Source organism: Yinghuangia aomiensis (assembly GCF_039542225.1).
Taxonomy (GTDB): domain Bacteria; phylum Actinomycetota; class Actinomycetes; order Streptomycetales; family Streptomycetaceae; genus Yinghuangia; species Yinghuangia aomiensis.
Genome location: NZ_BAABHS010000048.1, coordinates 1 through 57671, shown reverse-complemented (window position 1 = coordinate 57671; position 57671 = coordinate 1). Strand labels below are relative to the sequence as shown.

The 57671-nt window shown below is 70.7% G+C and carries 49 protein-coding genes and 5 pseudogenes (1 of these 54 running past the window's edge); 27 read left to right on the top strand and 27 right to left on the bottom strand.

Translation table 11 applies throughout. The annotated features are described in order from the left end of the window. Positions 1 to 1412: the 3' portion of an ATP-binding protein gene (locus tag ABEA93_RS38010; protein ID WP_345680538.1), read on the top strand. Its footprint begins 28 nt before the window's first position; the window shows 1412 of its 1440 coding nt (coding positions 29-1440); its start codon lies beyond the left edge, outside the window; its stop codon occupies positions 1410 to 1412. Between the two features lie 1638 nt (positions 1413 to 3050). On the opposite strand, the gene ABEA93_RS38005 is transcribed toward ABEA93_RS38010, so the two are convergent. Continuing rightward, positions 3051 to 4517, bottom strand: a complete 1467-nt coding sequence (locus tag ABEA93_RS38005) for an AAA family ATPase (protein ID WP_345680537.1) — start codon at positions 4515 to 4517, stop codon at positions 3051 to 3053. Positions 4518 to 4600: 83 nt separating this feature from the next. On the opposite strand from ABEA93_RS38005, the gene ABEA93_RS38000 reads away from it, so the two are divergent. Next, on the top strand, positions 4601 to 4801 hold the full coding sequence (locus ABEA93_RS38000) for a hypothetical protein (protein ID WP_345680536.1): 201 nt from the start codon (positions 4601 to 4603) through the stop codon (positions 4799 to 4801). An 811-nt stretch (positions 4802 to 5612) separates the two neighbouring features. On the opposite strand, the gene ABEA93_RS37995 is transcribed toward ABEA93_RS38000, so the two are convergent. After that, on the bottom strand, positions 5613 to 5864 hold the full coding sequence (locus ABEA93_RS37995; RefSeq protein ID WP_345680540.1) for a hypothetical protein: 252 nt from the start codon (positions 5862 to 5864) through the stop codon (positions 5613 to 5615). Then, positions 5797 to 6062: pseudogene (locus tag ABEA93_RS37990) on the bottom strand (transposase); the annotation flags it as partial. The gene ABEA93_RS37995 and the pseudogene ABEA93_RS37990, both read right to left, overlap by 68 nt. Positions 6063 to 6085: 23 nt before the next feature. Between ABEA93_RS37990 and ABEA93_RS37985 the strand changes: the two are divergent. Continuing rightward, a pseudogene (locus tag ABEA93_RS37985) lies at positions 6086 to 6432 on the top strand (integrase core domain-containing protein); the annotation flags it as partial. Here ABEA93_RS37985 and ABEA93_RS37980 read toward each other — a convergent pair. After that, positions 6430 to 7008, bottom strand: coding sequence for a TetR/AcrR family transcriptional regulator (locus ABEA93_RS37980; protein ID WP_345680535.1), 579 nt, complete (start codon positions 7006 to 7008; stop codon positions 6430 to 6432). The pseudogene ABEA93_RS37985 and the gene ABEA93_RS37980 sit on opposite strands and share 3 nt — an antisense overlap. 139 nt (positions 7009 to 7147) lie before the next feature. Here ABEA93_RS37980 and ABEA93_RS37975 point away from each other — a divergent pair, with 139 nt between their 5' ends. Together ABEA93_RS37975 and ABEA93_RS37970 are read left to right on the top strand one after the other, a co-directional pair. Next, positions 7148 to 8002, top strand: a complete 855-nt coding sequence (locus ABEA93_RS37975) for an SDR family NAD(P)-dependent oxidoreductase (RefSeq protein WP_345680534.1) — start codon at positions 7148 to 7150, stop codon at positions 8000 to 8002. A 225-nt stretch (positions 8003 to 8227) separates the two neighbouring features. Continuing rightward, on the top strand, positions 8228 to 8395 hold the full coding sequence (locus tag ABEA93_RS37970; RefSeq protein ID WP_345680533.1) for a hypothetical protein: 168 nt from the start codon (positions 8228 to 8230) through the stop codon (positions 8393 to 8395). 95 nt (positions 8396 to 8490) lie between these two features. Here the strand turns inward: ABEA93_RS37970 and ABEA93_RS37965 are convergent, their stop codons facing one another. Continuing rightward, positions 8491 to 9159 carry a hypothetical protein gene (locus ABEA93_RS37965; protein ID WP_345680532.1) on the bottom strand — a complete coding sequence of 223 codons (669 nt, stop codon included), beginning with the start codon at positions 9157 to 9159 and terminating at the stop codon, positions 8491 to 8493. A gap of 356 nt (positions 9160 to 9515) precedes the next feature. On the opposite strand from ABEA93_RS37965, the gene ABEA93_RS37960 reads away from it, so the two are divergent. Beyond that, a complete protein-coding gene (locus ABEA93_RS37960) occupies positions 9516 to 9845 on the top strand; it encodes a hypothetical protein (RefSeq protein ID WP_345680531.1) in 330 nt (109 codons plus the stop codon). Further along, positions 9842 to 10558: a nucleotidyl transferase AbiEii/AbiGii toxin family protein gene (locus tag ABEA93_RS37955; protein ID WP_345680530.1), complete on the top strand. Its 717-nt coding sequence runs from the start codon at positions 9842 to 9844 to the stop codon at positions 10556 to 10558. The genes ABEA93_RS37960 and ABEA93_RS37955 overlap by 4 nt, the downstream gene beginning before the upstream one ends. A 152-nt stretch (positions 10559 to 10710) precedes the next feature. On the opposite strand, the gene ABEA93_RS42245 is transcribed toward ABEA93_RS37955, so the two are convergent. Continuing rightward, positions 10711 to 11058 carry an SMI1/KNR4 family protein gene (locus ABEA93_RS42245; RefSeq protein WP_425585248.1) on the bottom strand — a complete coding sequence of 116 codons (348 nt, stop codon included), beginning with the start codon at positions 11056 to 11058 and terminating at the stop codon, positions 10711 to 10713. A gap of 1584 nt (positions 11059 to 12642) precedes the next feature. Between ABEA93_RS42245 and ABEA93_RS37945 the strand changes: the two genes are divergently transcribed. Next, positions 12643 to 13491, top strand: coding sequence for a GNAT family N-acetyltransferase (locus ABEA93_RS37945; protein WP_345680529.1), 849 nt, complete (start codon positions 12643 to 12645; stop codon positions 13489 to 13491). Between the two features lie 111 nt (positions 13492 to 13602). Here ABEA93_RS37945 and ABEA93_RS37940 read toward each other — a convergent pair whose 3' ends face one another. The 3 genes from ABEA93_RS37940 to ABEA93_RS37930 all read right to left on the bottom strand — a co-directional run bounded on the left by ABEA93_RS37940 (position 13603) and on the right by ABEA93_RS37930 (position 16815). Next, positions 13603 to 13791, bottom strand: a complete 189-nt coding sequence (locus ABEA93_RS37940; protein WP_345680528.1) for a hypothetical protein — start codon at positions 13789 to 13791, stop codon at positions 13603 to 13605. Positions 13792 to 14468: 677 nt separating this feature from the next. Further along, positions 14469 to 15944, bottom strand: coding sequence for an AAA family ATPase (locus ABEA93_RS37935; RefSeq protein WP_345680527.1), 1476 nt, complete (start codon positions 15942 to 15944; stop codon positions 14469 to 14471). A 517-nt stretch (positions 15945 to 16461) separates the two neighbouring features. Beyond that, positions 16462 to 16815: a hypothetical protein gene (locus ABEA93_RS37930; RefSeq protein ID WP_345680526.1), complete on the bottom strand. Its 354-nt coding sequence runs from the start codon at positions 16813 to 16815 to the stop codon at positions 16462 to 16464. 125 nt (positions 16816 to 16940) lie between these two features. Between ABEA93_RS37930 and ABEA93_RS37925 the strand changes: the two genes are divergently transcribed. Then, positions 16941 to 17609 (top strand): ArsR/SmtB family transcription factor, encoded by a 669-nt coding sequence (locus tag ABEA93_RS37925; protein ID WP_345680525.1) that lies wholly within the window; start codon positions 16941 to 16943, stop codon positions 17607 to 17609. Positions 17610 to 17616: 7 nt separating this feature from the next. Here ABEA93_RS37925 and ABEA93_RS37920 read toward each other — a convergent pair whose 3' ends face one another. The 3 genes and pseudogenes from ABEA93_RS37920 to ABEA93_RS42240 form a co-directional block, all read right to left on the bottom strand. Then, positions 17617 to 18237, bottom strand: a complete 621-nt coding sequence (locus ABEA93_RS37920; RefSeq protein WP_345680524.1) for a hypothetical protein — start codon at positions 18235 to 18237, stop codon at positions 17617 to 17619. Continuing rightward, the gene (locus ABEA93_RS37915; RefSeq protein WP_345680523.1) at positions 18238 to 22527 is read right to left on the bottom strand and encodes a type II toxin-antitoxin system prevent-host-death family antitoxin; all 4290 of its coding nucleotides are present in this window, start codon (positions 22525 to 22527) and stop codon (positions 18238 to 18240) included. Between the two features lie 600 nt (positions 22528 to 23127). Continuing rightward, a pseudogene (locus tag ABEA93_RS42240) lies at positions 23128 to 23883 on the bottom strand (type II toxin-antitoxin system Phd/YefM family antitoxin); the annotation flags it as partial. 2120 nt (positions 23884 to 26003) lie between these two features. Between ABEA93_RS42240 and ABEA93_RS37910 the strand changes: the two are divergent. The 3 genes and pseudogenes from ABEA93_RS37910 to ABEA93_RS37900 form a co-directional block, all read left to right on the top strand. After that, a pseudogene (locus tag ABEA93_RS37910) lies at positions 26004 to 26108 on the top strand (helicase associated domain-containing protein); the annotation flags it as partial. A 9-nt stretch (positions 26109 to 26117) separates the two neighbouring features. Continuing rightward, positions 26118 to 26819, top strand: a complete 702-nt coding sequence (locus ABEA93_RS37905) for a helicase associated domain-containing protein (protein ID WP_345680522.1) — start codon at positions 26118 to 26120, stop codon at positions 26817 to 26819. Then, positions 26816 to 27370, top strand: coding sequence for a hypothetical protein (locus ABEA93_RS37900; RefSeq protein ID WP_345680521.1), 555 nt, complete (start codon positions 26816 to 26818; stop codon positions 27368 to 27370). The genes ABEA93_RS37905 and ABEA93_RS37900 overlap by 4 nt, the downstream gene beginning before the upstream one ends. A gap of 80 nt (positions 27371 to 27450) precedes the next feature. On the opposite strand, the gene ABEA93_RS37895 is transcribed toward ABEA93_RS37900, so the two are convergent. Together ABEA93_RS37895 and ABEA93_RS37890 are read right to left on the bottom strand one after the other, a co-directional pair. Further along, positions 27451 to 28203: a hypothetical protein gene (locus ABEA93_RS37895; protein ID WP_345680520.1), complete on the bottom strand. Its 753-nt coding sequence runs from the start codon at positions 28201 to 28203 to the stop codon at positions 27451 to 27453. Positions 28204 to 28689: 486 nt separating this feature from the next. After that, positions 28690 to 29214, bottom strand: coding sequence for a hypothetical protein (locus tag ABEA93_RS37890; RefSeq protein ID WP_345680519.1), 525 nt, complete (start codon positions 29212 to 29214; stop codon positions 28690 to 28692). Positions 29215 to 29595: 381 nt separating this feature from the next. Between ABEA93_RS37890 and ABEA93_RS37885 the strand changes: the two genes are divergently transcribed. Together ABEA93_RS37885 and ABEA93_RS37880 are read left to right on the top strand one after the other, a co-directional pair. Then, the gene (locus tag ABEA93_RS37885) at positions 29596 to 30171 is read left to right on the top strand and encodes a hypothetical protein (protein WP_345680518.1); all 576 of its coding nucleotides are present in this window, start codon (positions 29596 to 29598) and stop codon (positions 30169 to 30171) included. After that, positions 30165 to 31100, top strand: coding sequence for a hypothetical protein (locus ABEA93_RS37880; protein WP_345680517.1), 936 nt, complete (start codon positions 30165 to 30167; stop codon positions 31098 to 31100). Before ABEA93_RS37885 ends, ABEA93_RS37880 begins: the two co-directional genes overlap by 7 nt. A gap of 157 nt (positions 31101 to 31257) precedes the next feature. Here ABEA93_RS37880 and ABEA93_RS37875 read toward each other — a convergent pair whose 3' ends face one another. Further along, entirely contained in the window at positions 31258 to 31548 is a 291-nt protein-coding gene (locus ABEA93_RS37875; protein WP_345680516.1) for a DUF6300 family protein, read from the bottom strand. A 1135-nt stretch (positions 31549 to 32683) separates the two neighbouring features. On the opposite strand from ABEA93_RS37875, the gene ABEA93_RS37870 reads away from it, so the two are divergent. The 6 genes from ABEA93_RS37870 (at position 32684) to ABEA93_RS37845 (ending at position 38607) form a co-directional block, all read left to right on the top strand. After that, entirely contained in the window at positions 32684 to 33820 is a 1137-nt protein-coding gene (locus tag ABEA93_RS37870) for a pyridoxal phosphate-dependent aminotransferase (protein ID WP_345680515.1), read from the top strand. Continuing rightward, entirely contained in the window at positions 33817 to 35121 is a 1305-nt protein-coding gene (locus ABEA93_RS37865; RefSeq protein WP_345680514.1) for a LeuA family protein, read from the top strand. The genes ABEA93_RS37870 and ABEA93_RS37865 overlap by 4 nt, the downstream gene beginning before the upstream one ends. Then, positions 35118 to 36131, top strand: coding sequence for an iron-containing redox enzyme family protein (locus ABEA93_RS37860; protein WP_345680513.1), 1014 nt, complete (start codon positions 35118 to 35120; stop codon positions 36129 to 36131). Before ABEA93_RS37865 ends, ABEA93_RS37860 begins: the two co-directional genes overlap by 4 nt. Positions 36132 to 36210: 79 nt before the next feature. Next, entirely contained in the window at positions 36211 to 36420 is a 210-nt protein-coding gene (locus ABEA93_RS37855; RefSeq protein ID WP_345680512.1) for a CDGSH iron-sulfur domain-containing protein, read from the top strand. Between the two features lie 52 nt (positions 36421 to 36472). After that, positions 36473 to 37441 carry a fumarylacetoacetate hydrolase family protein gene (locus ABEA93_RS37850; RefSeq protein ID WP_345680511.1) on the top strand — a complete coding sequence of 323 codons (969 nt, stop codon included), beginning with the start codon at positions 36473 to 36475 and terminating at the stop codon, positions 37439 to 37441. A 14-nt stretch (positions 37442 to 37455) separates the two neighbouring features. Next, positions 37456 to 38607, top strand: a complete 1152-nt coding sequence (locus ABEA93_RS37845; RefSeq protein ID WP_345680510.1) for a TauD/TfdA family dioxygenase — start codon at positions 37456 to 37458, stop codon at positions 38605 to 38607. Positions 38608 to 38661: 54 nt separating this feature from the next. Here the strand turns inward: ABEA93_RS37845 and ABEA93_RS37840 are convergent, their stop codons facing one another. Beyond that, on the bottom strand, positions 38662 to 39561 hold the full coding sequence (locus tag ABEA93_RS37840) for a phosphoribosylaminoimidazolesuccinocarboxamide synthase (protein WP_345680539.1): 900 nt from the start codon (positions 39559 to 39561) through the stop codon (positions 38662 to 38664). A gap of 745 nt (positions 39562 to 40306) precedes the next feature. After that, positions 40307 to 40624, bottom strand: a complete 318-nt coding sequence (locus tag ABEA93_RS37835; RefSeq protein ID WP_345680509.1) for a hypothetical protein — start codon at positions 40622 to 40624, stop codon at positions 40307 to 40309. Between the two features lie 130 nt (positions 40625 to 40754). Between ABEA93_RS37835 and ABEA93_RS37830 the strand changes: the two genes are divergently transcribed. From ABEA93_RS37830 to ABEA93_RS37815, 4 genes are all read left to right on the top strand, one after another. Beyond that, positions 40755 to 41324, top strand: a complete 570-nt coding sequence (locus ABEA93_RS37830) for a DUF6083 domain-containing protein (RefSeq protein WP_345680508.1) — start codon at positions 40755 to 40757, stop codon at positions 41322 to 41324. Positions 41325 to 41412: 88 nt separating this feature from the next. Beyond that, on the top strand, positions 41413 to 41670 hold the full coding sequence (locus tag ABEA93_RS37825; RefSeq protein ID WP_345680507.1) for a hypothetical protein: 258 nt from the start codon (positions 41413 to 41415) through the stop codon (positions 41668 to 41670). 325 nt (positions 41671 to 41995) lie between these two features. Next, entirely contained in the window at positions 41996 to 42559 is a 564-nt protein-coding gene (locus ABEA93_RS37820; protein ID WP_345680506.1) for a hypothetical protein, read from the top strand. Between the two features lie 454 nt (positions 42560 to 43013). Further along, complete coding sequence (locus ABEA93_RS37815; RefSeq protein ID WP_345680505.1) at positions 43014 to 43403, top strand: hypothetical protein; 390 nt, start codon at positions 43014 to 43016, stop codon at positions 43401 to 43403. A gap of 47 nt (positions 43404 to 43450) precedes the next feature. On the opposite strand, the gene ABEA93_RS37810 is transcribed toward ABEA93_RS37815, so the two are convergent. Continuing rightward, positions 43451 to 44914: a replication-relaxation family protein gene (locus tag ABEA93_RS37810; RefSeq protein WP_345680504.1), complete on the bottom strand. Its 1464-nt coding sequence runs from the start codon at positions 44912 to 44914 to the stop codon at positions 43451 to 43453. Between the two features lie 1196 nt (positions 44915 to 46110). Here ABEA93_RS37810 and ABEA93_RS37805 point away from each other — a divergent pair. Then, on the top strand, positions 46111 to 47676 hold the full coding sequence (locus tag ABEA93_RS37805; RefSeq protein WP_345680503.1) for an ABC transporter permease: 1566 nt from the start codon (positions 46111 to 46113) through the stop codon (positions 47674 to 47676). A 450-nt stretch (positions 47677 to 48126) separates the two neighbouring features. On the opposite strand, the gene ABEA93_RS37800 is transcribed toward ABEA93_RS37805, so the two are convergent. Beyond that, positions 48127 to 49188: a response regulator gene (locus ABEA93_RS37800; RefSeq protein WP_345680502.1), complete on the bottom strand. Its 1062-nt coding sequence runs from the start codon at positions 49186 to 49188 to the stop codon at positions 48127 to 48129. 12 nt (positions 49189 to 49200) lie between these two features. Continuing rightward, positions 49201 to 49443, bottom strand: a complete 243-nt coding sequence (locus ABEA93_RS37795; protein ID WP_345680501.1) for a hypothetical protein — start codon at positions 49441 to 49443, stop codon at positions 49201 to 49203. A 417-nt stretch (positions 49444 to 49860) separates the two neighbouring features. Here ABEA93_RS37795 and ABEA93_RS37790 point away from each other — a divergent pair, with 417 nt between their 5' ends. After that, the gene (locus tag ABEA93_RS37790) at positions 49861 to 50238 is read left to right on the top strand and encodes a DUF6300 family protein (protein ID WP_345680500.1); all 378 of its coding nucleotides are present in this window, start codon (positions 49861 to 49863) and stop codon (positions 50236 to 50238) included. A 458-nt stretch (positions 50239 to 50696) separates the two neighbouring features. Here ABEA93_RS37790 and ABEA93_RS37785 read toward each other — a convergent pair. After that, positions 50697 to 51838 (bottom strand): annotated as a pseudogene (locus tag ABEA93_RS37785) (IS30 family transposase). Positions 51839 to 52002: 164 nt separating this feature from the next. Between ABEA93_RS37785 and ABEA93_RS37780 the strand changes: the two are divergent. Continuing rightward, complete coding sequence (locus tag ABEA93_RS37780) at positions 52003 to 52248, top strand: hypothetical protein (protein ID WP_345680499.1); 246 nt, start codon at positions 52003 to 52005, stop codon at positions 52246 to 52248. A gap of 513 nt (positions 52249 to 52761) precedes the next feature. On the opposite strand, the gene ABEA93_RS37775 is transcribed toward ABEA93_RS37780, so the two are convergent. From ABEA93_RS37775 to ABEA93_RS37750, 6 genes are all read right to left on the bottom strand, one after another. Next, a complete protein-coding gene (locus ABEA93_RS37775; protein ID WP_345680498.1) occupies positions 52762 to 53631 on the bottom strand; it encodes a ParB/RepB/Spo0J family partition protein in 870 nt (289 codons plus the stop codon). Positions 53632 to 53708: 77 nt separating this feature from the next. Further along, complete coding sequence (locus tag ABEA93_RS37770) at positions 53709 to 54539, bottom strand: nucleotide-binding protein (protein ID WP_345680497.1); 831 nt, start codon at positions 54537 to 54539, stop codon at positions 53709 to 53711. Positions 54540 to 54812: 273 nt separating this feature from the next. After that, positions 54813 to 55631: a hypothetical protein gene (locus ABEA93_RS37765; RefSeq protein ID WP_345680496.1), complete on the bottom strand. Its 819-nt coding sequence runs from the start codon at positions 55629 to 55631 to the stop codon at positions 54813 to 54815. Next, positions 55628 to 56503: a DUF5131 family protein gene (locus ABEA93_RS37760; protein WP_345680495.1), complete on the bottom strand. Its 876-nt coding sequence runs from the start codon at positions 56501 to 56503 to the stop codon at positions 55628 to 55630. The genes ABEA93_RS37765 and ABEA93_RS37760 overlap by 4 nt, the downstream gene beginning before the upstream one ends. Then, entirely contained in the window at positions 56500 to 56919 is a 420-nt protein-coding gene (locus ABEA93_RS37755; protein WP_345680494.1) for a hypothetical protein, read from the bottom strand. The genes ABEA93_RS37760 and ABEA93_RS37755 overlap by 4 nt, the downstream gene beginning before the upstream one ends. After that, positions 56916 to 57521 carry an Lsr2 family DNA-binding protein gene (locus tag ABEA93_RS37750; RefSeq protein ID WP_345680493.1) on the bottom strand — a complete coding sequence of 202 codons (606 nt, stop codon included), beginning with the start codon at positions 57519 to 57521 and terminating at the stop codon, positions 56916 to 56918. The genes ABEA93_RS37755 and ABEA93_RS37750 overlap by 4 nt, the downstream gene beginning before the upstream one ends. Positions 57522 to 57671 lie beyond the last annotated feature (150 nt).

The window sequence follows — 57671 nt, the reverse complement described above, 5'->3', positions numbered from 1 at the left end:
TGGGCCTGTTGGGCAAGCGCCTGGCGCGGGTCGCGGAGTCGGGCGCGGGTGCGGCGGTGGCGTTGCGAGGGCGTCGGCAGGTGGGCAAGTCGCGGCTGGTCCAGGAGTTCTGCGACCGGGCGGAGGTGCCGTACCTGTACTTCACGGCGACGAAGGGGGCGTCTCCGGTCGAGGCGGTCGGGGAGTTTCTGGCGGAGCTGGCGGAGTCGTCGCTGCCTGCGGATCGGGGTCTGGTGCCGGCTGCGGCGGGTGGTTGGCCGGATGCGTTCCGGGCGCTGGCGGCGGTCTTGCCCGGGCGGCCGGCGGTCGTGGTGATCGACGAGCTGCCGTGGCTGGCCGAGCAGGACAGCCTGTTCGACGGGGCCCTGCAGACCGCGTGGGACCGGCTGCTGTCCACCCGGCCGGTGCTGTTGCTGCTGCTGGGGAGCGACCTGCACATGATGGAGCGGCTGACCGCGTACGACCGCCCGTTCTACGGGCGCGCGGACAACCTCGTCCTCGGGCCGCTCAACCCCGCCGAGACCGGCCGGGCCCTGGGCTTGACGGGTGCTGACGCGGTCGACGCGCACCTGGTGTCCGGCGGGCTCCCCGGCATCCTGCGCGCCTGGCCCGCCGGCGCGCCGGCGCTGGAGTTCCTGCGCGGTGAGTGCGCCGACCCCGCCTCCCCGGTCTTCGGCATCCCCGAGTCGTCGCTGCTCGCGGAGTTCCCGGCGCCGGACCAGGCCCGGCGTGTCCTGGAGGCGGTGGGCGGCGGGGACCGTACCCACGCGAACATCGCCGGCACCGCGGGCGGGCGCGGCGGGGCGGTCCCGTCCGGGTCGCTGTCTCCGCTGCTGCGGCGGCTGGTGGAGGAGAAGCGGGTCCTCGCCGTCGACGAGCCGCTGTCCGTCCGTCCGGGCAAGCCCGCGCTGTACCGGGTCGAGGACAGCAACCTGCGGCTGTACCTCGCGATCCTGCGGTCGGCGCAGGAGTTGGTGCGGCGTGGCCGTCCCGAGGCGGCGTTCCGTGTGGTCGAGCGGCGGTGGAGCAGTTGGCGCGGGCGCGCCGTCGAACCTTTGGTCCGCGAAGCGCTGCTCCTCGCCGCCGGGGACGGGGCGCTGCCGTGGGACGACGTCGAGGCGGTCGGAGGGTGGTGGAACCGGCAGTTCGACCCCGAGGTCGACCTCGTCGCAGCGGACCGGGCCCCCGTCGCCCGGCACATCCGCATGGCCGGGTCCGTCAAATGGCTCGCCAGCCCGTTCAACCGCCACGACCTGGACACGCTCGCCACCGCCGCACGCCATATCCCCGGTCACACCGACCAGACCGGCCTCGCCGTCGTCAGCCTCAGCGGACTCGGCCCCGACCTCGACACTGGCGGGATCACCCTCCACTGGGGTCCGGACGACATCGTCCGGGCCTGGGAAACGTGACCACACGGCACGACGCGGCTCGGGGCTGCGCCGTCTCTGTGGCGCAGCTGACGTTCTGGGTGTCTGCGCGGGGCCTCTGAGGCGGTAGGCCGCGGGGTAGATGTGCGGGCGCGCTGTGGTCTACCGGTCGTTGGTGCGATCTGCGCAGGTCAGCCGGCTTGCTTCGGCACACCGTTTAGGGGGTGTTGGAAGGGGGTGTCGGCTTCGGTTCTTGTGGTGAGCAGCGAAGGGTCGTCCGGTGCCGCTGCCGCAATCCGCCGGTGCTGACACTCAGTACCTGTTTCGGAATCCCGCCCCGTGGGCCTCAGTACGTTGGTGGGAGTTTCAGAAGGGGTTCAAGACATTGTTCGGCGTGATGCCCCTGGGGCGGGGTGACCGCGGTGCCACGAGCCGACGTGCTTTTCACGATGCATGTACCCCTACACCGGCAACCGAGCGGGCGCCGCACGCTCGTGATGGAGCAAATCCCCGCGCACGGGGCCGACGGAAGTCGCGCAGCGGGTAGTGCCCGATGGTATGAGCAATCCCCGCATGCGCGGGGCCGACTCGAGCAGCCCGGTGACGTTGAGGAACGTCGACGAGCAATCCCCACACGCATAGGGCCGGCATACGGGGAGTTCACAACAACACGTGACGGATCTCATCCGCTCGCGCTTGTCGTGACGAGAGCAAGGCTGCGAAACAACCGCAAATTCTGTCACACACAGATACCGACAACCACACCCCGAGATGATTCCGGTGAAACCCTGAAGGTCAATACCGGGACATACAGTCATACCGGGTGAACGGCATTCCGCACCCGGATGGTCGACGGAACGGCTCATGCCGGTGCCTACTCCTCGCCCGGCGCACCGTCCTTCCTTAGGGCCCAAGTGCATCCGGCGTGCCGATCCGAACTTGCGACGTTGCGGGTCTGGCCGAACCGCAAACGGCTGCCTCAGGAGCTTTTGGCAAGGGGTTGCGCGGGTTGATCGGCCGGTTCCGGGATCGCGTGCCGGATGCCGCGGCCGCGTGGCCGGCCACGGATCGCGCGGGACGTTCGCGACGTCGGCGCCTCACACTGTCCGGGCGGTGGGCACGAAGCCGGCATGCGGTCGAACTCCGGCGGCGCCGTAAGCGTCGCGTCGCGGTATGCGGCGACACCCGCGAACGTCGCGTCGTAGAAGTCGGCGGTGTCGAAGTTTGTGGGTGGTGGGCCAGGACGGCGGGGGTGTCGCGGCGGGTGTGGGTGGCGTCATGGTCGGCGTGGTGACCGGCTGGGAGGAGCTGTGCCGCGCTGCGCTGCCGAACGCGCACCGCTGCCTGGACGCCCTCCGCACCGAACCGGGTCTCGAGGGGCAACTGGAACCGGCAGCACCGGCTCCGTGGACGGCACGCCACCGAAGTGTGGAAAGGGTCCGAGCTGGTGACCTCGTACTCCTAGTGCTCCAGCAGCGGCGGCCGGGTCCGCTACCTCGTCAGCCCCGAAACCGAAAGCGTCGTCCTCGTCTACGCCACGCCGGTGCCCCAGCCGGGCAGGCTTCCCCTCGGCGGAGCCGGGCCGGTGATTCCCTGCGGTCGTAGCTGGCGCCCGGAGCCGCCTGGCTCGCCGTGTGCCTCGCTGGAGGCGGCCTGTGGGTTGCGGCTTGGCGGGCGTGGTCAGTGTTCGTAGAGGCGTTCCAGGTCGATGAGTTGGATGGCGGGGTCGGCGGCGGCCTGTTGTAGTTCTTCGGTGAATCCGGCGCCGGAGAACAGGAGCAGCCGGGTGTTGGCGGCCGTGGCGTCTTTGGCGGTGAGCAGGGTGCGGATGCGGTCGAGGCGTGCGAGGTGGCTGGTGCCGAGGGTCTCGTTCCATTTGGCTTCGCCGATCGCGAGGACGCGTTCGGGTGTGCCGGGGTTGTGGGGGTCGGTGCCGAAGGCGACGACGTCGAGTTCGTGTTTGGTCTTGGCGGTGGGGTCGGGGACGGTGCCGGAGGTGATGCGGGTGCGGGTTCCGCCGAGGGTGTCGGGGTGGGCGTACCAGCGGGCCCAGGTGCGGCACAGGTGTTCGAAGTGGGGGCCGACGACTTTGCTGCGGAAGGTGGGTTGGGCGTCTGCCCAGACGGTGTCGGCGTGGCCGGGTCGTTCCAGGTCGCTCCATCGCGGGCGCATGACGGCGTGGTAGAAGGTCACGATTGGTTCGGCGATGCGGTAGGTGGAGCGTTTGGCGTGGAAGGCGTCGGGCTGGCGGTCGACCATGCCGCTGTCCTCGAGGAGGGTGAGGGGGTGGCCGAGGTCGGTGGATTTGCGTTGGAGGTAGCCGGCGATGCCGCCGCGGGTGTGGTTGCCTTCGGCGATTGCGGACAGGACGCCGTGGTAGAGCGCGGTGTCGCGGATGTCGGGTTCCTCGGCGAGGAGGAAGCGGGCCTCGCGGAAGAGCGGCCGTGACGGGTTGAGCACGTTGCGGATGACCCAGGGGCCGAAGTCGTCCTGGTCGGTGGGGGTGTCGCCGAGGGTGAACTCGCGGGCGTAGGCGGGGGTGCCGCCGACGACGGCGTCGACGAGGACGGCGAGTTTTCGGTCGGGCAGGTCCCAGAAGCGGCGGGCGAGGCGGTAGTCCAGGGTGGGGACGACGAGTTCGAGGCTGGCGCGGCCGCGCAGCGGGGCGGTGCCGGTGAGGAGGTTGCCCATGAAGGACAGCGCCGAGCCGCAGAGCAGGAGGCGGACCGGGCCGCCGTCGCGGCGGGCGGCGGGGCCGAGTGCCCGCTGCAGCAGCGACGGCAGTTCGGGGGACGCCTTGACCAGGAAGGGGAACTCGTCGAGCACGACCGGGAGAGGGCCCTGGGCCGAGGCGCGCTGGCCGGCGAGGGCCATCACGGCGCTGATCGCTTCTTCCCAGTGGGCGAAGCGGAAGGGTACGGCGGCGTCGGCCCAGCGTTGGAGGGCGGCGCCGAACTGGCGCAGCGATTCCGCTTCGGTGGCTTCGGTGGCGGCGAAGTAGAAGCCGCCTGTCTGGCGGCACAGGGCGTCCAGCAGGAAGGTCTTGCCCTGGCGGCGGCGTCCGGAGACGACGCCGAGGGTCGGTTCCGGGCCGGTGTAGGTGGCGAAGCGGACCAGTTCCGCCCATTCGAAATCGCGGTCGAACATGTCGTCAGGCTTCCGCACCCGACCTCCCCTCAATGATGCCTGCGCTTATTATAGGTACAAGTATCACACATAGGGTCGAGGGCGTGGCCGGCTCGGAGAAGACCGGTGATCTGCGCAGGGTCGGCGACGGACTCGTCGACGGCGTCGCGGCCGACCGCTACACGGGCACCGCCGACATGGCCGTGCAGTGGGCGGGCGTGCGGCTGCGGCGAGAGCGGGGCGTGGGCCAACACGGCGAGGCGTTCGCATCGCACCTGCGGATCACCAGCGCCCGGTCGACCTGACGCCGCAACGGGAAGCAGACTCCCACCGCCGACGTGTAGCTCGCGCAGGACGGCCGCATGGTCCGGGCAGCGCACAAATGACGGCGGCCGTCAAAGGCCGGTCGTCGTCAATGCATCGACTGCCTCGCCCTGGGTGTCGCGGTCGACACGACCGCACCGCCGGCTTCCGAGACCGTTCTGCTGACCGATCCGGGTTGACGAAACCCATAGCGGCCCGCACAGGATCCCCGGAGGACACCGTGAGCGCCGCGGGCCCAGGCCGAGCAATCCCCACACACGCGGGGCCGACCTGGTTCGCCTCGCCCCCGGTCCGCGCTCTCCTCGATCAATCCCCGCACATACGGGGCCGACCCCGCCAACATTCCTTGCCAACGAGCAATCCCCGCGCGCGAGGCCAACGCACCCACACCAGCGACAAGCTTGCGTTTGTGTGAGCAATCCCCGCCTACACCGGCCGACGCGCCCTCGGCGATGACGCCGAACAGCAGCGGCGAGCAATACTCCGTAGGCACGGGGCCGACGATGAGCGGCCAGACCAGCGAGAACGCCTGTGCGAGCAATCCCCGCACGCATGAGGCCGACAGTACCTGGGAGTTCCCAGCAACACGTGACGGATCTCATCCACTCGCACTTGTCCCTACGAAGCATGACCGCGAACAACTTGGATCAGACCCGCCGAGTGTACTTGGGCCGTAACGACACGAAACTGCAGCTCAGACGAGTTCCGGGAACATGCCACGATCCCGCCTCGCGACCACCATCGCGCTCCGACATATCAGCCCGCCCCACCGCGCCCAGGCCGCTGCCGGAATCACGCTCCCACGCCCACGTGGGAAACGTAGGTGTACGCGCCCCAGTCGGAGTCGAGTTCGGCGATCACGTCGTCCCAGATGCCCACGAGGGCCGCCTCGTTGCCGGCGACGAGGGCGTCGTCCCAGGCGTACCGGACCTGCGGGCGCCGCACCCGCAGGATGTCCCGGCGCCGGGATTCGAGTTGGGCCCCCCTTTGCCCCTGGTACTGGAGGCAGGTCGGTGCGGGCGCCGGCCGTATGCTGATGTGCACGGACGATGGTGGAGTCGACGGAGACGCCCCAGTCAATCTCGTCCGCGGCATCGGCCGCAACTGGCCCTGCTGAAGCAGACGTTCCCAGGTGCCGTCCGCCGACCACAGGCGATGGCGTTCGTAGACGGTCTTCCACAGCCCGAAACGTTCGGGCAGATCACGCCGCTGCACCCCGGTCCGCACCCGATGCAGAATCCCACCTGCCGGTGCTCCCGCCACCTCGGCCCGCAGCGTTCTTCCACGCTCACGGCATCCCACAGGTCCGACGAGTGCTCACCGACAACGCCTGCTCCTACCGCAAGGGCCTCGCCTGGAAAACAGCCCTGGCCGACCTGGGCGCCACCGGCAAACTCACCCGGCCCTACCGCCCACAGACCAACGGCAAAGTCGAACACTTCAACCGCACCCTGCTCGACGAATGAACCTACCTCCAGCCCTACACCACAAACCAGGAACGCACCGAAGCACTCGGCACGTTCCTCCACACCTACAACCACCATCGCTGCCACACCGCACTCGCAGGCCAACCCCAATCAACCGCGTGAACAACCCTGGGTCAATACACCTAGCCGCGGCCGCCGAAGGGGCCCGCGCCGTGCAGGAGGGTTTGGATGATGCGGGCGGCGAGGGTGTCCGGGTCATCTTCGGTGCTGCCACGCAGAGTTTCCCCGAGGAGGGCGTAATAGACGCGGCGCACCCATTCGAGGTCGGCTGCCGAGTCGATGAGGTTGTCGTCCTGGGCCCGTTTGAGGACGGCGACGCAGCGGCGGGCGATGTCCTGGTGGAGGAGCGTGGCTGCGCTGTCCGCGTCGCCTGGCAGTTCCAGGGCGAACGCCCATGCGCTTTTGACCTGGAGCACGTTGGCGGTGATCCGGTGCATCGCCACCAGCGGCGGTGCGGTGTCCGGTCTGCCGTCCTCGACGGCGTCGGCGAGTTGGCGGGCGGCGGACAGGGCCAGCGCTTCAATGAGCACCTGCCGGTTGGCGAACCGCCGATGGACGGTCGTGCGGGCCACGCCTGCGGCCGTGGCGATCTGCTCCATGGAAGCGCCGGGATCCTTCGCGAGCACCCGCTCAGCCGCCTCCAGGATCGTGCGCACGCTGCGTTCCGCGTCCGCCCGCAACGGTCGTGCCGGGTTCCCCATCTGGTCTCCAAGCGTATCTTCGTTCCCGCTGGAAGATACATCAAAGGAGCAAATGCATGCGCTATCTGCACCAATTATGTTGCACATAGCTTGGATACTGATACCTTCTCACCCAGTTAATGGCCTGAAGGGGGATCTCATGTCCCGTACTGCTCTCATCACCGGAGCGTCGTCCGGCCTCGGCGCCGAGTTCGCCGACCAGCTGGCCGCACAAGGGCACGACGTGGTTTTGGTGGCGCGCTCCGAGGATCGGCTCACTGCGCTGGCAGGGCGTCTCGCGGCAGAGCACGGCATCCGCGCCCACGTGGTGGTCCAAGACCTCGCGCGGCCGGATGCGGCACGCCGCGTCGCCGCCGAGCTGGCCGCCCGCGAGCTGACCGTCGACCTGCTCGTCAACAACGCCGGGTTCGGCACCTGCGGGCGCTTCGAGGAGATATCCGCGGCCCGCGACCACGACCAGATGATGGTCAACGTCGTCGCACTCGTCGACCTGACCCACGAACTGCTGCCCGGAATGCTGGAGCGCGGCCACGGGGCGATCATCAATGTCGCGTCGAACGCCGGCTTCCAGCCGTCCCCGTACTTCGCCGTCTACGGTGCGGGCAAGGCCTTCGTCCTGAATTTCGGCCTTGCCCTGCGCCAGGAATACCGCCGACGCGGCATCCGTGTGCTCACACTGTGCCCTGGCCCGGTCGAGACTGCGTTCTTCGACACCATCGGTACCCGCCGGGCAGCCGTCACAGGCTCTTTCACCACCCCGACGCCCGTCGTACGCGCGACACTGCGCGCACTGAAGCGCGACCGCGGCTACGTCGTCCCTGGGTTCGGCAATGCCATGGGCGCGCACCTGACGCCGCGCCGTCCTCGGACCCTTGTCGCAGCCATCTCCGAACGGGTCACCCGCAAGGTGCTCACCACCCCCGAGCCCGCGGCGCCCGCTACTCCGACACCCGGCCCGTCCGCGCCCAGCCGCAGTGCGGACCGCAGCGCATGAGATCGGCAGCAGCCCCGCAGCCGCCGCCTCGGCGAAGCTCCTCGTCGGCACGTCCTCGGTCGTCACCAGGCAAGCCCTGCGGTACGCGCTCGCCGCCGCGATCCCGATCCTTGCCGTCGCCCGGCGGAGCGATCACCAGCAACAGCCCAGGCCCTCTGACCAGCCCCGGCAAATTCCCGGCGAGGTCGGGCTGGCAGCACGCGGCCGCCCCGGTCGATGCGGACCATGGCATTGACCACGTTCTGCTTGCTCTTGCCGGAGACGAACCGGCTGCGGTCAGTCGTCGAAGCCGACACCGACGGGACGCTCACCGGCCGGGTCCTGACAGGCCTGCACGAGGACATCCTTGCGGTCGACCCGAGCGGACACGACGGCGCAGACCTGTGGCAATAGACCAGCGCCAGGAGCAGCGGAGGGCCGGCGCAGTCTGAGAAAGGCGGCTGACACCCTGGCGCCTGGCTCGGCATGGATGGGTGCCTGGTCCCGGTTCAGAACGGCAGGTCGTCGGTGCAGCCGCCGACGTCCCAGTCCACGGGTTCCGGGATTAGGCCGCGGGTGTCGTAGCCCCAGTCCTTGACCGTGTGCGGCAGGCGCCGGCCTGCCGGATGGTGGACGCGCGAAGTGGTCGCGGTGGGCGGCCAGATCGGGATGGCAGGCCAGCGCGACAGCGGCCAGATGCTGTGCCACCGCCTCGAACAGGGCCGGGCGCAGCGCGAGGAACTCCGCGCGGGCGGGGCGGGTGGGCGAGGGGGGTTGCCGGTGTTGCGTTCGTGCCAGGCCGCCTCCGCGGCCAGGCCGCCCAGCAGCGCGGTGCGCAGCGCCTGGTCGCGACCGGGCGGGCCCCACAGGTGGGGGATGCGGCGCAGCGTGCGCGGGTCGTCCAGCAGCGCGGCGGCGAACCGGGCAAGCGACGGGACGAACGAAAGGATCCTCACGGCGCCTTCCTCGTCCACGGCATACAAGGTGAGCGCGTCCAAGGCCTCTGCGGCAGTGCGGGCATCCGGGTGCAGGGCGGCGTGCAGCAGGTCGGGGACGTCGGCGACTGGTTCACCGTCGTAGGGCGGGCAGCCCACCGCCGGACCGCGGGCATGGCGCAGCGCGGCCCAGTCGGTGGTGTCGACGACCGCAGCAACCGCCGGTGGGACTGGTGAGTTCACTGCGGGCGGTGCTGTGTCGTTCAGGGGTGGTCACGATGGGCATCGTGCCGACCACAACCACCGCGCGGATCCCCGGCCACACCCATCACCTGCCCGGCCGTCGCCAGCCTCAGCGGACTCGCCCCCGACCTCGACACCGGCGACATCACCCTCCTTTGGGGCCGGGACGACGTCGTCCGCGCCTGGGAACTCGGGGTGTGAGTCGGCAGCGGCCGTCATTCGCCAAGTCGGTCCGTGACAACGAGTATCCAGCCGAAAAGGCCATTGTTCGCTGGTGTGTGCCGCAGCTTCGCGGCAGCGCGCCTTCGGGGCCCAGTCGGAGCTCGTCCGGAACGTACTTGGGCCACAATGGGCGCATGAGCGCAGAAGCAGTCGGATACGCGGCCGCGCGGCAGTACGCGATCGTCGCGGCGCTGGAGGACCTGCATGGCCCGACCAGCGGCGCCGTCGTCCTGCCCAAGCGGCTGGACTGGGCGCCTGCGCGCCGGTTCGACCTCGCGGACCGCGCGGATGTCGCGGTGATGTACGAGACCGTCCTGCGGGAAAGCCGCGGCCAAGGCGACCTCGGCGACTTCCTCGATGCCGGACTGCTCGTCAGCGTGTGGCAGTCCTTGGTGCTCCCCGTTCAGGTACGGGCGGTCTGGGAGTCGAGGTTCGCGCAGCTGCGGCAGGGCCGCGCCGCGTGAATCCCGGCCTCCACGAGCAACTGATCGCCCTCGGTCTGGCTGCAGGCGCCGAGCACGGATTCGCACTCGCCGGCGGATACGCCGTGCAAGCCCACCGAATCGTCACACGCCTGTCCGACGACGTGGACCTGTTCACCTCCTGGGACCGCCGCGACGAAGTCGCCGCCGCCACCGAGCACATCGTGGCCGCGTACCGCCGCCACGGCTTCCGCGTCACCGTCGCCGACGACACCGGCGCCTACGTCAGACTGCTCGTCAACGCAGCCGACACCGCCGACGATCCGGACCAGGCCGTCAAGGTCGAACTCGTCGCCGACATCCGGCTGCACCCGCCGGTCCAGATGGCCGTCGGGCCGGTCCTGCACCGCGACGACGACATCGCCGCCGGCAAGATGTCGGCCCTGTTCTCCCGGGCCGCCGCCCGCGACTACATCGACGTCGCCGCCCTGGTGGCCGGCGGCCACTACACCCGCGACGAACTCCTCGACCTCGTAGCCGAACGCGACGCCGGATTCGACCGCGCCGTCTTCGCCCAGATGCTCGCCGGCATCCACCGCTACAAGGACGAGGACTTCCTGCGCTACGGCATCGACCACGACACCCTGCGCCGCACCCGCGCACAGATCACCGCCTGGCACGACCACCTGACCGGCCACACAGCCAGACCCTCCCACCCGGCACCACCCGCCCAACGACCGGTAGGGGGACCGTAGCCAGAACCGGTCCGGGGCCCCAACGCCCACTCGGCGCAGCGGTCGGCGCTGGTGCCGGCCGGGACGGCGGCGCGCCCTGCCGCTCGCCTAGTGGCGGCGTAACGTCGCATAAGATCCGATTTCCTGGGCGTTGGACAAGCCATGATCCGGGATCACGTGAGGCCTGCCGCGAGGCGGAGGAAGCTGGACCATGGGATCCCGCCGGGATCCCATGGGCGCTCCCGCCGCTCTTGGGCCTCACGGTCGCTCGAAGGCGGCACATCGGCGTACCGCGCGGCCTCCGCCTCGTCCAACAGCGCCGGATCGGCCGTGCCGGCCAGGCGCCTGACGAAGTTGCCCGCGTTCAGCCAGCCGTCGGTGACCTGCAGGAACGACCGCAGCGACGGCGGCAGCCGGTGGCCGATCCGCGCTTCCGCGGCGGCCAGGCGCTCCTCGTCGGCACCGGGGGACCCCGCAGCCCCGCCCTGGGTCGAGGGGTGGTCATCGTGCTTGCCGACCACGGCCCACGTCCCGGTCGGGCGCAGCCGGTCGGCGGCGGGCGGCTGATGACGAGCGGGTGTGGTTCGGGTGGTTGTCGGTGCTGCCGCGCCGGCCGCTCGTGTGGGGCTCTGCCCGCCGACGAGACCAGGGTTCGCCGTCGAACTCCTCGAAGCGCTGTCCGACGCCGTGGAACTCGGCCATCGGGACGCCGTGCACCCCACGGCCGTGTCGTGGCCGACCACCGCAGCCGGCGACGGTTCGACCTCTCGATGGGCACGACCCGGGCCCGTCGGGGTGTGCGGGTGAGCCCGAGGAAGAGCGACCGGGTCAGCATTCCGCCGCTGGACGGGTGAACCGTCGAGTCGACGGTGTCGACGACATCGAGCCAAGTGGAGTCGAACGCGGTCGTGGGGCGACGAAGTCGGCGCGGGTTCGCCGCCGAGGGGCCGCGGCGGCAGGGCTGCGACGCGGAACTCGACGACCTCGTCTGCGTCATGCGTCGAACCGGCGACGCGGCCGCCGGCCTGCCGTCGGCGCTCTCCTGTTCGCGGCGAGCCAGACCCGCCCGATCGCGTGCACGGTTCTTCTGCAATTTCATCGTCGGAATGGCGGCGGCTGATCACCGGCACGGCCGCCCCGCAAGCCACCGAGACCCCCCAAGCCCGCGGGGTCAAGCACGCGAACACGCTGCCGGCCGCGGTCGCGTCCAACCTCGACACGATCGACAAATACCCCGACCCTGCGCGAACGGAGTCCCCGGAGCCTGCGGGCTGCCGATGCAGAACGAATCGGTGATCGCCATCCCCTTGGCCCAGACGTCCCGACAGCCATCGGGACGAGCCGGAACCCGGCCATCCGCAACGCCAGCGTTCGACTCGGCCAGGTGTTGCGGTCATCTGCAGGCGGTCCCTACGTGCGGAGCCGGACGAGGCTCCAGACAACGGTCCGCGGCCTGCGCTGGGGCAATCCCCGCACACACGAGGCCGACCGAGGTTGAGTTCCTTGGCCCTCGCCGCCGCGCGATCCTCACGCGCATGGGCGACACTCTCGGTCAAGCCGCGTTCTACGCGGATCACGAGCAATCCCCGCACGCACGGGGCCGATGCCGTCCGGCGCGCCACGTCCGGCAACATGGCCGAGCAATCCCCGCGCGCACGGGGCCGACGGCTGCCGCCGGTTCCCGTAGGTGCGTTGTTCCGAGCAATCCCCGCACACACGGAGCCGATACTTCGCGACCTGGGAGTTCGCGGCAGCAACGCGTGACGGACCTCATGCACTCGCAACCGCCGCGGCGAAGCAGGACCGCCGGAACAATGCGGCGCCGGCTGCCACGCACAGATGCCAGATGCCAGCAGCCGCACCGAGATTCCCGAAGGACCCCCAAGATCAGTACCGGAACGCAACATACAGCGGCGCATGGCCTTCAGGTGCAGGTCGTGGTCTCCCTCGTTGGATGATCGCGGGCTGCGGGGCTGTCACGAACAACCGACGCGCGGGCTGTCCAGAACACGAGCCCGCGTCCCGTGCCCGGCGCCGGGGCGGGCGGGTGGGGCTAGCGTTGCCGGAACCATCCGTAGCCGGAACGCTGCTCCAGGAAAGCGCCGATGCCGATGTTCGTGATTGGTACTGCCAGTGGCCGCGACATCTCCACGATGCGCGACTGGGCCATCGCCGAAGGATGGGATCAAGGATTCCACGACCACCTCGCGTTCGCGCCCGCGGATCCACACGGGTTCCTCATCGGGCGTTTGAAGGGCGAGCCTGTCGCCTGCATATCCGCGGTCCGTTACGGCACCGACCACGGCTTCATCGGCTACTACATCGTGCTCCCCGAAGCCCGCGGCAAGGGCTACGGCCTGTCGATCTTCCGCAGCGCCATGGACCACCTGTCCGGGCGCCTGGTCGGTTTGGACAGCGTCCCGGATCAGCAGGACAACTACCGCACGTCCGGGTTCCGCACCGCCTGGGAGAACATCCGGTTCGCCGGCCGTCCCTCAGGCGCGGCCCCGACCAGCACCGACACCGAGATCGTCGACGCGGCCGCCGTCCCGTTCGCCGACCTCGCCGCATACGACGCGCGGTTCTTCCCCGCGCCCCGCGATGCCTTCCTCTCCGCATGGACCATGCTGCCCGGCCATACCGCCGTCGCGGCCTTGCACGACGGCCGGGTCACCGGATTCGGCGTCATCCGACCCAGCACCGGCCCGTGGCGCGTCGGCCCGCTCCATGCGGACTCCCCGGGCCTTGCCGCAACCGTGCTCGCCGCCCTCTCCGAGACAACCGGAGGCGACCGGCTGCGGATCGACGTCCCCGAGACCCAAACGCACTTCATCCGCCACCTGACAACCGCAGGCATGACCCCGATCAGCCGCAACACACGCATGTACACCGGCGAACCCCCCGCCATCGACTCCACCGGGATCTACGGCATCACCAACGGCGAACTCGGCTGACACACCACAACCCACAACACCATCACCGCCAGGCCGGCTCGAAGACGAGCACTCGGATGTCACCGGTTGCCGCAGGACGGCCGCGGCGCACCGGGTGGGCTCGGGGCCGCCCTACAGCGTGGCGCGGTGGTGCCGGGCACAGGTGACCAGGATCGCGGCCGCGAAGCGGGAGCCGGTGGTCTCGAGGTCCAGGGAGGACGGCGAGTTCTCGTCGCGTTCGACAGGAGCTTCGCCGTCGGCGGGATCGCGGCGGTGGTGAGCGTTGCGGTGGCCCTGGCGAGGGGGGACGGGGACGCCCACCCCTGGACCGGCAACGCCCCGGACGCGCCGCGCGAGTCGTACTCCAGCGCACGGCCCGCATGGCTGCATCGCCTGCGGGGCGGTGGAAGACCAGCTTGGGGACCGCGTCGGCGTCCTCGGCCAGGCCATCAGCGAACTCCGTTCCCCAGCAGTGCTGTTCGCGGCGTTCGCTGTCGCTGACGACCGTGGCGAGGTCTCCGTTCCCGGGGGTACCGGCAGGCGGGTATTGGAGGCGGGGCCCGCACGATCCGGCAGCACCGGGGCCGGGCGGCAGGCTGCGAGGCCCACATGGGAGACATGCGTGTAGGCGCGCCAGTCGGAGTCGGGTTCGGCGATGACGTCCCGGATGTCCGCGAGCACAGCCTGGTCGCCGGCGACGAGGGCGTCGACGGCGGCGTGGGAAAGCGGGTGCCCATGACGACGGCCCGCTCCCGGTCGACCCGACACATCCGCCGTCCGAGGAAGGGCGGCGGTGCACTCGCAGTTCGTCCCGGCGCCGGGCCGCAGGACAACGTCCTGGTTGACGGGCAGGTGGAGAGTGCCTGTGGCGAAGCGGGGACGTGCGACCTGGACGGCAGCCGACAGCGGCTATCGGTCCGCGGGGAAGGGCCGCAGTGGCTCCCGATGTCACCGCGCAACGACTCCTATGGGCGGTGCCGCTGCTGTCCGGAGAGGGGTCATCGGGCGTACAGGTCTGCGAGGGAGACCAGGCGCACGGTGTCGTCCTGGTGTGCGCGTGCTTTCAGGTGGTCGGTGAATCCGGCGGCGCCGAAGCACGCGAGGGTGCAGTTGTCGGTGTCGTTGCCGCGCGCGGCAAGGGTGTCGCGGGCGCGCAGCAGCCGATCCAGGTGGGGCAGTCCCATGGTCGTCCCCCATTTTGCTTCGCCGAGCAGGGCGATGCGGGGGCGGCGGCCGCCGCTGCCGCGTTCGACGACGGCGGCGTCGACCTCGACGGAGGTCCGGGTGTGCGTGTCGGTGACCACTCCGGCCCCCACCTCGCCGAGGCTGCCGTGGGCGAGGTGGGAGCCGTCGCCCAGGAGGTACTCCCGGCACATGGCCTCGAAGTGGGGTCCGGCGACCTGGGCGGCGAACCTTTCGGCTGATGCCGCCCACACCCGGTCGGCCTGGCCGAGCTCCAGGCGCCCCCAGGCCGGGCGCATGATCGCCTCGTAGAAGGTAATGAGGGGTTCGGCGATGCGGTAGCGGGACTTGCCCTGCCGGAAGATGTCGGCTTCGCGGGTCAGCAGGTGGGAGTCCTCCAGCACGTTGAGGGGGTGGGAGATGTCCACGGCCTTGCGTCCGATGTAGCCGGCGATGCCGCCGCGGGTGGTGTTGCCCTCGGCCACGGCCGCGAGGACCGAGTGGTACAGCGAGGTCTCGCGGATGTCTGTTTCCTCGGCCAGCAGGTAGCGGGCTTCGCGGAACAGCGGGCTGCGCGGGGACAGCACCGCGCGGCACACCCAGTCGCCGAAGTCGGCGAGGTCGCGGGGCACGTCGTCGGCGAGGAACTGCCTGCGGTACGCCGGTGTCCCGCCGAGCACCGCCCCCAGCCGTGCGGCGAGGTCCGGCCGGTCGGCGACCTCCCAGAAGCGTGCGGCGGCGGTGAAGTCGAAGGGCCTCACGACCAGTTCCAGCTGTGCCCGGCCGCGCAGCGGTGCGGACCCGGCGAGCAGGTTGCCCATCACGGACATCGCCGATCCGCACAGCAGCAGCCGCATCCGGCTGGGTTGCGTCTGGTGCCGGTCGATCTCGCGTTGGATGAGCGACGGCAGCTCGGGCACCACCTTGGCCAGGTAGGGGAATTCGTCCAGCACCACGACCTGCGGGCCGTCACCACGAGTCGGGTCGGCCAACCCGAACAGGAAGGTGACGGCGTCGTCCCACGTCGCGAACGTGAACGGCGCCGGCGCACCGAGGTAGTCGGCCACGGCCGCGCCGAGCTGGCGCAAAGACTCGGCCGCGGTGGCTGCGGTGGCCCCGAAGTACAGGCCTTGGGTCTGCTCGGCCAGCGCCCGCAGCAGATACGTCTTGCCCATCCTCCTGCGGCCGCTCACCACGGCCAGCATCGCCTGCGAGGAGGCACGGGAGGCGAACGCGGCCAACGACCGCCACTCGGCATCCCGATCGAACACACGGGGCGGCTTCGCAGGCATGACCACTCCGGGGCATAGACAAGGGATGCACTCCTAAGGAGTGTAATCCTCTGGAAAGCCGGGCGGTGGTGCGGGCGGCCTGGGGCCGCAGTGCAGACGGAGTTCACCGGCGCCACCCGATGCGGCCTCCGCGCCTGACCCCGGCCTGACCCCGGCCGGATCCCGGCCGGATCCCGGTTTCGACGGGGCCACCGCAGTCCACCGGGCAGGAGTCGTTGCCCCGGACCGGCGGTGCCGGCGAGTTCCGGCCCGGAGCCGAGACGCCGAGCGCCCGACACGGCGCGGGACGGCGGTCGGGCCCGCAGGCCAGGGGACCGGCGTCCGGCACCGGCCGGGGCGGCTGCCGAGGCCGCGGGTCGGGTCCGCGCCCGGGCCGCAGGGCGCGGCCCGGGCGGGCGTGCCCGCGAGAACCGGGATGCCGGATCGGCCGGGGCCGTCTGCTTCGTGACGTGCGCCGCGTCCTGTCCGAACGGAGAAGGGTCGCGGTTCCGCCCCCTCCCGCGCCCGGCGGGGGGAGTCAGGTGCGGCGCAGGAAGTAGACCGCGTTGAGGAGTGCCAGGCCGGTCCAGGAAGTCAGCGCCGCAGGGGTTCCGTCGGCCGCCCACGGAATGGCGGCGGCACCGATGGCCGCCGAGCCCAGCACGACCGCCGGTCCGGTCCGGCGGTCCCTGGCGGCGGCGCAGCCCAGCAGTCCGGGCTCCGCGAGCCGGTCGGCGAGTTGGTCGTCGAAGGCCTCGGCCACCCGGTCGTCGATCCGGTCGCCCAGCCGTGCGACGAGGGCATCGACTGCCGGGTCGCGGCGGGCGGCCGCGTCGGGTGCGCCGGACGCCGGCCCGCCGCAGTCCCGGACGGTGTCGGATCGTTCTGCCATGTCCTGTGCTCCTCCCCGCAGTCGGGCGGTGCCGGCAGGTCGCCGCACCGGCCCACAACCCCACGGTACGTGATTGCAGAATCTTCTGCAAAGATTTTTGCGATTATTCTGTACCATGAGGAGGCATGAGCCCTCCCCCACCCGAGCGCGCCGCATCCGGCAACGGCGACCGGTCCGCGATCTATCGGACGCTCGCCAACCCGCTGCGCCGACGCATCCTCGGCCATCTACAACGGCACGGGGAGGCAAACTCCACCGGACTCGCGAAAGCGCTCGACGAAAGCACCGGGACGACCAGCTACCACCTGCGCAAACTCGCAGAGCAGGGCTTCGTCGAGGAAATCACCGAGCGCTCGACCGGCCGCGAACGATGGTGGCGCCCGCTGCCGTTCGACATCCGGATGCCCGATCCGGAGAAGATGGCCGCCGCGGAGCTGTCCGCCGCCATGGCCTTCACCCGGAGGCGTGCCGACCAGGACGTGGACCTCTACTTCCGCGTCCTCACGCAATACGAAGGCCCGGGAGGCTGGGCGCAGTTGATGCGCGGCAACTTCCACATGACCAAAGACGAGCTCCTCGCCTTCGTCGAGGAGTACAGCGCTTTGCTGTGGAAGTACGGGCACACCCCCCAAGACGCCCCCGAGGGGGCCCGGCGCGTCGCCCTGCGGCTCTTCGCCGTCCCGGACGCTGGCACGGACGAGCGCGAGGGAGACGAGGGAGACGAGGGAGACGAGGGCGGCCACGGCGCCCCCGCGCCCGGGCCTGCGGGCACGCCACGGTCCCCGGCGCGCTGAGGACGCCTCAGGCGCCGAGGCCGATGTGGGAGACGTAGGTGTAGGCGCCCCAGTCGGAGTCGAGTTCGGCGATGACGTCGTCCCAGATGTCCGCGAGAGCCGCCTCGTTCCCGGCGGCGAGGGCGTCGACGGCGTCGTCCCAGATGTACCGGACCTGCAGGCGGCGCATCCGCAGGTTGTCCCGGCGCCGGGACGGGACGACGACGTCCTGGTTGACCGGGTGGATCTCCACGGCGGTGCCGCGGCCGTTGTTGTTGAGGTGCTGCTTGAGGGCTCCGGGGTTCGCCAGGACGTTGCGGGCGCGCAGGTTCCAGTACGCGGTGTCGATCGCTTCGGCGTTGGCGGGGCGCGGGCGGCGGGCGCCTTTCGTCCAGGCGCGGAGCGTGGCCGCGGTGGCGGTGACGCCGGCGTCGGCCAGGGCCGCGGGGCCGCCCTGGTGGGTGGTCAGGTAGCGCATGCGGGCCCTCAGGCCGCGGCGGGTCGTCACCGGGGACTTGATGCCGCCCTCGGTGATCATCCGCTCCAGGGCGTCCTCCAGGGCCCGGCCGAGCGCGGTCTTGCCGTGGACGTTGCCCGGGTCGCGGTCCGCCCCGTACGTCCCGAAGACCCGCCATCCGTCGGTCGACACCTACCGGCCCCCCTCTTCCGCCTCGGCACCGGCCTCAATTCCGGCTGCTTCTTCTTCGGATGTGCGGGGCAGGGTGTACCGGTCTTTCGTTTTCGTCTGGGTCACGTTCCGGCCCTCCGGGAAAATCTCCCGCCAATCGCCGCCGGTGACGTGGAGTTCGTCGGTGCCGCGCAACTGCACCAGGGTGAGACCGGCCTGATAAGCCTTGTGTCCTTTTCGCCAGAGGTTCGCGAAGGCCTGCGAGCGGATGATGTGCATCCACTCGGGTCGGCGGAGGTCGCGGTTCGAGCTGGACTCCCCGATCGTGGAGGTGAATTTCGCGTACATGGATTTGATGTACGCCTCGGCCACCGTGTCGCCGTTCTCGATGGCGTCCTCGCGGGCCAGGGTCAGGACCCGGCGCAGCTTCTCGAGCAGGTCTTCCGACGCGCCGGAAGTCCAGTTCTCGGCGATGGCCGGGGCCTCGCACAGCCCCTGCTCCGCGCAGCGGATCAGCAGCCGGACCGTGGGGTCGCCGAGGATGACCGGGCCGGTCTCGCGGCGGTTCCCGATCGGGTCCGGAAGCTGCGGATGCGCCCACCGGGGGCGGGACTTCAGCAGGTACATGCCGGAGCGCCTCCGGTCGAAACCGCCGTTCGGGTCGTGCACGAGCTTCCCGATCGGCAGATGCGCCTTCCACGCCGACAGGAACGCGGCGTTCGTGTCCAGGACGTCGACGGTCACCGGGGCGCGGCCGGCCTCCAACTCGCCCAAGAGGACCGCGTTGGACCACTTGTGGCGGCCCTCCCACACCTCGTCCACCCCCGCACGGGTCTTCTTCCGGAGGATTTCCGGGAGTTCCGGATAGACGGTGTGCTCGTACCGCGAACCCACCCGGCAGGAATCGAAAAGCGCCATCACATCAGGAATAGCCCTTTTCTCCAGAGCGGCGGACGCGGCCTCGACGTCGCCGTCGTGCTCGGCAAGGGCCCGGTCGACCGCGCGCGTGATCACGGCGGTGTGGTCCGAGTAGTCCCGGCCGCCGTACCGCCCCTCCCCCACGGGCACGGCCGTCCGCCGTCCGGGCGCGGCGGTGGTGTGCGGCGCAGCGGGCGCCTGACCGGGCGCTTGCGCGGGTGTGGACGGGGCTTGCACGCCTTGGTGGGGCTTGGTGGTGGTGCGCGGCGCAGCGGAGGGTTCGGCGGGCTCCGAAGGCTGCTCCGGGGCCCGGGCGGGGGTATCCGCGGCGTGCTGTCCGACCGCGGCGGGCGCGGGCGTTGCCGTGGACGGGGCAGGACCGGCGGCAGGGTGCAGCGCGGTCCCGGGGCGGGTCACCTCGGGCCACTCCCCCGGAACGACAGCGGCCTGGCCGGGAGCGGTGGTGCTGGTGGCAGAAGCCGGCGGGGCGGGCGAAGGGCCGGGCGTGGCGGGGAGGTTCGGTACATGGCCGTGCGCGGCCGGGCCGGGCGCGGCGCCGGGCGGGGTGGGCGGCAGGCTGCCGGGGGCCGGGCGGGCGGGCGGGTTCTGCAGGCGGGCGTGGGCGAGGTCCGCGTGCAGGACCGTGTCGCCGAGGACGCCGAGGTCGCGCTCGGCCACGGTCGCGTGGACCCAGGAGCCGTCGGCGGTCAGGAGCACCCGCACGTCCGCGGCGTCGCCCGCGGCCGCCGCGTCCGGGCCCACGGCAGCGGGGCTGTCGAGGACGGCGAGGACCGGGACGCGGCGGGTGCGGGCCAGATGCGCCAGCTCCTGGACGGCGTCGGTCACCTGGGCCGGGCCGGACAGCGGCAGGCGCGTGTCCCGGGCGGTTTGCAGGCGGTCGACGACCACCAGCGCCAGGCCCTCGACGCCGGCCGCGGACTGGGCGACGTCCGCGGCGGTCAGGCCCGCGCCGTCGTCGAGGTACAGGGGGGCGGCGGCGAGTTCGCCGTAGAGGGTGCGGACGTCGTCCTGTTCGGCGGGGGTCAGCCGGCTGGCGCGCAGGCGGCGGTAGTCCACCGGCAGATGCGCGGCGACGATCCGCGCCGTGACGTCCGCGGCGGTCAGGCCCGACGCGGCGTACAGGACCGGCAGGTCCCGGTCCAGGGCGGTCGTACGGGCCGCCGCCGTCGCGAGGAGGCTCCCGCCGGTCCCGGGTGCCGCGGCGACGAGGTACAGGCGGCCGGGCTGCAAAGGGCCGAGGAGGTCGTCCAGGACGCGGATCCCCAGCGCCGCCCCCGCGGCGGGCGTCTCGGCATCGGTGCCGTCGGCGTTGTCGGGGGCGGGCGGGGCAAGGACCGTGTCCAGGACATCCGCGAACACGGCCAACGACCGCCGGGACCGCGGCACAGCAGGCGCGGCGGCGGTCGGCGCAGCGGGGTCGGGCGCAGTCTGGGCGGGGGCGGCCGGCGCGGTGGAAGGCGTCACGGCGAGGTCGGATCCGGGCACAGCGGCCGGGGCGGGCGGCGCAGCAGCGGGAACGGCAGGGCCGGGCGCAGCGGAGGCCGGGGCGGGGGCGGGCGCTGTGGTGGGGGCGGGCAGGGGCGTGATGGAGGCTCCCTCGTCGGTGGCCGGTGTGGCCGCGGTGGGCGTGGGTGGTGCGGTGGTGGGCTCCGCGGGGCGCGCCGGGATGGCGGGCGCAGCAGCGGAGGCAGGCGGGGCCGCGTCGGGAGCCGGAGCAGCAGGGGGCGCGGATTCCGGAGTCGGCGGGACCGTGCCACCGGGCGCGGAACCAGCCGGCGGGGCGGGCACGGGCACCGCAGCGGCGGCGGGTACGGCGGGACCCGGCGCGGCGGCCGGGACGCCGAGCCCGGCAGCGGGGGCCGCGGCAGCGGTGAGGGCGGTGACGGGTCCGGGCGCAGCAGCGGCGGCCGGGGCTGTGGGGGCAGCAGCAGGCGCGGTGGCGCCCGCAGGACCCGACGCGGCGGCCGGGACGCCGGGCGCAGCAGCGGGAGCCGTGGTGGGCGTCGGGGCGGCAGGGCCGGGCATGGCAGCGGGGGCTGCGGCCGGAGACGGGACGGGTGGGACCGTTCCGGGAGTGGGGGCGGGTTCCGGAGCCGCGGGGCGGGACGCGGTGGCGGAGGCCGGAGCAGGCGCAGGCCCGGCGGTCGGTGCGGATGCGGTCGCGGTGCCGGGGGCGCCGGCGGTGGGCGTGGCGGCCGGGGCCGGAGCGGTGGCGGGCGGGGTCGTTGCCGGGTGCGGCGCGGGCGCGCCGGGGGCGGGAACGGCCGCTGTGCCGGGCGCGGTCGGAGTGCCGGTGGCCGGAGTGCCGGGCGCACCGGTGGTGGTGGGGAGGAGCACGGCGACCGGGGTGGAGTGGCGGCGCAGGACCTGCGGGCGCCCCTGGGCTGCGGCGCGGACGAGGTCGCCGAGGTGCAGGCGGCCCTCCACGATCGAATACACCCGCGCCGCGGCCACGTTCCAGCCGAGCGCGGCAGCGGCCGCCGGGGCGGTCAGGACCGCGTGGTCGCCACCCGACGACAACCGGGTCGGGATACCTGCGGCGGCGTTTTTGACCAGGCGCGGGAGCGTCGCCCGGGCCTCGTGCAACGTCGCAGGGCCCGGCACCGCAGCGACCGGGGCCGGGGTCGCGGCCGGCGCGGGTGCCGCGGCAGCGGGCGGGACCGGGGTCGCGGCGGGGGCAGGAGCGGCCGGCACCGCGGCAGCAGGGACGGGTGCCGCCGGGGTGGGGGCAACTGGGGCCAAGGTGCCCGCCAAGCCCGCGGCCAGGCCCTGGGTGGAACCGGACGCGGCCGCGGGGGCCGTACGGGCGGAGGCAGCCGCCGCGGCGGCTTCGGAGACGGCCGGGGCCACCGCCGGAACACCGGGCGCAGCAGGGGCGGTCGGGGCGCCGGACGCCGCGGGGGCCGGGACGTCGGGGATGGGAGCCGGAGCGGCCGCCGGGGCCGTAGCGGGGACAGGCCCGGGGGCGGCCGCCGGGCCGGGGGCGGGCGGTGCGGCCGCCGGGGCCGGAACGGGCGCGGCGGATCCCGGCAGGGCGGCGGGGCCCTGCCCGGCGGGGCCCTGCCCGGCGGGGCCGGTACCGGGCACCGCCCGGCCGTCGGCCGGAACGGCGGTGGCGGGGACGGCGGTGGCGGGGAGGAGCACCGCGACCGGGTGGGAGTGGCGACTCACGACCTGCGGGCGGCCCGCCGCGGCGTCCTGGACCAACCGGCCCAGATGCTTACGCGCGTCCGCGACACCGTAAGCGGGAGCTGTGGTGAGGTCCCAGCCCAGCGCGGCGGCGGCCTTGGGGCTGGTCAGCCAAGCGTGGTGCGGGCCGGTCGCGATGCTGGTCGTCGTGCCCTGGGTGGCGGCGTCCAACAGCTTCGGCAACGCGGCACGCGTCGCATGCAAGGTCCCGGGGCCCGGAACCGGCACCAGACCGGCAGCAGCAGAAGCCGGGGCCGCGCCGGAACCGGCGCCCGCGGCGGGGCCAGCGCCGGCAGGCGCAGCGGCGGCTTCCCCGGGCACGGCGGACGACGCGGCCGGGACGGCAGATACCACGGCAGGCGCGGCCGGACCGGCAGCAGACGGGACGGCGCCGGGCGCAGCGGGAGACTCCCCCACACCCGCCGACGCCGACGCCGCGGAAGCAGCGGTCGACGACGGAGCCGCGGGGACGGCCGAGGCCGCGGCGGGAGCAGCAGCCGGAGCCGCGACGGTCGGGGCAGCGGGGGAAACATCAGACAGCTGTTCGGCATTGGTGGGGGCCGGACCCGCGGGCGGTGCTGCGGCCGCAGCGGCCGGGGACACGCCGGGCGCAGCGGAGCGGACCGAACGGGAACCGGGCGCGGTGGGACGCTCGCCCGCGCTCTCCCCTGTGCCCGCTGACACGGACACGGGAGCAGCAGCCGAGGCCGGGGCGGTGGAGGCCGGAACGGTCACGGCGGATCCCGACGGGGCGGCGGGGCCGGTACCGGGGGCAGCGGGGAGCAGGATCGCGACCGGGGTGGAATGGCGGCTCACGATCTGCGGGCGGCCCGCAGCGGCGTCCTGGATCAGGTCGCCCAAGCGCTTACGCGCGTCCGTGACACCGTGGGTGGGGGCGGCGCCCACGTTCCAGCCCAGCGCCGCAGCCGCGTCGGGGACGGTCAGGACGGCGTGGTGGCCGCCGGACGACAAGACCGTGGCGGTACCCGCCGCCGCGGCACGCAGCAACCGCGGCAACTCCGCCCGGGCCTCGCGCAACGTCGCCGGACCCGGCACCCCCGAAGGCACCGCCGAAGGCACCGCCGGGACACTCGCTGGAGAAACCGGGGCCGGGGCCTCGGCAGCAACGGCGGTCGAGGTCTCGGACGGAGCGCCGCCAGCAGCAGCCGGAGCCGCGGTGTCGGCCGAGACGGCGGGACCGGCAGACGCAGCAGCGGCCAGGCCGACGCCCGGAACAGCGTTGGGACCAAGCCCCGCAGCCGCGGGGCTGACGGGGACGGTGGGAGCGGCCGGCACAGCAGCAGCGGACGAGGCAGCAGCCGAACGCGTACGCTTCCGGACCGACTTCGACTTGGTCCCCGGCACAGCATCGCCCGGGTCCGCACCGGCCGGCACAGCAGCGGCGGCCGGGGCCGGAGCAGCGGGAGTCGTCGGGGATACGGCGACCGCGGAAGCGGGCTCGGGCGGCGTGTCCTGGCCGGAGGGCAGGCCGGTCAGGGCGGGGCGCAGGTGCTGTTCGACAGCGTCCTGCAGGAGCATGTACAAGGCGGTTGCGCGGGCGCTGGTCGGGCCGCCGAACGCTTCACGGGGCGAGGTCAGGAGGACGTGCCAGTGCGCGCCGGTGACCCGGCCGCGGGCCAGAGCCGTGACCGCGCCACGCAACAGGCGGCCCTCGGCAGACGCGAGCCGGCCACGGGCCGGAGAGACCAGCCGGTGGGCCGCCAGGCTCGCGTTCCGGGAGAAACGCGCCGGCACCGCGGACCAGAACCCGTCGTCCGGAGGCGGGAGCACCAAACCAGCCGCCACACCCACCGACACAGCAGCCGGGGCGGGAGAGGCTTCGGGGACGGACGGCGGCATGACGGCAGGGGCAACCGCTGAGGTCGGGGCGGAGGTCTCAGCGAGGGAAGACGCCGCAGGGCCGACCGGAGCGGGCGCGGGGGACGCCGAAGGCCCGCGGGCACTCCCCCGCTTCCGACCGGACACGGCCGAACCCGGAGCAGGTCCATCGGTCTCCGGCACAGCGGCGGCAGCGGGCGTGGCCGGGGCGGAAGTCCGGCGGGGCACGCCAGCCGCCGCAGCGGACGCCCGGACCCGGGCCGCGGCCGCGCCTGCGGCTGCGGATGGGTCTGCGGCAGGGGCGGGCAGTGCGGGGCGGATGTAGCGGGCCCAGGTCAGCTCGAGGAGGTCCCACACCTCCTGCGCGGCCGCGTGCCGGGGGCTGCCGAACACGGCACGGTCGGTGGTGAGGAGCACATGCCAGTCACCGCCGGTCGCACGCACCTCCGCGAGCGCGGTCAACGCATCCCGCAACGGCCGGCCGCCCGCAGCCGCGAGACGACCCCGCGGCGGCGTGACCAGAGGCTGTGCGGCCGTCGCCAAGACCTCGAGGACCTCGAACGGCGGCACCTCCGGATCCATCCACAACACATCACCCGGAGACGGAAGTTGAAAGCCCCCAGCCAGCCCGACAGACACCGAAACCGGTGGCGGAACACTCGCGGCGCGGCCAGGCACAGCGGAAGCAGGAGCAGGAGCCAGGGCAGCAGGAGCCGGGGTGTTCGGTACATTGGCCGGAACGGTCTCCGTATCGGCGTCCGAGAACAACACCTCCGGAGCCGAGGCCTCCACCGTCCGCTCGCCCGCCCCGGCCAGACCCGGACTCATGGTCGCCTTCGACCGGGACGACCCCGACCGCCCCGACCCCTGCTTCGGGTTCGGATCCGCGGTCGACCCCAACGGCTTCGATCGCTTCGACGGCTTCGACGCCACCACCAGGAACGCCCCCTTCGCACCACGCGGCCCACACCAGCAGCCGGAAAAATGTACCTGCGATGGAGAGCCTAACGCATGCGGTACACAACATGACGCAGACACAAGAAAATGTCACGACGGGCGGCAAGGGTGGGGCGGTCGGGGCGCACCGCCCGGCTCGGCCTCGAGGTGGGGGTGGGTGTGCTTCGCCAGTCGGATGCAGTGAGGTACGCACAGCACGGCGCCGATCGCCCCGCGAAGTACAGCGGCTGCGGAGGCGGCAATCGCCATATGCCGACGCCGTATTCGTGCACGAGGGCGACGAGAACCACCTTGTCCGCCAGCGCTGGCGACCACATCAACCGTGTACCGGTGCTCGGGCTCGGGGCGTCCGTGAAGCCAACCTGCCCGTGACAGCTGCAGAAAGCCCGGACAGGCCAGGTGGCTCGGTGAGCCGGTCAGCGACGTAGTACGGGAGTTCGGCATCGACGGGCCGAGCAGCTGGCCGGGCAGGCAACCCGCGCCCTACCACGCAGAGCAACCAGGCCACGCCCCGCAGGAGCCGCCGGGACGGCGCCCGGAAGCCCCGCAGAAGCTGCAATCCCGGCCCAACACGGCACAGCACACACAACAGCCGACAGCAGCGAACGAAGCCGCGGCGCAGCGCCGGGCGACGGCGGACAGGACAGCCACAGCACAGCGGGGCCAGCGGCAGGAAGCCCCCGGAGCGGGCACGGCGCGGCGGGGGCAGGCAGCCCGCGGGGCGGCCGCGGCACCCCGGGGCCGGGCAGCGTCCATGCCGCGGCCGGCAGCCGACGACAGGGCGGGGTGCGGGCCCCCCTCCCCCGCCACGACACCGACACCGACGACGACCAGGACCGTACCCCGGACGCCCCCTCCCCGAAATCCGGGCAACCGCCGCCGGCTACCCCCTCGGCATCTGGATCAACCGACAACGCACCGCCTACGCCGCAGACCAGCTCACCGGGCTGCGGGTCCAGCGCCTCAACGGCCTCGGCATGGTCTGGGACCACGCCGACGCCGCCTTCGACGAGCAACTCGCGGCCGCACGCGTCTACTTCACCAACCACGGCACCCTCGCCGCACCCCGCACCGCCACCGCCCTCGACAAACCCGTCGGCCAATGGCTCTCCAACCAACGCCGCCCCGGCGCCCTCACCGACCACCCGAAACGCGCAGCCGCCCTCGCCGCCATCGACCCCGACTGGAACCCCACCTGGCCCCTCGACTGGCAACGCCACTACGCCGGCGTACGCGAATCCCTCGCCGCAGGCGCGGCGTTGGACGAGTTGGTACCCGGCGTCACCATCCACGGACACGACATCGGACACTGGCTCGACCGCCAGCGGCAGCCCGTGGTGTGGCAAGGCCTCAGCACCGCGCAGCGGGAACGGCTCACCGAACTCGGCATCGAGCCCCTGGCCGGCCCCCAAGACCCGGAAGGCCCCGAAAGCCGCTCAGAAGGCCTCAGGAGGCCCTTCCGGAGCCTTCGAGAAGGGCCTGGCAACGATCCGGCAGACAACGCTCGGACTGGCTCTGTGACGGTTCCCAGGGGCCACGTGGAGGTACTGGAAGCGGGCCCCGAGGGCGGCGCTCTGGTGAAGCTCGGCGTGTGGCTCTCCAACACCAAGTCCCGCCGCGCCAAACTCAGCGACCAGCAACTCGACTTGCTCGCCAAGGAAGGACTCGACTGGCGATGAACGACACGACGAAGGACGAAACTGCGGGCGCCGGCGGGCCGGGTGCGTTCGTGACGCTGTTCAGCCTGCCTTTCGACGGCAGCGGATTCCTGGAGGCCGAGGTGGCGCCGGACGGGGAGCAGGTCACGATCCGTACCCAGCGGTGGCCCTTGGCCCCTCTCGCCCCGGACGACGGGCCGTGGGTGAGCGGGTCGGTGGCGTACACGCACATGGCGCCGCGGGACGTGGACCTGGTCCTCCACGACGCGGCCACCGCCCAGCCGTGGTGCACGTTCGGGGCAGCGGCCCCGCTGCGTGTCGCGCACGACCTGGGCGTCTTCCTCGCCCACGCACGCGCACGCGCCGCCCGGCCGCTACGCGACCTCGAGGAAGCCCTGCGCCGAGCGCGCTACGCGGTCTGGGCCGCCGAACGCGGCCCCGCCGCGAACCCCCGCGACGCCGACACCGCACGCGACCGAGCCGCTGCCGCCGAGGACGCGCTGACGGGCTGCGGCGGGAACCCCGACCTTGCATGGCCCCACCGCGGCCATGACGACGGCACCCTCCTGTAAACACACCCAACGACAAACCCGAAATGGGGGCGCAGCAGCGATGCCGCGCCCGCCTTTTCGGCGTTCCTGCAGGTGTTGCCTCAGGCGCGCCGGTGTCCGCGTTGGATGGCGGCCAGGTCCTCGAGGGTCAGTTCGGCGGTGACGGCCGCGGCCTTGTTGGAGACCCAGTCGTGGATGTGCCGGGGCAGGTCGGCATCGCGGTGTCGGCGGGTGACGTCGACACCGGTGTCGCGGCCTCTTGAGGCGACGATCCGTTGGATGTAGCGGGCGAGTTCGGTCGGGCCGCCGCCGCCGTAGCCGATGTTGAAGCCGCGCAGCCGGTCCTGCGGCGCGAGCGCCAGGATGCCGTCGCCGGTGCGGATCCAGTACTGCCCTGCCTGGGCGTCGACGATCAGGGCTTCGAAGGTGTCGTTGGCGCGCAGTGCGAGCGGCGTGTAGGTGAGGTACGTCCAGGTCTCGATCGCGCCGCCGACGGTGCGGTAGTGCTCTCCGACGACGGGGAGGCCGAACTCGGGGTCGTACCAGGTCTGGCGGCAGGTGCAGCCTGAGCGCTGCACTGCGGCGGGGCTGTCCTTGTCGTCATACACGCACGGATGGAACAGGCGGGGGATCTTCGCCTTCTCCACGAGCGCGCAGTGCAGCGCGGTCGGCTCGCACGACCGGAGCCGCCCCAACCACTCGTGAACGTAGGGGCTGTCGCGTTCCTCGAACGACAAGGCCCGGTTGAACGCGGAGGCGACGTGGCCTCCCTCCGGTTCGATGTGCAGGACGAAGTGCGCCCACTCCTCGCGCGGCTCGTACGCCAGCTGCAGGTCCACCTTGTGACGGCCCATGGTGCGTGCCCCCCGAGTTCGAGAGTCCACCGCGTAGGTGCGGCCGGACGTTGCGCCTGGACGTTGCCCGGGCCCTGAACGGGACAACCCCGCCGGAAGACTGCCCGGCGCCTCCGCGCCGGGCGCGCGAATCTGGTTCCATCGTCCGCGTTGGGGCGTATGGCCGGGGCTCCCCTCCCCGGGGCGGGGAGAGAGGCCGGCGCACTTTGGGCTGCCCGCACCTGCGCTCCCGGCGCGGCTCGTGGTGGCACTGGCGCAAGCACGGTGGGAGCGGATCGGCCGACCAGCGTCGGCGTGAACCTCCCCGGCCGCGGCTGGCTCGAGCGCCGCACCGGATAGGCCCAATGGGCATGTGCGCTTCGTCAGGGCCGTGTCAATCGGGCGGCCCCGCAGGGTACGGCTGGCTCGTCAGCGGAACGGGCGAGTGCCAGCCTGTGCGCTCAGCACCCCACAAACGACGAGGAGGGAGGCTGACGGCCCAGGCTGCTACCTGCGGAAAAGCCTTGCAAGCCATGATCGCTTGGGTCGCTCGGCCCGGTCGGCTGGGACCGCCGTGGAAGCTTCGGGGGCCGAACTTCCCGCAGGTTTCTCCCACTCTTCCGGGGCCATGGCGTACAGGAGCTCCTGCAGTCGCCTGTCCAGCGCGCGCATTGCCTCTGCCACCGGTGACTCGCCCGTGTCTTTGGGTTTCTCTTCCGGGGCTTGCGTCGCCTCGGTGGGGCGGGTCCGTTCGGGGGTTCGTCGCGTTGCGATGATGGCAGCTTCCTTCTCCAGCTGCCGGTCGATCCAGCCATAGTTCGCGATATACCGGTCGGGCTCTGACTCGACGTCGGAGACCGCCATCGCCCAAGCGTCTGCGGCCTCGGCGGCGTCGCGGAACCCGCCGACCCCGTCCACCTGCCAGGTGACGCCGCTGTACACACCCGGAGCAGCATCGTGCAGGTGCGTCACGTCATCGCGACTGCGCGGGATCCCACTGCCTTCCGAAGTCTCCGGCGAAATCTCCGTCATACCAACGGTATTAGCAGCCGCCGATGCTCCGAACAACAGTCGCGGCCGCCAACTCCGGATCGTGGTTGCGTAGGGCGTGCACGGTCGGCCGCTGAGTACAAGTCGTCGCACGCTACGCGGGATCGTCCCGGCCGACGTGTATGCGAGCCATGCGGACGGGTTCCATGCTGTGGTCATGCGGCTGTCCGGGCGGGGGCACCCGTTCGAGGACGGGCGGGGCGCGTCCGGCCGAGGCAGGCACTGGTGACTGCCCCGGCCCGCGCGGACGGGCTTGCTTGGCTGCGGGCTCCGGAGCAACAGCGGGTGCGAGGCGGGCGGTTGGCTAGGGTCCTGTACGAACGTGATCTTCATATGGCGGATACGCCGATCGGGGGCATAGGGGTGCGCACGCGAACGACAGCCGCGGCCGCGGTCATGGCCGGGGTCTTCCTGGCCGCTGCCGGATGTTCGTCCGACTCGGGATCGGATGCGGCCGCGTCCAGCCCGCCGCCCGCGCCGTCCTCACCATCCGCCCCGGCGTCGCCGTCGGCGGAGGACCAGGCGCGCGAGCAGGTCCTGGCCGCGTACGCGAAGTACGCGGCCGCTTCCGACCGCGTGCAGCACGAGGGCCGGGCCCCGGCGATGGGCGGCGACGAGAAGACGTACATGACCGACAAGGCCCGGACCGAGTACCAGGCGATCGGCCTGGACATGGAGGCGGAGAAGACCCGGGTCACGGGCGATGTGGTCCGCACCCCGGCGGTGACCGTGCTGGACCTGGCGAGCACCCCGCCGCGGGCGACGATCACCGCGTGCCTGGATGTGTCCGCGATCAAGCTGGTCGACGCCGCGGGCAAGCCGGTGACCACCAACGTGCAGGCGCCGCGGTACGTGCAGACCGCCGCCCTCGTCCGTGACGGCGACGGCGGGGCCTGGCGCGTCGACGGCGTGACATCCGACCGGCAGCGCACGTGTTGACCCGCCCACACCGCCGTGTCACCACGCTGTCCGTCCTCGGGACCGTGATCGCGGCAGCGGCCCTCGGCGCCCTGGCCGCCACGCCCGCCCACGCCGAAGGGGGCTGCAAGGACGGCCGCCTGGTCTGTGTCGGCGTCGATACCCCCGGCAGCCCAGGCACCACCACCCCGTCGGGGGACACCTCGGGCAGCGGCCCGGCCCCCGGTTGCACGTGGGGCGCGATGACCGTGCAGTGCTCCCTGCCGGGCAAGGGCTTCTTCTACCAGGGCTGCTACTACACCGCGGCTGCGGCTCCCGCGCCGGACGACCCGGTGTGGCAGACCAGCGGCAAGTCTCCGGGTGATACGTCCGGCGGGTTCTACAACCCCACCTACTGCCTGCCCGGCGAGGAGGGCGTCCAGGGCAACCTGCGGTGGCTGCCGATCCCGGCCGCGGCGACGATGACGCCGGAGGAACTGGCGCGTCGCGCATTGTCGAAGCTGCGGCTGCTGCCCCCGCCCATGCACCTCACCCCGGGCCCGGGCAAGACGGGGCTGGTGTCGCTGCCGGTGTGGCTGTGGGTCGACGCGAATGCGAATACGTGGGGGCCGGCGTCCGATACGGATGCCGACGGCCCGCTGTCGCTCACGTTGACCGCGGCGGTGGAGCGGATCGTGTGGGACATGGGCGACGGCGACACCGTCACCTGCACCACCCCTGGCGTTCCGTACGACCCCGCGTACGGCGACCGGATGTCACCGGAGTGCGGCTACGCCTACCAGCACATCTCCAAGGGCCAGCCGAACGACGCCTTCACCGTCACCGCCACCACGCACTGGAAAGTCACCTGGACCGCGAGCACCGGCGCCACCGGGACCATCCCCGGCGTCACCCGCACCTCAACGGTCGGCGACATCCGCGTCGGCGAACTCCAAGTCGTGAACACCTGAAGCCGCATGCACTGAAAGCGCGGCCTGCTCACGGCAGGCCGCGCCAGCGCTGGACGGGGAGCACGCAGCCGGAAGACCGCAGCGCAGACGGCAGCCGTCGCCCTTCCTCTCCCCTCCCCAGGGCGGGCCCTACGCCGCAGCTTGGTGCTGCGGCCGGTCAGGTAGCGCGGCCGGTCTCGGTGTCGACCCACTCCCAGCCGCGTTTGGCCATCTCGGACTTCATCCACGCGGTCATCAACCGCGCCCCCTCCTCCGTGGCGGCGCGATCACCCCCGGAGCCCCGACCGTCGACCAACACCCAAGCAATCATCTGCGCCGCGGCCGGGTCGTCCCGGTCGCAGGCCGCGCACAGCTCCAGCACCTCGCCGTTGGCGAAGGCGTTCATCATCACTGGCGCACCGCACCGCGTACACGGCGACGTCTGCCTCACGGCAACCTTTGCTCGCATGGCGCCTCCTCGTCCCATGACCGGAAGATCACGTTCCCGGGGCCGACCACCGTAGGGGCGAACGCATCGAAAAGACAGCAGAATCAACAAAATCGCGACCGAAATCCCGCCGGAGCCGCCGCGTCACATCGACAGCAAAATGGCGGCTCGGCGCGCGTGACGGCTAGGACGCGGAGCGGAGACGGACTCAGGCGGCACCGAAGTCGACCTTCGATTTCGTCGTCGTCCTGCAGGGCGTCTGGCGCGCAGGACGGGCGGTACCCACCCATGCCGTGCACCCCGCCGCTGTGCGCGGCGGCCCAGGTCAGGTAGCGCCAGACCTGGACACGGTCGTCCCAGCCGTTGGCCGGCTCCTGGCCTTCTCGACCCATGCGGTGTCCCCACGCCACACGTTGCGGCGGTCCACATACCCCTGAACAGCAGAGCCGGACAGTTGATGTGTTGTCAGGGGGGGCCAAGCGCGATGAGTTCGTCCGGCTTGGTGCCAGGTGAGGGTCAGCGGACGTTGCAGATGTCGGCCACGTCGTCCACAGGGAAAGGTGTTCACTGGCGATACGGCAAACGCTGGTGGCGATCGAGCTATGGGGGACGGGTAGCTCAATCGTGGGCCTGCCTGACTACAGTCCGTATCCGGGCGGGCACGTTGAAAGTCAAGAACGGCGAAGGCCCCGGAGGCACCGGAAACCGCCGGGGGAGGCTCGGCTGCTTGGAGTCGCGCAACCAGTGAGAGAGATCGGAACGCGAGGCTACCCAGGGCACCCGACCGCCGAGGACCGTACCTCCTCCCTCACGGAGTCCACTGTGTGTGATCGCTCTGCCGAAGGCTTGGCTCGAGCCGCGACGATATTGCGCATCTGCGCCGGGCCCATGGACCGTGAATAGCGTCGTCTGGAAATCGATGTTTGCCGATGCGGAGTGTCCAACGGGCGCATGATCGCCCCTGCCGCCCCCCACGCAGCGAGTACGCTCCCTCTGAAAATTCGACGGGTCGGACCGTTTCAATAAGGTCGCTATCGACAAATTCGAGGGCTCAGTGCATGCTCGCCGCCGCGAGGACTATGTGATGCAACTACGGTCGCATTAGGGCCAATCCTCGCCCGTTTCGCCATTTCCCTTCTTTCTCGAGAGAGTTCCCTTGACGCGTAATCTTACTGAGCGGCAGGTCGCCGTTCTCAGCAATGAGTACAACCTTGCCGATGGCCACGCCTACCGGCAGTGGAACGCGGCCGAACAGGCCGTGATCGATGCCACGCCCAGCAAGTTCCGCCAGGTCGACCGCCGTCGTCACAAGGCGATCGAGGCCACCTACTTCGGTACGTTCTTCTCGCTCGCGGCCCAGACGCTGGACACCTCGCACTTCGAGATGTTCCCGTGTTTCACGGCGTCGACCGGGATCGAGATCATTGCCAATTACCTTCGATTGAACAATCTTTCCGTCACTCTCATCGAGCCGTGCTTCGACAACCTCAAAGACATCCTCAGACGTCACCAGATTCCGCTGAGCCCGTTCCCGGACGACCTCCTGGAGGCCGGCGGAGACGTACTGGACGATTTCCTGGAGCGGGTGACGACCGACGTCCTGTTCCTGGTGAGTCCAAACAATCCCACCGGGTCGATGGCCGGGAAGAACAATCTTTCCCGAATAATCGACTTCTGCGCACGGCGTAACAAGACGCTGATCCTGGACTCCTGCTTCCGCTTCTACGTGCCGGACGGCGAGGTCTACGACCAGTACCGGATGCTGATCGACTCGGGCATCGATTGCATCGTCATCGAGGACACCGGCAAGACCTGGCCCAGCCTGGAGCTCAAGGCGCCGTTCATCTCGGTCTCCGAACGCCTGGTGGATCCGATCTCCCGGATCAACTCGGACTTCCTGCTCCACGTCTCGCCGTTCGCCATCGATCTCATGACGGACTTTCTCGAGCTCTCGGCCAAGGACGGCCGCGGGCACATCCGGGCCGTGTCCGACCAGAACCGAGCCGCGCTCTACGCCGCGCTTGAGCCGACCTTCCTGACGCCGGTCGAGCGTCCGTTCATGAGCGTTTCCTGGCTGAGGATCGAGGCGGAGATTCCTGCGGTCGCTCTGACCGAGGTCCTGGGCAGGGAGAACGTGCACGTCCTGCCGGGGAATCAGTTCTACTGGACCGACGAGTCGCTCGGGGACTCCTATCTCCGAGTCGCTCTGATGCGCGAGCCGGCCATGTTTGCTCAGGCGGCCGCCAAGCTCGCCGAGGTCTGCCAGCGGCTCGGCTTACCGGTGGCGTCGTGACCGTTGCTGCGGATGCGGTGGCCCGCGACTGGCTGCACTCATGGAACCCGGATGGTCTTGGCCGCTACGACCAGGTACGGGTCGAGGATGACGTACGGGAGTCCCTGCAGAACGTGCGCGTCCACCGGCCCACGCTCGAACAACGCAAGCAGATGCTGGAGTTGAGCGCTCAGGTGGGGGTCCAGGTCACCTTTCTGGGATTCCCCGCGGCGTCCGCCGCAGAGCGGGAGCAGTGTGCCGCACTGGTCGGCCACCTCGCCGACAAGAAGCTCCCCCAAGAGCCGGTCCTGATGGCCCGCGCCGTCGCCGCCGACGTTCGGGCGGTCCTTGAGATCCAGCAGCAGCAGTCGGCCCCGGTGACGGCGGACCTCTATCTGAGCAGCAGTCCGATCCGGGCACGGGTCGAGAACTGGTCCGTACGGGAGATGCTGGAGCGGCTGAAGGCCATGGCCCGCTTGGCCGCGGGCGAAGGACTCGACTTCCGCATCGCCTTCGAAGACTCCACCCGCACACCGCCGGGCTATCTCGCCCCCTGTGTCAAGGCCGCGCTCGACGTGGGCGCGAAGTGCGTCGTCCTCAACGACACCGCCGGCGACTGCGTGCCAGCCGGGGCTTCGCGCCACACCGAGTTCGTCGCCGACCTGATCGCCAAGTCCGGCACGGATACCGAACTTTCCTGGCACGGACACAACGACAAGGGCCTGGCCCTCGCGAATTCACTGGCCGCAATCGAGGCCGGCGCCACCCTCATCAGCGGCACCTTCACCGGCCTGGGCGAACGAACCGGCAACACGCCCCTCGAACAGCTCTTGGTGCTCCTGGTGAACGCCGGGACCCCCCGGTATGACCTCAGCCAGCTCGTTCCGATGTGCGAGCTGATCGCCGCCGCCACCGGTGTCGAGATCCCCACCCACCTGCCCGTGGTCGGGGCCGACGCTTTCAGCACGTCGACCGGTACCCACGCCACCGCGGTACTCAAGGCACGGGCTCTCGGCCCGGACTTCGAGGATGCCGTCTACTCGGCGGTCAGCGCACGGCGACTCGGTCGGGAGCAGGAACTGCTCCTAGGGCCGAACAGCAGCCGGCCTGCCGTTAGCGCGGTACTCGACGCAATGGCGCTCCCCGTCACCGGCGACGACATCGACGCCCTGCTCGCCCACTGCAAACAGCACCGCCGCACCCTGCGCACCCGTGAAGACATCCTGAACGCCCTCGGCTTCGTCACGGACCCGTCCGGTCCACCGCCGAGCGGCACGACCCTGACTTCCGGCGTCCGCTCCGAGAACCGGAGAACCGTATGAAGCTCCCCGCACCACGAGGCCCGATCAGTACCGAGCTGTTCGAAGGGATGCGCCACGCGCCGGGCCCCTTTCCACCCGGCGTGGGCAAGCTCGTCGCCGCCCGCGCCCGCTCGGACGAGGACGCCCGTACCTGCGAGGACGTCCAGATCAGCCTGTTCGTCTGCTACGGCATGCACTACGGCACGTTCGACGACGTCGACGAGCGATGGGAATGGCAGCCCTCCCTGCTGGAGATCCGGGCCGGCCTGGAGGAAGTCTTCGAACGCGACTTCACGAAAGACCTGCAGATCACCGCACCGGTACCCGCCGCCGACATCCCCACGTACCTGATGGAGCTCACCTCACCAGCCCATACCTCGACGCTTCCTCGCTTCATCCACCACACGGCGACGCTGGAGCAGTTCCGCGAACTGGTGATCCACCGCTCCATCGACAACCTCCACGAGGGCGACGCGCACACCTGGGCGATCCCCCGCGTGAGCGGACGGGCCAAGAGCGCCCTGGTGGAGATCCAAGCCGACGAGTACGGCGGTGGCATGCCCGGGCGGATGCACGCGGAACTGTACGCCTACCTGATGGAGGAGCTGGATCTCGAACCCGGCTACGGCGCCTACATCGAGCAGATCCCCGCGATCGCACTCGCCATCCACAACCTCAAGTCCTTCTTCGGCCTGCACCGTCGCTGGCGGGGCGCCCTGCTGGGCAATCTCGCGGTGACCGAGATCGGCTCCTCCATCACCAACCGGAAGTACAGCGAAGCATTGGCCCGGGTCGGCGCCAGCGACCGGGCACGGTGGTTCTACGACGAGCACATCACGGCCGACGCGGTCCACGAACAGCTCGCCGCCCACGACATGTGCGGTGCCTTCGCGCACGACCACCCCGAGGAGACCGTCCGGGTCATGATCGGCGCTGCGGCGACCCTGGACATCCGGGGGATGTTCGCCAACACCGCCACCCACGCCTGGGCCGACAACGTGTCCTCACTTCGTGTCCCCACTCCCGTCTGACCGGACCACCCGTCGGCGATCTTCCCTGACGCGAACTTGCGCCAGGGAAAATCGCGGCCTCCCCAGACAAGGACAAATCGTGTCGGAGACCACCCCGCCCGTAGAGATCACGGTGTACGAGAACGGACCGCTGATCGTCCGCGGCCCGTACACGCTGCAGAACAGCGACCGCACGGAAATCGACCCCGGCCGCAAGACCATCGCGCTCTGCCGCTGCGGCCTCTCCGCGCTCAAACCCCTCTGCGACGGCAACCACGCGCTGCGCCCCAGCCCCCGGACCGCCAACTGACGAGCCCTCGGCACACGCTGTCGGCACCACCACCGAGTCAAAGGACGTGTCCGTGCGCCTCGTGACCTACCAGCACAAGAACATTCGGCAGCAGACGCCTTTCCTGGGCGTATTCCTCGACGACCTCGTGGTCGGCCTCGATGCGGTGCTCACCGGGCAGCCATCCTCCGCGGACCGTGCTCCGGCACGCGCATTCCGCTCCGTGGAAGACGCACTGCTGGCCGGTGCTCTCGACGAGATCGCGGACGCAGTGGCCCGATTCAGGGCCCGGCCCGAAAGCGCAGCAACCGTCAGGGAGTTCGGGCACCCTCTGGAAGACCTCGACCTGCTCCCGCCCGTGCTGCGCCCCACCAAGGTCATCGGGGTGGGAATGAACTACCTCAGCTTCGTCGCGCAGCTCGGCGAGGCCGTCCCACTCCACCCGACGCTCTTCCACAAGACCGCCTCCTCCCTTAACGGGCACGGCCGACCCGTTGTCATCCCGGACAACACCGACCAGGCGGTACCCGAGGGGGAGTTGGCGGTGGTGATCGGACGGCGTGCCGCCCGTATCAGCGCCGCGGAGGCGAACGGGCACATTGCCGGATACGCCTGCGCGAACGACATCAGCGCCCGCGACCTGGAGTTCCAGACCTCGCAGTGGACCGGCGGGAAGATGCTGGAGACCTTCGCTCCGTTGGGCCCTTTCCTGGTGACTCCCGACGAGATCGAGGACGTCAACGAGCTCGGGCTCCGCACCGTCCTCAACGGCCGGGTCATCCAGCAGGGCAACACCGCCGGGATGGTCTTCAGCGTGCAGGAGCTGATCAGTCAGATCTCCATGCGGGTTCCGCTGGAGGTCGGCGACGTGGTCCTCACCGGGACGCCGTCCGACCTGGGCGAGCTCGAACCACCGATATTCCTCACGGAAGGCGACAGCATCTCGGTCCGGATCGACGGTGTCGGCGAACTGACGAATCCGGTGACCGCAGCCCACATGACCGCCCGCGATCAGCCGCCGCTTATTGGCCTCGTCAACTAGGACCATCCATGCCCATGAACGACACACACATCCGCGCGACCGACATCGCCAACGACGCCCTGACGGTCACGTGGGGCGACGGCCAGCAGAGCCGGTTCCACAGCTTATGGCTGCGGGACAACTGCGCGTGCGAGGCCTGCGGACCCCACGAAAGCGGCAGCCGGCTGCAGCGGTTACTCGACATCCCGGACGACGTCACCCCTGCCAAGGTGCAAACGGACGGGGCCACCCTGCGCGTCATCTGGGCCGGTGACGAGCACAGCTCACGCTACGACGCCGACTGGCTGCTCCGGAACGCGTACACCCCGGCCCCGCTTCGCGCACGGCGCAAGCCGCACCGGACGCTGTGGGACGCAGGCCTCCCCGAGTGGCCCGCCGTCGAGTGGGACCGGGTCCTGGTCGACGACGCGGAGCGTTACCGGCTACATGCGAGCGTCTCCGAACTCGGCTTCGTGCTGGTGCGCGGCCTCGGGACCGGGCACGGTGCCATCGAGACGCTGGCGAACGAGGTGGGCTACATCCGCGAGACCCACTACGGACGGATCTTCGACCTCATCACGCGCGCCAAACCGATGATCCTCGCCGACCTGGCGGGGCCACTGCTGCCGCACACAGACGAGGCCTACCGCCGGGTCCCCACCGGAATCAACATCTTCCACTGCATCCAGCCGAGCGCCGACGGCGGCGGAGTATCGCAGCTCGTCGACGCCTTCCGGGTCGCTGCGATCCTGCGGGAGAAACACCCTGAGGCCTTCGAACTGCTGACCAAGGTCCCCGTGCGCCACGAGCGGCGTATCGAGGACCAGGTCATCACCTCCGACCTGCCGGCGATCGTCCTGGACCACGACGGCGACGTGATCGAGGTCCGGCTCAACGAACGCACCATGACCGCCATCTGCGTCGACGATCACCTGATGGCGTCCACCTACGCCGCGCTGCGGACGGCCTTCCGGACCGCCTACGACCCAGCGCAGCTGGTCTCCTACCTGCTGCGGCCGGGCGAGGCGCTGCTCTTCGACAACCTGAGGGTGCTGCATGCCCGGACCGGCTACAGCGGGGATCGGTTCGTCCGGCAGACGCAGGTCATGCGGGACGAGTTCTTCGGTAAAGGCGCTGCCCTGGCCGAGAAGGTAGACCTTCCGCACTCTGTACTGCGGACCTCTTAGCACCAAGGCCGCAGATTCCGCGCCGACGCTCTCCCGACGAGGCTCCCGGCTGAGCTACGCCCAGGTCAGACCGGTGAGCCTTTCGTAAGCCTCGACGTAGCGTGCACGGGACTGCTCGACGATGTCGGTGGGCAGCGCGGGGGGTGCGAGCTCGCTGTCACGATCCCAGCCGGAAGCCGGAGACGTGAGCCAGTCGCGAATGAACTGCTTGTCGAAAGCGGGCTGCTGCCTGCCGGGCTCCCACTGCTCCGCGGGCCAGAAACGGGAGCAGTCCGGGGTCAGCACCTCGTCGGCCACGACCAGCCGGTCTCCGTCGAAGCCGAACTCGAACTTGGTGTCGGCAAGAACGATGCCGCGGTCGCCCGCGATGTCGCGGGCCCGGCCGTAGATCGCGAGCGTGGTCCGGCGGAGCAGGTCGGCCGTGTCGGCACCGACCGTACGGACCACGTCCTCGTAGGTGACATTCTCGTCGTGCTCGCCGACCTCGGCCTTGGTCGCCGGGGTGAAGATCGGCTCGGGCAGTTCCGAACCGTTCACCAGCCCCTCGGGCAGGGCGACGCCGCAGGCCGTGCGGGTCTTCTCGTACTCGACCAGCCCGGAGCCGGCGAGGTAGCCGCGGGCCACGCACTCCACCGGGGCCATCCGCAGCGGCCGGCACACCAGCGTGCGACCGGCCCAGTCATCCGGGGCATCCTCGGGCACCTCGGTGGAGATCACGTGATGGGGGACCAGGTCGGAAATCCGGTCGAACCACCAGAGGGAGAGCTGGGTGAGGATCCGACCCTTGTCCGGGATCTCCGTCGGCAGCACCCAGTCGTACACGGACGTGCGGTCGCTGGCCACCATCACCAGTTCACCAGCCGCATTCCGGTAAAGGTCGCGTACCTTCCCGGTGTGCAGATGCACCAATCCCGGCACGTGAACCGGTTCTGGCTTCACGACAAATCCGGACATTTTCCTCCTTAAGTGACAGGCGGGGGTGGTCACTGGTCTACGCGGCGTCGGGGATTTGCGAAGCCGCAGCCGCAGGTCGACGAGCTCCCGCTCCGACTCTGCTGCTGCGGGACGTTCGACGTAATTCTGTCAGACCGGCCCTGCTTGCCGATCTCGTTGTCACCACCGTGCGGCGCCGGGCAGCGGTGTGCCAAAGGCGTCGGCTCGGGGGAGGTGCTCCGTACTCGGAGGGTGGCTCGTCGACGTGGCGGTCGCCCCGTACGTCGATCAGACCGCGCTCGACGCGGTCTTGGCTGACGAGGATCGGCAGCGTGCCGCGCTCACCGAGCACGCCCGCCGCTGGACACCGCCTGGCTGAGGCACAGTGTCCCGCGGGGGGAGCGCTGGATAGGTTGTCCGTCGCTGGCGGGGAGGTTGCGGGCGTGGAGCGGGCCCAGGGCGTGTTGGGGGGTTACACGCCGCCGGGCCCGCGCAAACCGGAAGAGCGATGCGCGCCGGGTGGGGGTGAGCGCGCGGCTGGGAGCCCGCATACGGGGCCGAAGCCCCGCATGGTTTCCCTACCGGGGTGAACAACCTAAACCCGACACTCGGGCAAAAGGAACAGGCCAGCGAGAACTTTTCAGCCAAGATCCCTCATGCACAGCGAAGTTCGTCGGTCTGACACTGGCCAAAGCGGCTGACTTGGCCGGGTGGTGCGGGGCTCCCGCTCGGGGCGGGGGTGTGCGAGAGCCCAGCACGCCTTTGTTCAGCCGCCTGTGCGGGCGCGGTGGCGTCCGGTAGGGCGGGCGGCGTCATAGTCCTTGCCGCGCCACAGCGCGGCGACGGACTCGAGGATCCCGGCCGGCGCCGCACGGCGCTGGTTTGCCTGGCCGGTGCACACGACGCCTTGTTCGGCGATGTGTAGGACGCACGACCCGCGGGCGGGGTTGTCGGCGTCCGGCAGCACCGGTTCGGCGCCGACCAGATCGCCGTGCTCGGTCAGGCGACCCACCACCTGCTCGAGTGCGGCGACCGGACCGAACACCAGCACCACTTCCGAGGTTCCGTCGTCGACCGGGTCCACACCACCCCAACGAGCACCCACCCGGCGGGGTACCGCCACGAACGGGCGTACACGAAACCAACGCATTCGTTCGATCGAGTCCGGGGCCGGGCACGATCTTCACAGCGACAGCCATTTCTTTAGGGGGTGGATGAGCGGGCGCTGCGCCGTGTGTGGCGGCAACAGGTGCGAAGGCCAGCCGTGTCCGGCAAAGCCGAGTACGAGCACCTCGGGCGCAGGCCTCCCGTGCGAGGCGTGCTTGGGGGCTGGGGGACGCTGGATCGCCAGCCTGAAGGTCGTGCTGTGCGCGGCCTGCGCGGAACGCACTGCCGATCATCCGCAGCGCCCGCCCGTCCCTTTGGCGGAAGTTTTGGCGGTGACGGTCGACAGCCTGCGGGTCTCCGACCGCACGGACAGGCCCGTGCCGAACCCCCGCACTACCGGCGGCACGACGTGCCAGGCATGTGGCGGCCCGGCGTCGTGGCACCGGACGGTTCGCGGGCGGTGGATGCTCGTGGAACCGGGCGACTGGCCGACCCACCACATACCCGCCGGGAAACGGTGGCGTGTCGCCGGGGACGGAACAGCCGTCAACCTCGGGCCGTCCGTGCCGAGCGACACCTGCCGCATCAGCCACTTCGACGTCTGCCCGGCACGACCCGCCCCTGCGGACTCCAGCGTCCTGCTCGCTCTGTGGCGGCGGCACGCCGACGCCAGCTGACGCACATTCGCTGCCCAACCGCCCTGACTAGACGCCCTTCGCCTGGGGGTACTGGACGGTGGGTCCGGTCTGAACGAGGGCGGTTGGTATGGAGATCATCGTGCTGTTGGACGACTACGGCCGGGCATTGCACCTGCCCGGAAACCTCCACGCGGCCCGACCGGACGGCTCCGGTTCGCTGGCGCATGGGTCGCTGACGTTGTGCGGCAAGCCGACGGCAGCCATGGACGTCCTGGGGCCACGGACGCCTGGCCACGGCGTTCCGGTCTTCCCACCGAACCTGGTGGGTGCCGGAGAGGGCCATGCCGCCGAATGCCCGGTGTGCGTGTGTCGGGCCGCCGGATGACCGAGCGACGGAGCGGTCACGATCTACAGACAGGCGATACCGAACGCGGCGCTGCCACGTTGTATTTCGGAGGGAAGTCCCTTGCGCGGTCGGGAAGATGGCGTGGTTGGATGCCGTCTGCGCGTGGGGTCGCGTGCCATCCGACCAAGAGGGGGATTTGCCGGTGGAGCCGACGGGACCGGGCGGGACGCCGCCTTTGGACCACCCGCCCTCGAACAGTGCCGCGCCGGGTGGATCCGGGCCCGTGTCCGGCCGGCAACCCGGGCAGTGGTCTCCTGCGGCGAAGTGGCTCGCCGGCCTTGTTTCCTCGGTCGTGGTCGGGATCGTGACCACACTTGTGGTGACGCTGGTCATCGGCAGCGACGGGCACGGCAACGCCCCCGCCGCATCTGCCCCCGCGCAGGCCTTGCCGAGCGCGTCACGGACACCCGCGCTCGCGACGCCGGCTGCCTCTCCGTCCGTCTCGACCGGATCCGCCTCGTCGACCACCACGCCTGCTCGCGGGTCGGGGTCCGCAACGCCGTCCCCGTCTCAGGTGTCCGCGGCCGCCCCGGAGATCGTGCGCTGGGAAGGCAGTGTGGGACTGGCCCGCGAGATCAGCCTGGACGAACTGCCGCCCGGCCCCAAAGGCATTTCCACGATCACCGTGCAGGGGTTCGAGTTCCAGCACGGCAACATCAACCAGGCGCTGTGGCCTGGAACCGAAGCGCCGTCCCGTGCCGACTGCGACCTGCGCGTCAACACCCACATGAACCAGGACTTCTTCCGCGTCCACGTCGGGCAGTGGATCTGCGTCCAGACCAGCGGCGGATTCACCGCCCGCATCCACATCACCGCCGTCGCCGCAGACGGCAACGGCGGAGAAGCCGACGTCACCATCTGGGAATAGACCTACCTGGTGAGAGGAACGACCGGCGCCGCGCTCTCCGGAGTGCCGCCACGACCGCGGACTCACCAACCGCCGTCTTCGCGGTCGCTGCCGCTGCCGCCAATGTGAGACCTGGCAACCCGCAGTGCTTCGTCCCTTCCTGCGTTCGACCATCACCCGGCTCGCCCACAGAATCGAGGCATTGCCCATGGCTCACCCGCCGCGCAGATTCGGCCGACTTGCCCTCGGGAGCGCCCTGGCTCTCCTTGCGGTCACGGGCTGTTCCAAGGACCCCGGCCCCTCCGGGCGACCCGCAGCAGCAGACACCCCCGCAGGAACCCCCGGAGGCACGACGCGCCTCGCATCCCCGGAGGCTCCGCACTCCGCCAGCCCGACATCGGGCCAAGACCCACTCGCCAAATACTTCACCACGGCGCGGGACCCCAAGCTGTGCGATCACGTTCCCCGCGTCCGCTTGGGGCTGGACTTCGGCCGGACGTTCGACGAGGACTTCCCGGCGAACTGGGCCCCCGACTGGAGCGGCGCCGAGTGCGGGCTGATCGTCGACCACGGATGGCGGATCAGCATCACGTTCATGCCGGCCGACATCAACAAGTTCATCGAGTTCGAACGCAGCCACGACCGCGATCTGGGCATCGTCGGCCGCGACGTGTCCGGGGTCGGCGACCAAGCCGTGTACTTCCAGCAAGAGAAGGAAAGCCCGAAGGAACCCGTGTACAACCGCCTCTACGTCCGCATCGGCGACCGCGGGTTCTTCGTGTCCGTCGATGCCTCGGTGACCCCTGACCCTCAGTCGGTCGACACCCGCATCGCTCGAATCGTCGCCGACCCGTATGCGCGATGAATTCTCCGGCCCTGCCCGGTGCGAAGGCTGCGAGGAAGCACCGGCACTTACTGGTGCCGCCACCCAGATGACGCCCCTCGGCTGCGGCTCGCCCGAGACAACAACAGCGGAGGCCGCCGCCACACCAACCCCCTTCTCGCTGCCGAAGGCCACGCCGCCTCGACGGCGACGTTGGGGCTGGCCCGGCAGTCCTCAGCTCTTGGCGCCAGCCCACCCCCGGCCTCGCGTCGCGGCTGCCGGCGTCCCCGTGGCGGCGGGGCCCGATCGCCGTACTCGCCTTCGAGGCCGCTCCCACCGGCGACCGGCCGGTTGCGTGCCTGCCGGACACACAGACCGGCCTCGAGGCGGGCGTCCCATGCGCGCGTCAGCTGCTCGGCGGTTGTTCGGGCAGTCTCGGTGTCCTGGCACGGCCCGCACCACGCGGCGTTGTGCCCCTGCGGAAGCCGGTGGGACTGGACCATCTCCCAACGGTCGTCGGAGGACGCGCCCGCGCACCGCGAGCACACCGGACGCCGCGCTTCCCGCTCGGCAGCCATCCGCTCCTTGGCGCGGACGTCGGCCGCAGCCCGCTCGGCCTTGTACAGCCGGTCGCCGTCGGGGTTGTCCAGGGCCTCGGTCAGGGTCTGCCAGCTGCCCCGGCTCAGACGCCACCACACCGGCCCGTCCGCGCCGTGTTCGGCGATCCGCTCCAGCTCGGTCACGACCACCGGCACCGCCTGGTGGTAGTCAACCGCGGTGACCCCGTCACCGAGATCCGGGTACCGGCGCCCGCGCCAGAAGGCCCGTGCGGCGTCCGCGAACCGCTCCATCCGGGCCTTGCGCCGGGCCGCGGTGGTGTCGGTGAACACGAACGCGACCGGAGGGAAGCCCTCCCGGCCGGTCGCCGGATAGACCCGCGACCACAACCGGAACCCGTGCGCCTCCGCACCGTCCCACGCGGCCCGCTGCACATCCGTACCGGACCGAGTCGCCGGGAGCCGGAACCACTCGGCGTAGCGGCGGAGTTTGGCGACCAGCTCGTCCACGGGTTCGGTCCCGCGGTCGACTTCGACCAGCAGGACGGGCACGCCCGCGTCCGGGGCGCGGAGCACGAGGTCGGCGTACTGGGTGTAGCCGTACGGGAGTTTGTGCGCGACCTCCGTCTCACACGACAGCACCGTGCCGAACCCCGCGCCGATCAGATGTGCCGCGGTCGCGGTGACCGCGGCCGCGTGGGCGTCGAACCCGCCCGCACCCCGCGGCCGCTCCTGCGCCCCTCCGGCGGGCGGGCCCGGGCGCAGCGCCGACATCCTCATCCCCGCGGGCAGCATGCTCTTGGCTTCGGCATGACCGCGTACGGTCAGAACCCACAGCTGATGGCCGGACGGCAGCCGAGATTCCGCCCGCACCAGTCCCCGCCGCCGCAGGTCGTTCAGCGCGTTCCGGGTGATCCGGTCATGGCGGTGGTGTGGACGGAGCATCCTCCACAGCTGTTCGCCGGTCGCCCGCTGGAACACCGCCAGCGCAACCAAGACCTCCCCGCGGTGGACACCCGAGGACTGCCACGCCCCACCAGAAGACGTGGGGCGAGGCAGACAAGGGAAGTCGAATCCCCGCCCACCCCCACCAGGGGCGGACTGATCAGGGCTTTCATGGTCAGCCTGCCGCACAGCCGCGGACGGGGCCATGGACGAGGGAGCGGACGAGGCCCCGGACCCCTTGTCCGCAGGCTCCGGCCCGCCATCCCGAGGCTGCTGAGGGACGCGTTCCGGGCCCGTCTGCGGGCTGTTCGCTCCTCCCCCGCCTGGCCGGGCCCGGCCGTCGGTGTTGCTCCGCTCGGTTGTTCCGCTGTGCTTCTCGTCCACGCTGCGCCTCCCGGCACGCTCCGAGGCCGGCCCCACGCCGACCCACGAACCGCACAGCATGAACAAGCACCCCTTGTCCGCGGTCTGGACCAACGCTCTGACCAGCGGAAACACACCCGGCCTAGACCCCCCTATGCCAACCCGGCCAAGGGGTCCTACGCGTGTCCGATTAGGCCCCTTTTCCTCCCGATTCGTCCCGAACCCCGAAGAGGCGCGGCGAAGGCGCGCACCGGCATGGACAATCGCCCAAGAATGATCTTGGTCGTCGCCTCAGGCTTCACACTCCAGCCGAGTCCCGTGCGCGGTGCGGGCACCCGAACCGAGCGCGCCGACAACAGTGCGGCGTGCGGTGCGCGCACCGCACCGGGATTCGACATTGCGACGCCCGCACCGCACCGCGAACCGCAGACGCGCCCCGTGCACCGCGCATCGCTGCGCCGGAAAAGGCCCGGTGCGCGTGCGTGCCTCCAGCGGCTGGCGGACGGGCGCACCGGGCCGCCGCCTCGGCGCACGTGCCGCCCGCGCGGCCGCGTATCGGGACGCGGACAAGGGGGCCTTGTATGCCCCCTTTCAGCCCCTTGTACTCCGGATTTGTCCGGGCGTTCTGCGAAGCGCGCCGCGCACCAGCCCGGGTGCGCGGCGCGCGGTCGAGGAAGAGGGCGAAAATTACCGGTTCATCCTGGACGCCAAGGCCTATTGCGCCTCACGGCCGGTCGTTTCTCCGACCCCACGCGCCCCAAAAAGGCAGCCGTACAGAGTGCTCACGCAGCGGGTAGTGGTGGGTCGGCATTTGGAGCGGGGCTTGGGTGTGACGTTGTTGGCGGTGTTCCGTAGCCTGGCGTACGAGCGATCATCGTTCTGCGGTGAGTTTCGCTGTCCTCGCCGCGCCAACTTTGCGGCGACGTGGCGACGTTGGCGCACTGGGGGAAACGTTGGAATCGCTCGTTGCAGGCTTCGCCGACGTGGCGGACATGATCGACGCGTACGGTCTGGAGTCGTTCGGGCAGCCCGACACCGTCACACAAGCCCACAGGATCTTCCGCGAGACCAACGCGCCGTTCATCGTCTCCGTCGTGGCGCAGATGCTTCCGGATCTGCGCCACGACGTGGAGCAAGACCCTTCCCGGAAAATCGTGTTCGTCGGTCGGGACGGTCATCCGCTTGCGGTCGCTGCGCGTGCCCTGGACCCGGAGTTCTTCGCCGCGCATTGCACTGAAGTGGTGCTCTCGCGTGTTGTCGTCGAGTCCGCCCTGCAGGATCGCGAGCGCAACCACCAGGCCCGGTTCCCCGGGCTCAACTACTTCCGCCTCCGTGTGGCGGACCGGGTCGACCGGGCATTGGTCGATGGTGCGTCCGAGCGGCTGACCGCCTACCTGCGCCGCGAGGGTGTGGCCGTGGGTGGTGCCGGCGGCGCGGTGACCTTGGTCGACGACGGGTACAAGGGCACGATTCAGGAGATGCTGGCCGCCTTATACCCCGAGGTCGACTTCCACGGGAGGTACACGTTCTTCGCCGCATCTCCGCACGACCTGCACCCTGGGACCAAGCAGGGCTACGCCCTGCATCTGCACGCCGATGAGACATGGCAGGGGACTCCCAAGTCATATCTGCCGTCCGAGGTGGGCCTGACGTTCGGCAGTTCAGACGCCCTGTACACGATCGAGGAGACGCTGCACGGCCCGAAAGACACCCCGATCGGGGTCGACGACCAAGGGCCCCGGCAGCGGGGTCATCGGTTCAATCCGAAACCGTTGGACGGGATCAACCCAGCCTTGGTGTCCGAGCGCTATAGGGACCCGCTGGTGCGCGAAGCGGTGAAGTCCGCCGGGCTCTTAGCGGTGCGCGATGCGGCGACCGATGCGGCGACCGACCGCGACGCAGGCCGCGATTGGCTCGGCATCCTGCGCAGCGGCCAGGAGCGGTTCACGAGGGTGGCCCGCGCGTGGGTCGCCCGTGATCCCGGACTCGCACCGGACGTTGCCGAGCTGTTCGACGCCTTGGTGTCGCGGAGCAACCGGCGCGTCATCCAGGACCTGGACGCGGCCCTGTCGCGCATGAGCGTGGACGGTCCGTCCGCGGCCCCGGTGTGGCGGCGCCTGGCCAGGATGTCGGACCAACCGAGGGAAGAACAGCGGGCGTTCGTCGCGGCCGGTCCGGCTCTGGCACGATCGTTGGCGCCGTACGGCATGTCGAGTCGCACAGAAGCACCCACAGCCCAACCGTCGCGCCTAGCGGACACGCCGGAATTGGCCGCAGTCTCCGCAGCCGCGATCGGGATGCCTCCCCTGACACGCCTGACTGTCCCGTGCCAAAGCCCGCGCTCACCCGAGGCAACCGCATTCTCACTCGCCGACGCGACGGATCTGCCCACACGGCGACCAAGTCAACGAGTGCGACAACAGCTCGCCCTGGAACTGCACTACGGATGAGCCGAAGGCCAACGCTGATCTGCGGTCCTCGTCAAAGGGTGCGCGATGCGCGACCGGTTCCGCGTCGCAACGCAGCGCCGAGTCATCTGACAGCGGAGATGGGGGCGCCTCTGTCCACTGCGGATGTGCCCGCCCGACACCCCACACCGAACCCACGCGCAATACCGGCGGCACGACACATCGTCAATTGCACCAAATCGGTGGCGTGATCGGCCGTAGGCGGATGGCGCACGCCACGACAAATAGCGCGGACAGCTCGCCGCCGAGCTCGCAAAGTCACAGCGGTGCGGTGCGCAGCACGGCTGATGCCCAGCTCCACCAGGTGGGGACGCTGAACACTGGCCCGCGGTGCCGTAACAGCGACCGGTCCGCCCCTCGGGATACGGCCTGGATGGTGTAGCGATCGACGGCGGCGGCGCCCTCTTGCAGGACCAAGCGTGGAAGTCGGCGTCAGGCGCTCCTGCCGCGCCCGCGGAGCTCCAGGTGGACATCGATGAACACCGCGACTTTGGCTCGCAGCGCCCACGGATCGAACGGCTTGGTGATGTAGTCCACCGCGCCGGCGGCATACCCGCGGATCGAGTGGTCGGCGTCGAGGCCCATCGCGGTCAGGAAGATGATCGGGATGCTGCGTGTACGGGACCGACGCTTGATATGGGCGGCGGTCTCGTACCCGTCCATGCCTGGCATCTGCACGTCGAGGATGATCACCGCGAAGTCGTCGTGCGCCAGCAGCGCCTTGAGCGCCTCGTTCCCCGAGCCAACGGAGACAATGTCGTGGCCGGGCGCGGCAACGACCTCCTCCAGCGCGAGGAGGTTGTGCGGCTGGTCGTCCACCAGCAGGATCTTCGGCTGTGCCGCGCTGGCAGGCTGCTTCGGATCCGGCCAGGGCCCTTCCAACGCGGCGAGTTGCCGCTCCAGGATGTCGCAGCGGGCCTCCGCGTCCAGTCCGCGGCGCCGTGCCGTCTCAAGCTCGTCCGAGAGTCGGCGCACCTGCATCGCGAGTGCTTCGCGTTCCGATGCGAGGACCGTGTGCTGCGGAGACGCGGCCCCGCTCCACGTCGCCTCGAGGCGGGTCAGGCGTGTCTCCAGCTCGGCGACTCGGTGGCTGCGGTCTAGCAGGGCGTCACCGATGACTTCCTCCTCGACCGTGGAGCGGCGCGCGTCCAGTTCTGCTTCCGCCAGCTGGAGTTCGAGAACCTTGACCGGGCGGGCCGCGGCGCTTCCGCTGCGCACGGCCGCCCGGTGGAGACGCAGCAGGCGGGCCAGGTCCGCAGGGGGCACAGGGTGTCCCTGGCAGGTGGCAACGTCGTCCACCAGTTCGACGACGAACCGCCACGGCGGGACCCGGGTCCCGCTGAGGAACCTGGAGATGCTCCCGGCGTTGCGGAACCGCTGTGCGCCGTAGCCGCGCACGGAGACGTCGAGGAGGCCGAACAGGTCCCGCAGTGCCTCGGCGAATTCGCGGCACTCTGCGCTGATCCCCGCGTCCAGCGGGCGAAGCGATCCCATGGCGTGCCCCGGTCATTCGCCGACGGACTGCACACGGGCCGGTTCGCCGTGCGCGGCGACGGCGTCGCTGGCGGCGGCGCACGCGTGGCCCGGGCCGATGACACGGTCGAAGAAGCCCACCGCGAACCCGAACACCCCTACCCCGTACAGCAGGGACTGCGGAACACCCGCACCCGTCAGCACGGTCAACGCCCCCGCCCCGGCACCAGCCAGCGCAGCAAGCAGGAAGACCAGGGCTGCCCGGAGGGATAACAAGGGCTGATGCACAGTTCACTCCAATCCAAGGGGTGCGCGACCCACGACCAACCGGATGCCGCGCCGGAGGACGATCCTGACGCGGCCCACGCGTGTTGCATGCCACGCAACGGCGTTCGGTCAACGTTGCGCAACGGACCGGCAACACCCCCGAGTCTCCCGCCAACCAGGCAGACAGCGCAGCCCACTTCCACGAGATGGGTCCTGGTGGGCGCAAGCGCGGGACGGGCCCGGCGCTCCGAAGTCGGTCGGAGCAGCCCGGCCGCCGGGAGGCGTTGAGGCCGCGGCGGGCGTCAGCGACCGCGCCAACCAGCGGCCGGGCGGCGGGTTTTGGAAGCGGTGGCTCTTGACGATGATCCACGGCAGGCGGGTGGTGTACGTCCCTGTCGGAGACTCTTCCTCCCGTATTGGAGGCCCATGTCCCACTGGCGGTTCGTCGTGCGACCAGACGGCACCTTCTTCCGCATCGGCAACGCCGACGGCTCCTTCGACCACGACACCAACGAGGAACTCCTGCGCTACGACCAGCGCGGCAAGGACTCCACCCCTACCCGGGAACCACGCCCGTGCTCACGATGCGGCAAACACCTGCTGCTGAACTGGCACGGCCCCCTGTGGACCGGCGCATGGATGGAACTGTGCGCCGACTGCGACCAAGGCCGCCCGGCTGCCGATGCCCTGACCCGGTGGATCCGCGACGCCCAACGCAGCCCCGACGCACTCCCCCAGCTCTTCGACGACTGGGAGACCGAGACCATGACCGCCCTGGGATGGAACCGCATCAGCGAAGACTGACCAGCCGAGCCCAGGCACTCTGGGGCTCCCGGCCGGGGCGCAATGCGCCCGTTGCCGACACCTCGACCCGCGATAAACCGACGACCGCTCCGCACTCCCCCGCCACGCCGCCACGCCGCCACGATGACGAACAGCGGCCCGGGCCGTCGGCCCGTTGCTGCGTCGAGGGACGATCCCACGGCGAGCGCAGGGGCGACCGCCATCATTCGAACGTATTTGCGACAAGACGGCCTTGTCGGCATACGATCAAGACATGGGGCGCAAAGACCTGACGGCCGGCGCCTGGGGGTCGTTCGGAGAACGTGCCGCCCGGGCCCTCGCCGAACGCGCCGCGGCAACCGACGCGGCCCCTCGGCCCGCCCCCACAGCGCCCCCGCTCTCTGGCGCGCTCGAGCCGGTTCCGGTCGGCGGCCCGCCCCCGCCAGGGCGAATTCAAGGGGTCGTTGCAACACGAGTGATCAACTGGCTGTGGTTAGCAGCTTGGCGAGGCGCTCGGCTGGGGTTTCCCAGCCGAGCGTTTTGCGTGGGCGGCTGTTGAGTTCGGCGGCGACCGCGTCGAGGTCTGCGCGCGTGTGGGCGGCCAGGTCCGTGCCCTTGGGGAAGTACTGGCGGAGCAAGCCGTTGGTGTTCTCGTTCGAGCCGCGCTGCCAGGGGCTGCCCGGGTCGCAGAAGTAGACGGGCATGTCCGTGGCGGTGCTGAACTGCCGGTGCAGGTGCATTTCGGAGCCTTGGTCCCAGGTCAGGGACCGTCGGAGCTGGGCCGGCAGGCCGGAGACGGCCTGGACGAGCGCGTCGCGCATGTGAGTCGGCTGACGGCCGTCGGGCAGGTGGACCAGGGTGACGAAGCGGCTGGAGCGCTCGACGAGCGTGCCGATGGCGGACTTGTGGGCCTTGCCGATGATCAGGTCGCCCTCCCAGTGCCCGGGGACCGCGCGGTCGGCGGCTTCTGCGGGGCGTTCACTGATCATCAGCATGCCTGCCGACATGCGTGGCTGACGCTTGTGCGAGGAGCGGTGCGGCCGGCGCATCGCCCGTCCCGTTCGCAGGGCTCGGGCGACTTCCCTGCGCAGTTCTCCGCGGCCTTGGACGTAGAGGGCCTGGTAGATCGTCTCGTGGGTCACGTGCATCTCCGGCCGGCCCGGGAAGCGCGCCCGCAGGGCATGGCTGATCTGTTCGGGGCTCCAGCGGCGTTCGAGACGGCTCCGTATGAACTCCCGCAATTGCGGGTTCCGGCTGATCTTTCCGGGCTTCGGCCGGGGCGGCGGGCATCGGCGCGGGACTGTGCGGCATGCGGCCGATAGACCCATCGCGCGGCATCTCCGCGCAGCGGCATGCCGTTCCTGCGGATCTCCCGGCTGACCGTGGAAGGGCTGCGTCCCAGCTCGGCCGCGATCGCCCGGATGGACGCCCGCTCCCGCAACCGGTCGGCGATGTGGATGCGCTCGTGCTCGCGCAAGTACCGAGACGGGCGATCCGGCGCGTCAGGCTGGCGGACCGGCGGGTACGCCTTCGTCCGGCCGGACGCGTTGCGGCCATTCCGCCACCGCCTGCCGGTCCGTTGATCGATGCCGACGATCCGGCAGGCCTCGCGATTGCCCACGCCCTGGTCCATGAGGCGGAAGTATTCATCCCGCTCACGGACCAGGGGCGTAGTCCCCAACTGCCGTCGGTCCGGTCGAACCTCGAAGTTCATCGCACCCCCTGAACTGGGGTGTTGCAACGAACACTAGAACTCAAGCAGCCCAGGGCGGACCATGGGCCTGGATGGACCTCCCCGACGACGCAGGCACCGTCGTAGTCCGGGCGGTCCGCTGGGTCCGCAGCAGCTCCGGCGCGTGGGCCCTCCACGCAACCGCCCCAGGATGGAAGGCCATAACGGACTGGGCTGACGGCGGCTGGGAAGCCGGACCGGTCGAGGAATACCACGTCATCCCCGGCACCCAGGTCCGCCCCATCCCCGGACAGGACTACACCGGCCTGGAGCGCGACGGCTCACGCCCGCCGGCATGACGAAGGCCGCCAAACCCGCAGCCGAGCGATCAGCTCGAGCCGACCCGGAGCGACGGATGCGCGCCGGGTCCCGGAGGCTCTGACGGTTGACCTCATGGCCGCAATGCGCGCCTAACTCGAACGAGCCGGACGCAGCCCGAAGAGCAGCACAGCCCGCACTTCCACCGCCGGTCAGCGCGGCCGAGTCACCAAGTCCCGCCCCCTGATCGCGCCGACGTCGGCCCGACGTTCAGGTGACGTTTGCCTGACGTCGATCCCATGCGGAGGCGGCAGTGTCGCCACACGTCCCCTCAGGTCACGGGGCAAGCGCTGCCTAGCTCGGGATACCTGCATTCGGAGACCACCTACGAGCGCGGCTCTCCTAAGCGAACGCCCCACCCGTGGGTGGGGCGTTGCCAAGCGGCCATCTCGTTTACCCGGTAAACACGCGATCTGGGTGCGGCGTCCGTGAACGACGTCGCGCGTGCACGGTGCCGGTCACGTCGCCCGCCACCGTTTACCGGGTAAACGTTGCTAGGCCTCGATCTTGCTCATCAGGATCTCGACCAGGACTTCGAGCTCCGCAGGTGCCAGGTGCTGCGCCAACTCTGTAGCGATCTCCTGTGGCGTGCCCAGGCGCATGGTCGGCGCAGCGGTTCCGGCATGCGGCAGAGTCGTCCCTCGTTGCTCGTCGGCCGTGCCTGTCGATGCCTGTGCTGGTACACGCGTAGGTTGCTCGCCGCTGGACCTGGCCTTGCCCGGTCCGGCCGCCTTGTCGCGGGTTCTCGCTGCGCGGGCCTCGGCAGCCGCCTTTGGCTGTTCGTTCTCCGGGAGCGTCCCGATCGTTCGAGCTGCTTTGACGGTCAGAGCCCCGGACTTCACTTCCTCTTGGAGTTCCGGCACCAGCTTCAACAGCGCTCTGCGTTGGGATACCCAGCCGGGAGTCTTCGACAGGTGACGGGCTACCTCTGCTGCGCTGCCGAGGACGTCGACGAGGCGTTCGATCGCTCGTGCCTCGTCGATGGGTTCGAAGGACTGGTGATGGATGCCTGTGATCAGCGCGGAGACCAGCATCGTCTCGGCTGTCTCTGCGAGGCTGTCGTCGACCACGTACTTGAGCTTGGCCAGCCCAGCCATTTCACCTGCGAGGCGCCGGCGGTTTCCATCGACCACGACGTACAAGGCGTCCGGGCCGATCTCGGATTCCGTGTGCGGATGTGCCTTCAGGAAGGCTTCCCGCGTCACCACGGTGATGACCTGCATCTGGCCGTGTTCTTGCATGCTGGCAGTCAACTCGGCAACGTCGCCCAGCGACTCGCGCGGGTTGTACGGGTTGAAGGCGATCAGCGTGGTGGCCACCTCGGGGGCAGCGCCAACTACCGGAGGCGCCGCTGACTTGCTCACGGCCGCTGGCTTCTTGGGTGGTGTTCCGCCATCAGACTTCGGGGGCAGCAGATTCGCCAGACTCCCCTGACGCCGGCTCACTTCGCGGCCCTTCCGGCGCCTTTGCGCTGACGCCGTGTGCCGCCGAGGCCGAGCTCAAGGGCGAGCCGGAAGAAGTCTTCGCGGGCTTCGAGCGAAATGCGGTTGCGCGGGTACTGAGTGACGACGCGGTTCTCCACCGCAGCACGCGTATGGATCTTGTAGTGCCGGACTACGGTCTGCGCGCGGTGGAACTGCTGGCCGTCGATGAAGGCCTTGGTTTCGTCGAGATCGGCTGTGCCGTCGCGAGGATCCCAGTTGTTGATGACGACCGTGTAGGGGATGCCGCGCGGCTTGACGACGTTCTCGATCGTGTTCGCTGTGGGAAGGAAACCCAGGCCTTCCGGTTCGATCGGGACGATGACGTCGTCCGCAGCCTCGAGGACCGCGCGGAGCGCGACACCGGCCCGGCCGTCTCCGAGCGGGTCGCGGTCCTCGACGCCGTCGTCGTCGGCGTCCGGCCCGATCCAGCCGGGAGTATCAACAAAGATGTGCTCGTAGCCGTCGATCTCCTTGAGACGCGAAAGCTCTTGCGGCTCTCGGTGCGCCTGGACGAAGTCGAACGGAAGGTCGTCGCCGACACGGTCGGCCCACCAGGTAGCCGAGCCCTGTGGGTCGATGCTCACGGCGAGCACTGGCGGGACCTGCCGGTCCGGCCTCGCGATGACGTCCGCGGTGATAGCGGCGAGGTTGACGGTCAGCGTGCTTTTGCCGACCCCGCCCTTTTGGTTGAGGAGCAGGTGAACTTGTGCCACGGGTACTGCCCTTTCGGTCTGATTCCCCGGTGTCGCAGCACACCGCACGTTGGCGTGTGGGTCTGCGAGCGGCACGACTATCCCATGTCTTCATGCCCGGGATGCGCGTTACGGGACGTGTCGACTGAAGGCGTAGCTGTCCGGGGGCGTTTACCGGGTAAACACAGCGCAGCTCGACCGACCGGACGAGTGCCGAGGGGCCACACGTTTACCCGGTAAACGCTGGCGTTCGCTCCTTCACCAATCGAAGCCCGAGGCTGCTCTCATGCGAATGAGCGTGTAAACGCAGAAGGCCCTGCACCTCGGCATGTAGCCAGGGTGCAGGGCCCGTTGAGGATGGTCATCACATCATGCGTCGGCGGCAGCGTGGCCTAACGGTCCGTGTTCCAGGGCTAGGGCCAGGTACACAGCGACCTCGTCCGGGTGACCGGGGTCGGCGGGCACGGGGAGCGGGAAGTCGCGGGTGGCCTGCCTCCGCGGGCGCTGCGGCCCGGTGGATTTCATCCCGCTCGCCCATCCGAGGCGGGGGATGAACGTCGCCCACCAGTAGTCTCCGCCGACCTGGTGGTCGGTCCAGCTGTGATGCGGTTCGGGTTCCTTGGGGGAGAAGTCGACGGAGAACCCGTCGTGGGACGTCTCGGCGATGGTCCACCCGAACCCGTCGCGCAGGCTCTCCGCGACATCCGTGATGTACGCGGCGGGCGGTTCCTCGCGCCAGCTGGGCCACTCCGTCCAGCGGGCCTTGTCCGGTCGTTCGTCGGCCAGTTCGGCCGCTCCGGGGAAGTCCGTCGCGTCGACGGACAGCACCCACACCCCGTCGCGCTGGACGCCGGCACGCGCCTTGGCGGGCGTGGGGGCGATCCACGCTCCGGCGAGGAGGACCGCCTGCCCGAGGGTCGCGGCGGGCCGGGGGCGGGGGTCGGCGTGGTCGGGTCGGGTGTACGTGATGCCGTCGGTGGCGGCGAGGTCCGCGGCGGCGAGCCGCGCGACCAGGGCGCCGTCGCGGTGGACGTGGACGACCGCGGCCGCGCGCTCGTCGAACCACGGGCGGATGACCGCGAGGACGTCGAGGATGCCGCCGGTCACCGGAACCCGCGGCAACGGCGCCGATTTGGCGGTCGCGTCCGTACCGGGCGCGTACGGGGTGAGCTGGTAAGTGCTGGTCACGGATTCCCCTCCGGGGTCGGCGTGGTCGTGGGGTAGAACGCGGACGGCGCGCCGGTGGTGGCGGGCATCTCGTCCCAGGTGCGGCCGTCCAGCAGTCGGCGCCCGTCCTGGAGGCGTAGGCCGCCGTATTGCTTGAAGAAGAACGGGACGCCGGCGTCGACACAGCGGTCCCGGAGGGCACGCGCCCAGCCTGGATCCATGGGCCGGTGCCGGGGGCCGGATTCGCCTCCGACGATGACCCAGCCGATGCCGTCCAGATCCAGCGACGGCAACGGTCCGAGCAGCGGCTCCAGCGACAGGAACCGCAGCGCGGCGGGTGCCCGTCGCAGGGCGTCGGCGCGGCGGCAGTAGGCGTCGGACTCGATCGAGGTGCCGACCCACACGTGCGGCAGCGGCCACACCATGGGCGGGGCCGGGTGCCCCGGCCACCGGGCGGCGGCCAGGGCGGCGGCGTGTTGGTGGACGTCGGCCTGGAAGGCCGGGTCGGCGAGCATCGCCGCCAGGCGCTGCGGGCGCTTGGTCAGCACCTGGAACGTGTGCCGGTCGGCGAGGGCCATGACCGCGAACATCCGCGCGACGAACGCGCGGGGCACACGCGCGTGTCCGAGGTCGGACATGGAGTTCACGAAGACCCGGCGGGGCTTTCGCCAGCGCAACGGCTCGGTCAGCGCGTCCTCGTGGACGGCGATGCCGAACCCCGGACCGCTGGTGATCGGGTGGCCGTCGGTCTGGTACTTCGCCGAGCCCATGGCCTTCAGCCGCCGCGCCATGGTCAGCGCATAGCATCCGGCGCAGCCGGGGGAGACGCGGTCGCACCCGGTCACGGCGTTCCACACCGCGTCGGTCCACTCGATCGCCGTGCGGCCGCTCACCGCGCCCGCCTCGGCGGTCGGGGCGGGCGCGGCCAGGCGGTCAGCGCGTAGCAGGCGTCCAGGTCGTCGACCCGCAGATACGCGGTCCGCCGCCACGGGCGCCAGCGGCGCGACAGGTCGGTGAACCGGATCCGCATCAGGTGCCGGCCGCACGCCGGGAAAACGGCGCGGATCCGGATCCGGCGCGGCATCTCCGCGGTCGCGAAGTACATGCCGTCCAGTTCCCAGACCTGCCCGCGGCGCGCCAGCAGCCACGCTGACTCGGACGCGGCCAGATCGCACGCCGCACGGAACGCGGCATCCTCGTCCAGCCCGTCGTACCGCATGTACTGCGCGGCGGAGGCGCGGACCAGGTCGGCCGCGCCGCGTGGGCCCAGGACGGTGTCGATGCGCCAGGTGCGCACACGCGGCGTCATGCCCGCGCCCCCTCGGCACGCATGGCGGCGAGGTAGGCGTCGACGACCTCGTGGCGCACGATGCCGAGCGTGTTGCAGTCGACGCCGTTCTCGGCGGCCCATACGCGGACCGCTTTGGGGTCGACCGCGCGGTGCGCAGCCGCACCGCTGGCGGCGGTGCGGGACTTGGGCGCGGTCTTGCCCTGTTTGAGTCCGCGGACCTTGGCCCGGGCCTCGGCGAGTTGGGCTTCGAGCCGGTCGACGTCCGCTTGTGCGCGGGCGAGCGCCTGGTGCTCGCCGACCATCGCCACCAGGGCGTCGAAGGCGGCTTCTATCTTGTCGGCCTGCGCCGCCAGTTTGGCGTCGCCGGTGGCACGCGCTGCGGCGACGACGTCGGCGATCGACGGCGGCGCCGCTCCGGCCGGCCCTTGCCCGTGCGGGTGCTCGGGTGCGGGCTCAGGAACGGTCTCGGGGTCAGGCCCCGGCGCGGGCGGGAGAGGGCGGCTGGTCGGCGGTTGGTCGGCGGCCGGGGTGACGAGGGTGCGGCGGCCGCGGCCCCCGCTGGTGACCAGGCCGTCGTGGTCGAGCTGGCTGACGGCTCGCTGGGCGGTGGAGAGGGACACGTCGTAGTTGTCCGCGAGTTCCTTCAGCTTGTCGTTTAACCTTGGGGTTGCTCTTTAGCAGCAAGTGGCTTGGCTTGTCTGGGTTTTCGTTGATCCCGGTGATGTGGGCGGCCTTCGCCTGATCCTGTGCTTCGACCGAGAAGACACGTG

What these genes read in the sequence shown, in the direction of transcription:
- ABEA93_RS38005 (WP_345680537.1), bottom strand. Translation starts at nt 4,517, where the DNA reads ATGTTCGACCGCGATTTCGAATGGGCGGAACTGGTCCGCTTCGCCACC.
- ABEA93_RS37980 (WP_345680535.1), bottom strand. Translation starts at nt 7,008, where the DNA reads ATGGGGAACCCGGCACGACCGTTGCGGGCGGACGCGGAACGCAGCGTG.
- ABEA93_RS37975 (WP_345680534.1), top strand. Translation starts at nt 7,148, where the DNA reads ATGTCCCGTACTGCTCTCATCACCGGAGCGTCGTCCGGCCTCGGCGCC.
- ABEA93_RS37970 (WP_345680533.1), top strand. Translation starts at nt 8,228, where the DNA reads ATGGCATTGACCACGTTCTGCTTGCTCTTGCCGGAGACGAACCGGCTG.
- ABEA93_RS37960 (WP_345680531.1), top strand. Translation starts at nt 9,516, where the DNA reads ATGAGCGCAGAAGCAGTCGGATACGCGGCCGCGCGGCAGTACGCGATC.
- ABEA93_RS37945 (WP_345680529.1), top strand. Translation starts at nt 12,643, where the DNA reads ATGCCGATGTTCGTGATTGGTACTGCCAGTGGCCGCGACATCTCCACG.
- ABEA93_RS37935 (WP_345680527.1), bottom strand. Translation starts at nt 15,944, where the DNA reads ATGCCTGCGAAGCCGCCCCGTGTGTTCGATCGGGATGCCGAGTGGCGG.
- ABEA93_RS37930 (WP_345680526.1), bottom strand. Translation starts at nt 16,815, where the DNA reads ATGGCAGAACGATCCGACACCGTCCGGGACTGCGGCGGGCCGGCGTCC.
- ABEA93_RS37925 (WP_345680525.1), top strand. Translation starts at nt 16,941, where the DNA reads ATGAGCCCTCCCCCACCCGAGCGCGCCGCATCCGGCAACGGCGACCGG.
- ABEA93_RS37905 (WP_345680522.1), top strand. Translation starts at nt 26,118, where the DNA reads ATGGTCTGGGACCACGCCGACGCCGCCTTCGACGAGCAACTCGCGGCC.
- ABEA93_RS37900 (WP_345680521.1), top strand. Translation starts at nt 26,816, where the DNA reads ATGAACGACACGACGAAGGACGAAACTGCGGGCGCCGGCGGGCCGGGT.
- ABEA93_RS37895 (WP_345680520.1), bottom strand. Translation starts at nt 28,203, where the DNA reads ATGGGCCGTCACAAGGTGGACCTGCAGCTGGCGTACGAGCCGCGCGAG.
- ABEA93_RS37890 (WP_345680519.1), bottom strand. Translation starts at nt 29,214, where the DNA reads ATGACGGAGATTTCGCCGGAGACTTCGGAAGGCAGTGGGATCCCGCGC.
- ABEA93_RS37875 (WP_345680516.1), bottom strand. Translation starts at nt 31,548, where the DNA reads ATGCGAGCAAAGGTTGCCGTGAGGCAGACGTCGCCGTGTACGCGGTGC.
- ABEA93_RS37860 (WP_345680513.1), top strand. Translation starts at nt 35,118, where the DNA reads ATGAAGCTCCCCGCACCACGAGGCCCGATCAGTACCGAGCTGTTCGAA.
- ABEA93_RS37845 (WP_345680510.1), top strand. Translation starts at nt 37,456, where the DNA reads ATGAACGACACACACATCCGCGCGACCGACATCGCCAACGACGCCCTG.
- ABEA93_RS37840 (WP_345680539.1), bottom strand. Translation starts at nt 39,561, where the DNA reads ATGTCCGGATTTGTCGTGAAGCCAGAACCGGTTCACGTGCCGGGATTG.
- ABEA93_RS37830 (WP_345680508.1), top strand. Translation starts at nt 40,755, where the DNA reads ATGAGCGGGCGCTGCGCCGTGTGTGGCGGCAACAGGTGCGAAGGCCAG.
- ABEA93_RS37825 (WP_345680507.1), top strand. Translation starts at nt 41,413, where the DNA reads ATGGAGATCATCGTGCTGTTGGACGACTACGGCCGGGCATTGCACCTG.
- ABEA93_RS37800 (WP_345680502.1), bottom strand. Translation starts at nt 49,188, where the DNA reads ATGGGATCGCTTCGCCCGCTGGACGCGGGGATCAGCGCAGAGTGCCGC.
- ABEA93_RS37790 (WP_345680500.1), top strand. Translation starts at nt 49,861, where the DNA reads ATGTCCCACTGGCGGTTCGTCGTGCGACCAGACGGCACCTTCTTCCGC.
- ABEA93_RS37780 (WP_345680499.1), top strand. Translation starts at nt 52,003, where the DNA reads ATGGACCTCCCCGACGACGCAGGCACCGTCGTAGTCCGGGCGGTCCGC.
- ABEA93_RS37755 (WP_345680494.1), bottom strand. Translation starts at nt 56,919, where the DNA reads ATGACGCCGCGTGTGCGCACCTGGCGCATCGACACCGTCCTGGGCCCA.